The sequence below is a fragment of the Streptosporangium sp. NPDC006013 genome, from assembly GCF_040614275.1.
GTDB lineage: Bacteria > Actinomycetota > Actinomycetes > Streptosporangiales > Streptosporangiaceae > Streptosporangium.
Window position 1 is genome coordinate 1 of the sequence record NZ_JBEXUE010000011.1, and the last position, 56,997, is coordinate 56,997.

The window sequence follows — 56,997 nt, forward strand, 5'->3', positions numbered from 1 at the left end:
CGCTGCGGCTCCCTCCTCCGCCTTGCGAGACACCACCTGACCGATCCTCGCCACGGCAAGATCCGCAGGACAGGACCTAGATCGGGTGGACCGGCTGGACGTCCGGTCCGGCCACCGGGACGATCTCCGGGGCGCCCAGGCGGATGGCGTCGGCCTCCTGGTCGGTGTCCTGCTCCTGGGAGAGGCGCTCCGACTCGACGCGCTTGGTGTAGTAGCCCACCTCGCGCTTGATCTGCTCGTCGTCCCAGCCCAGCGGCCCGGCGAGCAGCTGGGCGGCCTCCTCGACCACGGCCACGCCACGGTGGAAGGTCTCGATCGAGATGTGCGTGCGCCGGGTCAGCACGTCGTTCACATGCCTGGCCCCCTCGTGGGTGGCCGCGTAGACCACCTCCGCCCGGAGGTAGTCGTCCGCTCCGGTCAGCGGTTTGGCCAGCGACGGGTCCCGCTCGATCAGCTCCAGCACCTCGTCGATCATCGAGCCGTACCGCTGGAGCAGGTGCTCGATCCTGGCCACGTGCAGCCCGGAGGAGTGGGCCAGCCGCTGCCTGGAGTTCCACAGCGCCTGGTAGCCCTCGGCCCCGGCCAGCGGGACGCGGTCGGTGCAGGAGGGCGGGACCCGCTGGTCCAGACCGTGCGCCACCGCGTCCACCGCATCCTTCGCCATAACGCGATATGTCGTGTATTTCCCTCCGGCCACCATCACCAGCCCCGGGACCGGGTGGGCCACCACGTGCTCGCGGGAGAGCTTGGAGGTCTCCTCGGACTCCCCCGACAGCAGCGGGCGCAGCCCCGCGTAGACGCCCTCGACGTCCTCGTGGGTGAGCGGGACCGAGAGCACCTCGTTCACGTGGTCGAGGATGTAGTCGATGTCCGACCGCGACGCCGCCGGGTGCGCCCGGTCCAGCTCCCAGGCGGTGTCGGTGGTGCCGATGATCCAGTGACGACCCCAGGGGATGACGAACAGCACCGACTTCTCGGTGCGCAGGATGATCCCGGTGAGCGAGTGGATCCGGTCGCGCGGCACCACCAGGTGGATGCCCTTGGAGGCGCGCACGTGGATCTGCCCGCGCCCGCCGACCAGTTCCTGGATGTCGTCGGTCCACACGCCGGTGGCGTTGACCACCTGGCGGGCCCGCACGTCCAGCTCACGACCGCTCTCCAGATCGCGCACCCGGACGCCGGTGACCCGCTCCCCCTCGCGGAGGAAGCCCACCACCTGCGCCCGCGAGGCGACGTTGGCCCCGTACGTGGACGCGGTCCGCAGCATGGTCATGACGTAGCGGGCGTCGTCGACCTGGGCGTCCCAGTACTGCACCGCGCCGGAGAACGCCGACTTCCGCAGCGCGGGCGCGAGCCGCAACGCCCTGGTACGCGACAGGTGCCGATGGCCGGGCACGCCCCGGGTGAGGCCGGCGGAGAAGCCCATCGTGTCGTACAGCACCAGGCCCGCACCGACATAGGGCCGCTCCCAGCCCGTGTGCTTGAGCGGGAACAGGAAGGGCACCGGCCGCACCAGGTGCGGGGCGATCCGTTGCAGCAGCAGGGCCCGCTCCTGGAGCGCCTCCCTGACCAGCTCGAAGTTGAGCTGTTCCAGGTAGCGCAACCCCCCGTGGATCAGCTTGGAGGATCTGGACGAGGTGCCCGAGGCGAAGTCGCGCGCCTCCAGCAGCCCGACCGACAACCCCCGGGTCGCCGCGTCCAGCGCGACCCCCGCTCCGACGACTCCGCCTCCGATCACCACCACGTCGAGTTCCTCGGCGCTCAGCTGCGCCAGTGCGGCGGACCGCTCGGCAGGACCGAGCCGTGCGGTGCCCATTCGCGCCGTCATTTGCAACCCCCTGGGGTGCGACTTGTCGCCTTACGCGATATATCTACCCATCTACCCTAGGCACCATTACTGACCAGTAGGAAGCAACGGACGAGTTTCACACCACATCCCCGTGGCCGGCGGGAGAACGGTTCCCGAAGATCGAGCTCAGCTACATTTCACCGCGAATCAAGTGAACCCCGGGACAGGGCCGGCGCTACACACCTGTCATGGATGGGGGAGCCGAGAGGATGACGCTGCGCTGGTTCGGCGCCGCGAGCCACATCGCCCGTACCCGGGAGGCCGACGCGCGCGTGCTGGCCAGGGTGGCCGATGGCGACGCGGGCGCGCTGACCGAGCTGTACGAGCGGTACGCCAGGCCGCTGTTCGCCTTCATCTACCGGCTCTCCGGGGATCGGGGCACGGCCGAGGAGATCCTCCAGGACACGCTACTGGCCGTGTGGCGCTCGGCGGGCACCTACCAGAGCCGCTCCAGCGTCAGCACCTGGCTGTTCGGGGTGGCGCGCAGGCAGGCGCACAACCGGCTCCGCGGCGTCCCGCCTCCCCTCGCGGCCGAACCGCCCGACGGCGTCGACCCCCTGCCCGGCCCCGAGGAACTGGCCGTGGGCGGTGACCGGGTGCAGGCGGTGCTGGCCCGGCTGCCGCTGGCCCAGCGCGAGGTGGTGGTACTCGCCTTCCTCGACGACCTGAGCCACCGGGAGATCGCCGAAGTGCTGGAAATCCCGGTCGGCACGGTGAAAAGCCGCCTGCACCACGCCCGAGCGACCCTGAGGGGGTGCGTCGATGAACAACCATCCTGAGCCACCAGAACCCCACAAGCGGCCCGAGGCTCCGGAGATCCACGACCGATCCGGGCTCGCGGAAATCCACGACCGGCCCGAGTTGCGGGAGATCCGCGACGGCATTCCGCCTCCGCCCGGCCCCGAGATCGTGCGCACCGCCCTGATGAGGGCCGCCCTCGGCGGCCTGGAGACTCCGGCCGCGCCGGAGTCCTCACGGCGGCCACCGCCATCGCGGAGGACCTCGTCACCACACGTGGCAGCAGCCGTACGGGGGCTGCACAGGGCGTGGGCCCTGCTGGCGATGGAGGCCCGGCTACTGAATCCGGCGATCTGGCTGGCCTCCGTACTGATCATGGTGGTCAGCGTGGGCTACGTCCTGGCTGGGAAGGGGCACGCGGATTTCGTGCTCGCCCTCGCCGCCCCGCTGATCGCCATGGCCGGTGTCGCCGGATCGTGCGGCCCCGAGCATGACGACGCCTTCGAACTGGTCGCCGTCACACCGACGTCACCACGCGTCATCATGCTGGCCCGGGTGACGCTGGTGTTCGGCTACGACCTGCTTCTGGCATTGCTCGCCTCGGCGGTGCTGGCACCGCTGAACGCCGCCCCCGCCGGGCTGGCGTCACTGATCATGGCGTGGCTGGGGCCCATGGCGGCGCTCACCGCGTTCACTCTGCTGCTGTCCGTATGCTGGAACCCCTCCGCCGCGATAGGCGGCGGGCTGTCGGTGTGGACCCTTTATGCGCTGACCGCCACCGACGTGCCCGTTCCCGACAGCGTGCGGCACTTCTGGACGACCAACCCGGCCACGGTCACCCTCGCCCTCGCCCTGACGCTCGCCGCCGTGATCGTCACGGGTACGGGTGAACCGATCCGGCGTGCCCGCGCAACTCACCGGTCATGAGATCACTCGACCTCTGGTCGCACGAGATAAGAAGGGCCGGCCCTGCGGCCCTGCTGGCTCCACCGGTCCTCGTCCTGCTCATCGTGCTTCTCATCGCCTTCGGCACGCGGCTCGGCTCCCAGGAGGGGAACACGGCGCTGTTCCTGATGACGATCCTGGAAACGGGGATCCCGCTGCTGCCCGGCATCGCCGCCGCCTCACTGATCGGCCGGGACCTCGCGGTGGAGCTACAGCTCACCCTGCCCAGGGGATATCGCTCGACCCTGCTGCGCCGCCTGGCCGTAATGGTCGGCTGGACGGCCCTCTCCGCCCTGATCGCCTCGGCGCTGCTGATCGTCACCGGCTGGTGGGACCTGCTGCCCGCCGCGTCCCACGGCCTGGCCGGGCAGCTCTCCTGGCTGTCCCCCATGCTCTGGCTGACGGCCCTGGGCCTGCTCGCCGCGGCCACACTCCGCAGCGCCGCTGCCGCCACCGCCCTCATCTCGTTCGTCTGGCTGTTCGAACAGATGCTCGCATACCTCTTCCAGGAGAACCAGATGCTCCGGCTGCTCCACCTGTTCGCCACCACGCACGGGACGGTGCCCGGCGACTGGCTGCCCAACCGGCTGACCCTGCTGGCGACCGCTTCGCTGCTCGCCGCCGTGGCCTGGCCGCTGCTCGGCGACGCCGAGCGGATTCTCGGGGGTGAGACCGCATGATCGCGACCTTCCGCTACGAGTTCCGCATGCAGATCCGCCGCCCCGTCCTGTGGATCGTCTACGGGCTGACCTTCGCAGCGCTCGTCGCCATCGAACCGAAGACATACGCGACGCTGAACCTGGGCGGCGGTGAGGGAACCGTCCCGAACACGGCCATGATCGCGTCGGCCACCATCCACATGACGCTGCTGACCATCGTCTACGGATGCCTGCTCGCCGACCGGCTCGTCCGTGATCGGCGACTCGGCGTCATCGGAGTCCTGGACACGACTCCGACCGGTCACACCGCCCGGCTGGCCGGCAAGTATCTCGGCACCTGCGCGGCCACCGCCTCGCCGATCGCGCTCGCCTACTTCGGCCGGGCCGTGGCCTACGCGATCACCGAGGGCGAGCCCTCCGCGCTGGGCTGGGCGGTGGCGATGTTCGTGGGGGCCATCGTCCCCGGGCTGCTCTTCGTGGGGGCACTCGCCCTGGCCGGTCCCCTGCTGATGCCGCCGATGCTGTTCCAGGTGCTGTTCGTCGTCTACTGGTTCTGGGGAAACCTCATCCCTCCCAGCATGATGCCCACCCTGTCCCACACCATCCTCTCGCCCAACAGCAAGTATGTGGCCTACGGTCTCCTCGGTTACCCCATGCCGGAGCAGCCGCCGGGCATCATCGTGCCCCCCGAGTACCTGGTCTACGGTCCCTGGCCCGGAGCCTCGCTGAACTTCCTGCGGCCCGCGGCCACCGAGCCCGTCGCCCTGCTGTGGATCGGCGTGATGATCGTGCTCGCGATCTTCGTCCTCTCCCTCGCCCGTCTCCACGCCATCCGGACGGAGTCCTGACATGCGCATCGAGATCTCCCGCCTGACCAAGACCTACCGGGGCGGCGTGCACGCCCTCGACGGGCTCGACCTCGACGTGCCGACCGGCATATACGGCCTGCTCGGCTCCAACGGGGCGGGCAAGACCACGCTCATGCGCATCCTGGCCGGGCTGCTCAAGCCCACCTCGGGGACGGTTCGCATCGGCGGGCACGACATCGCCACCGCCGATGGACGCCTAGCCGTGCAACGTACCCTCGGCTATCTCCCCCAGGACCTCGGCGTCTACCCCGACCTGACCGCGCGGCAGTTCCTGGACTACATCGCCCTGCTCAAGGGGATCGACTCCCGCTCCACCCGGCGACGCCGGATCGGCGAACTGCTGGAGGTGGTCTCCCTCACCCAGGACGCCGACCGCAAGCTCAAGGGCTACTCCGGCGGCATGCTGCGCCGGGTCGGCATCGCCCAGGCGCTGCTCGCCGACCCCCGACTGCTCATCGTGGACGAGCCGACCACCGGCCTGGACCCCGAGGAGCGGATCCGGTTCCGCACCCTGCTCTCCCAGCTCGCCGGCGACCGCACGGTCCTGCTCAGCACGCACATCGTCGAGGACGTGGCCCAGACCTGCCGTCTTCTCGCGGTGCTCACCAAGGGACGCCTGGCCTTCACCGGGGACGTCGGCGAACTGGTCTCCCAGGCCGACCACCGGGTGTGGACCCTGACCACCCCCGGCCCCGCCCCCTCGCACGGCAGGGTCGTGGCCGCCGTCCCCGAGGGCACCGGAATGCGCTACCGGCTCATCGCCGCCACCTCCCCCGACCCCTACGCCCGCCCGGCCGAACCGACCCTGGAGGACGGCTACCTGGCCCTGATGGAAACCGGCCGCTGACGCCCTGTTCCCCCAGTAGGCGGACAAGCGCGGCCGGTCCGGCCGTTCGCGGGTGTGAACGGCCGGACCGCGGTCAGCGGAGCTGGTCGCGCAGGCGCTGATCTGGCGCTCGGTGACCAGGTCACGCACCTCCTGTCAGGCGGTCACAGGGCCACCTCGACGGCGGTGCGGGCGACGATCCTGGCGGCCAGCACGTGTTTGCACGGCCCGCGCGAGCCGCGGTGGTCCCACCACCACGGGCAGGTGCACGACCCCTCGGCCAGGCCGACCTCGCGCACGCCGCCCTCGGTCCGCACCCGCGCCGAGTCACCGTCGATCTGTACGGCACCTGCCTCGACCAGCGCCCTCGCGGCGGTCAGCCGGGGGTTGAGGTGCTGCACGTGCTCCCTGTCATAGGGCAGTTCACGGTGGAAGTGCGCGGCCTCGGCCAGGTCGTAGCCGACCCGACCGGCCGTACCGAGCTGGGTGAGCGCGGCGCGGACCCGCGTGGTGGACAGACCGGCGCGGTCGGCCAGCAGGCCGATCTCCACCTCGGGCTCGAAGTTGAGCAGCATGCCCACCAGATCGGCGTCGGCCTCGGCCTCGTCGGTCGCGAGATCGGCCAGCACCGCGCCCTCTCCGGAGAAGCCGCGCCAGCGCTGCGGCGACAGCGCGAGCGTGTAGCGCATCCCCGGCAGTTCGAGCTCCCATGCGCTCGACGCGGCGTCGCCGGTCTCGGCCGGGCCGTACACCCTGAGGCTCTTGGCGAAGCGGAGCAGGGGCAGCAGCGTCGCCAGGCGTCCCACGCCGGACAGGCACACCGCTCCCGCACCGGGCCGGTCACCGACCCGCAGGTCACGGCCCGCGGGAACGACCCAGAGATCGGCCGTCGCCCGCTTGGGCAGGGAGCGCAGGAACCGCACCGCGCTCATACCCGCCAGCTCGGCCCTCAGGTCCATACCCGCCGCGATCACCTGCACCTCGGCGAAGCCCCGCAGCCACCGCTCGGGCAGCGGCACCTTCTTCTCCACCACCGCGCCGTCGAGCGTCGTCACCGTCAGCTCGTCGGCGCCGACACCGAGGTGGAGCGGGTCGCGCGCGCCCACCCTGGCCAGCGCCTCACGGAGCGGCCCGTTGACGTCGACGTTGGTCGTCCCCCTGTCGAACACCTCGCCGTCCAGGGCACCGTCGAGTACGTCGAGCCGGGCGTAGACCCCGCCGCAGGCGGAGAACGACTCGAACCGGAGCCGGTCACCGCCGCACGTCACGACCGGGTCGCGGGTCCACCCCGGACGCGGCTGGTGGTAGCGGGTGAGGGCCACGTCGGCTATGCCCAGCAGGGCCGCGGCCGCGGGCGCCGCCTGCGTCACCACCCCGCTGAAGAACCTGGGCGCGAGAGCGTGGCCGCTGAGGGCTCTGCCACCGGACGTCGACAACCCCAGACGCCCGTCTACCAAGCTGGAAGGCGCGGCGTAACTGTACGCCTGCGTCGCACTTGTCATGGGCGGGACACTAGACACCGTCTCCGACAAAAAATGCCGCTACCGGCACAGATCCCATCATGATCCCAAAGCGTCACCGGATCACCGACCCCGGCAAGACCCCTGAGCAGGCTGTTCACCATCAGGAGCGCCACGCGAAACGCCTTGTGCTGGGGCGCCGATCGTGCCGTGCGGCGCCGCAGCACCGAGGCCAGAGCATCGCTGGTCGCCGCGGGCGACACCGGGACCGCGGAGATCACTGCCGCTCCCCGTCCGGGCGCCGGGGAGCATTCCGCGTCGGCTTGGCCAGAAACGAGGACCGGCCGAGGATGACGATGCCGGTCACCAACGCGATCAAGCCGGCCACCACCGCCGCGAGCGCCTCCGGAGTGACCCGCAGACGCTCGGAGAAGATCGCCACGCCCAGCACGATCCCGGTGATCGGCTCGGCGGCCGTGGTGGCCGGCAACGAGATCCGGAGCGGGGCGGCGTCGAACGCGCTCTGGTTGAGCAGCAGCCCCACCACGGCGACGCAGGGCAGAAGGTACAGCTGCCAGGTACCGACCGGGTTCAGCCCGTTGCCCAGCGTGAGCAGGGAGCTGCGCGTCAGCACGTCCTGCAGCCCGTACAGCACCCCGGCGGCCGCCGCCAGCAACATCGCCTTGATATGCAGGGAACGCCGCAGACCGAGCAGGACCAGCCCACCCGCCACCACGATCACCGAAAGCACCGCCAGCCACCGCATGGAACCCGGTTCAGGCAGAGTCCCGCCATGGGGCCGACCGCCGTACAGGAACAGCGCCACTCCCCCGCCCACCAGCACCGCGCCCAGCTGCAGCATGCGGCCGAACGGCTCCTGGTAGATGACATGGGCCGCGGTCAGCGCGAACAGCAGGTTCATCGACAGTAGCGGCACCACCTTCGCCACGTCCGCCTCCCGCAGCGCGAGGGCGCCGAGGATCTGGCCGCAGAGCATCAGCCCGACCCCGGCCAGCCACAACGGCGTGCGGATGAGGTCCAGCAGCAGGCGCAGGTGCAGCATGTCCTCCAGGGGCTGGCGGTACGCCGCATGCTGCTGTGCGACGAAGCCCAGGCCGAGAAGGCACGCCGCACCCAGCGAGATCGCGATGACCACAAGCGGTGACCTGTTTCGATGTCCGGTCCGGCAGAAGGGGCACCAGGCGGTGAAGGCGTTCCCCACACCCTGACCACCAGTGCCCACTACGTGAGTGCTCCGGCCCGGCAGGCTGGCGCTGAGCGGGCCCTCGAACAAGCCTTTCCCCGAACTCCGGCCCCCTATCCGGCCTGCCGGACTTTCACTCGGGCTGGAGCTCCGGTCGCCGGAGCCGGCTACGCCCCCGGCCGCGACACCTTCGGGCCGGGGAGCGCGTCAATGTGGCGCGCCCCGCTCAATGATCCGGACCTCGCCCCTCGAACGGGCTCACCGAGACCCGCGATCATCTCTTGAACACGCTCTGGGCCGGATCCGATTTTCGGATCAGCGGGTCCTGCCACGACCTGTGTCCGTCATTCGTTCGGAGGCGGTCGCGGTGGCGACGTCGCGGGGATATGCACGCCGGCCGTACAGGAGGATGATCGCGTTCGCGATCAACGGCACCAGCATGATCAGGAAGGTGTACTGCAAGCCCTGCGCGCTCTTCGTCCCGCCCTGGTCGAGCACGTCGGCCAGGAAGCCGAAGGTCACCGGGGCGGCGGTCTCCGCGCCCGTGCGAAGGAACGTGCGGATGCTCTCCGCACGTCCCCAGAGCCGGAAGTGGACGACGTCGAGGCGGGCGGCGTCCAGCGGGGGATTGGCCGCCGACAACGAGCCCGCCGAGACGAAGAGGAACGGCAGTGCGATCGCCACCGACGTGGTGAGCAGGCCCGGGAAGCAGAAGGCCGCGCCGGTCAGGTACGCGACCGCGGGGACCACCATGCGGGCGCTGACACGCCCGCGGCGGGCGAACCAGTCGGCGATCCGCCCGCCACAGAGCACCCCCAGCAGGGCGCCGAACCCGACGAGCGGGATCAGACCCGTTACCGCGGCCTGGCTGAGGCCGTACTGCTGGTGGACGAAGACGACACCGAAGATCCGCAGACCGGCGAAAAAGAAATATCCAACCGCCGAGGCGATGATCAAGACGACATTCGTCCGGATCCGCAGCACATACCGCACCGCCTGCCACATCGACATCCGTACCGGGTCACGGTGGAGCACCAGCGCCGGATCGGGTTCGATCCCGCGATCTCGCACCGCGGAACGCGCCGCGTCGTCCCGATCTCGCGCTCTCCCGCTGCCGTCCTCGCCACTGTCACCCGGTCCCGAGGTCAGGCTGGTCGCTCCGGCGAGCAGTCGGCTCTGGCCGCCGCGTTCGGGCTCGGGCAGCTTTCGAACGATGACGAACATGAGGACGATCCCGAGCAGTCCGAGGAACCAGAAGGCGGAACGCCACGACAGGAAATACGCGAGGTTACCGCCTATCAACAACCCGAATCCGGCGCCGAGCATCTCACCGCTCAGGATGAAGCCGTAGATCCGGCCCCGTTCGGCGGCCGGGAAGAAATCGCCGACGAGCGAGGCGATCGTCGGCCCGGCCGCGGCCGTCACGGCTCCGAGCGCCAGCCGGGAGAGCAGCAGCCACAGGAACGAATCGGCCAGGCCGCTGACCAGCATGGCCAGGCTCCACACGGCGAGGCTCACGGCCAGGATCCGCACCCGCCGCGCCCGGTCGGTCAGCACACCGACGGGCAAGACGGCCAGGGCACCGGCCCCCGACGACACGGCGGACAGGGACCCGAGTTCGGTGTTCGTGATGCCCAGGCTCCGCTTGACCTCCACCCCCACCGCCCCGACGGTCGCCTGGTCGGCGGCGACAAGCGCGAGAACGCAGCCGAGCAGAACAATGATCCGGAACCGCGCAGGGCCTCCCACCACGGCCGCCATCCGCCGCACGGCCCAGTCGACCACGGCACGCACCAGGCCGCCGCCCTCGGTGTGCCGCTTACCCCCCGGATCCACAGACATGGACCTCATCTCCCCCACTGCCTTTATGCCCCAAAGTGGACTTGGGGCTGACGCCGTGGGGATACGGCCGGGACACGCTGTTCACGCCGAGTTCGATCAACCGGTCTTCCGCCTGTGCCTGATCTTCAGTCAGAAGATCAGGCGCGGTGCAGGACCACGTAGCCCTCGCGGTCGTAGACGACCCGGTAGCCCTGGCTCCTCAGTTCGTCGACGTGCTGGCGCTGGCGGTCGAGTGAGGCCCAGGGGTAGGCGGCGCGGGCGGTGTCGGCGACGATCCAGGGGGCGGTAGGGGGTCTGTCCTCCCACAGCAGGACGGTGGTGCGGGCGGACAGGCGGGGGCCCACGTGGTTGACGGCCGCGACGACCACGCCGGAGGGTACGGCCGCGACCGCCTGCTCGGCCGCGACCACATCGGGCTGTTTCTCGTAGAAGGAGGGCCTGATGAGCTGGTCGAAGGGGAATCGCGGGACGAGGGTGAGCGCGACGGCACAGACCGCGGCCGCCCAGAGCAGCGACGCGCCGCGCTCGCTCAGGCCGGGTTCGCGACGTCGTGCCCAGCGGATCACCCGGGCGGCTCCGTCGACCCCCGCGCAGAACAGGACGGCCACCGTGATGGCGCTGTGATGGAAGTCGGTCACCCACCACTGCGCGCGGTCGGAGAGCATGCGCTCCAGCAACTGGGGGAGGGCGAACAGCGTCAACGGGGAGAACAGGCAGGCCAGCAGGGTCGGCCACAGCAGGAAGGCCAGCGTGTCGAGCTTGACCTGCGGGCTGAAGACGCTGCCGAGGACGCCCAGCGGGTCGCTGAGGACGTGCACGACCACCGCGGACATGTCGCCACCGAGGTGGCCGTACGCCCAGTACATGGTGGAGTCGCCGCCCACGGACGGGATGAGAACGGCGAGGACGAGACCGGTGTACGCCAGACCGACCCCCATGTACATGACCCCGTACACGACCCCGTGCAAGGTCCCGTGCCGGCGTCGCATCTGGAGCAGTACGTACCCGCCGAACCCGACGAGCATCAGCCCCATGTCCTCCTTGACCAGTAGCAGTGCCGCCGCCGCCAGCGCGGTGTGGCCGTGCCTGCCGGCGCTGAAGCGTTCGATCATGAGGGCGGTGAGCAGCGGGGCGAACGCGGCCTCGTGGAAGTCGAAGTTCACCGCCCTCGCGATCGGCCAGGACAGCGCGTAGGCGACGGCGACCAGGTAGGCGGGGCCGATGCCGAGCGTCCGCCGGGTGAACAGCCACAGCGGCGGTATGGCCAGCGCGAACAGCACCGCCTGGGCCACGATCAGCGTCTCGGGGCCGTCGTGCAGCCAGTACAGCGGGGCCAGCACCGCCAGGATCGGTGAGAAGTGCTCGCCCAGCTGCACGAAGTCCATGCCCAGACCGAGGTTGACGCCGCGTACCGGGCTGGTCGGGGCACCGAAGGAGGCGAAACCCCGCACCGCCTGGTCGAACAGCGTCAGGTCCATGCTGGTCGCCCGGAACAGGTCGTACCTGACCAGCCCCAGCAGGCAGTAGACCCCGGTGGCCGAGACGACCATGGCGGTCAGGGCGATCACGTGCCGCCTCCGTGCCGCCAGCCGGAGCGCCGCGGGGATCGCCATGGGAATCGCCGACCGGAGGCTCGCCCGCTCGGCCGTGTCTGGCTGCAAGCCCACCTGTCTCGTCTCCAGCGCGCCGGGTACCAAAGCGATCAAAACTAGCATCACGGACATTAGCTGGAAACTGCCACATTTTACTTTCACAAAAACCCCGTCCGCCCCGTTGCTCTCCCGGTTCGCCGGCGATGGGCGCCAGGGGGTGCCCCGGGGTCCGAGGCCCCGGGTACGGCGGCACACTCCCACCCCGTACTGGAACACCGTCCGGTCGATTCGCGGGAGGCGGGAGTCAACTGCGCGGCGGAGCGTCGATCAGTCCCACGGCGGACGACGCGGGATGAAGGCGTTGCCTAATCTTCCGGTTAGTCCCAGCCGCACCCCTGGGCTCAACAGCGGGCACTCGTCCGTCCCAGCAAGATCAACGGGGCCCGCAAGACCGATCTGGACTCTCGGGTCGTCTGCTGCCCCGCAGAGGAGAACCAGTGCGCTTGAAAAGAGCATCCCTGGCCGTTCTGGCCTCGGCGGTGGCCCTGACCTGGCTTCCGGCCCAACCCGCGCTCGCCGCGCCCGTTCAGGGGCAGACCCCCTGGTCGGTGCTGCTGTGCAAGTTCGCCGACCATTTCGAAGAGCCCAAGAATCCGCAGCACTTCGAGGACCTGTTCACCACCGAGGGCCTGGGCAAGGGCGGGCTCGCCGACTTCGTCGCCGAGCAGTCACGCGGCCGGGCCTCGATGGCCGGCTCGGTCGTCAAGGGCTGGTTCCCGATGTCGGTCACCGCCGAACAGTGGAAGGCACAGAGCCCCGAGGCGAGGGTCAAGAGCTGCACGAACGCGGCGGGCGTCGGCGGATACGGCGTGCCTGTCGGCCACCGCCTGGCCGTGATGGTCAACGCCTCCGTCGGACTCGACGCCAAGGTCCCGCTGGACGAGACCACCGCGCCGGTCGTGCTGGACCCGCCGCTGTGGGACCTCGCCACGGTCACCGCACACGTACTGAACCGGTCAGGTCTGTCCTATCCCAGATCGACGCTCTGGCGTAGCCCGTCGTCACCCGTCTGGACCGCTCCGGGCCAGTACGACGACCAGTGGGACGCGCTGAGCAACCCGAATGTCCACGCCGCCCCCTCGGCGCGGTTCGGCCGCGGCACGGTCGGGCTCAGCGGCCCGCACCTGGACGAACTCGGCTGGCTGCCCGGCGACCGGGTCGTCACCCTGGCCAAGGACGGGGTGACCACCCGGACCGTCAAGCTCGCCCCCCTGGAGCGGCCCGACCTGCCGGGAACGCTGCTGGTCCGCGTTCCCCACGACTCGGACCCGTCGCAGTATTACACGGTGGAGTTCCGCAAGAAGACCGGGCAGAGTGCCGGCATCCCCGGCGACACCGTGCTCATCCACAGTTACTACGCCGGCAGGCCAATGCTGGCCAAGAAGTTGAGCGACAAAGAGCCGATGCAGGCGATCGACGCCTACGGCGTGACCGTGACCGTCGACTCGGTCGGCTCGGACTCCGCGACCGTCACCGTCAGCACCGACGCCACCACCAAGTGCCTGGAGGGCTACGACCACCGCGGGGCCGTGGCCGGTGACAAGGTGTGCGTGACGCCCGCCGCCCGCGAGCAGGCGCGGGTCGACAACGAGGACGCGCCCAGGTGGGTGGACTACGAAACGGGAGGCTGCCTGTCCACCCGGCGCTGGCGGCTGATCACCCCCACCGACAAGGTGTGCATCACCCCCGAGACCGAACAGCAGATCACCGCCGACAACCAGGCCGCCCCCTCCCGGACCAACCCCGCCCGCAACGTATGGGGACCGAACGCCTGCACCGACGACTACGTCTGGCGCCAGGCCGACGCGAGCGACTACGTCTGCGTGACCATGGAAACCCGCCTGCAGGTCCTGGAGGACAACGCCGCCGCGGCGAGCAGGTGGACCGACGGCCCCTACGGCCCGCGCACCTGCGTGTCCGGCTACGTCTGGCGCGAGGCCTTCATCGGCGACCAGGTCTGCGTCACCGGCGACCGCCGCGAGCGGGCCCGCCAGGACAACGGCCTGGCCCACACCCGCGTCCGCTGGCCGAACGGAGGATCCTCCCGGTAGCCGTGACCGAGCGCCCGGCACGGAGCATGAGGACGACCTTCCCGAGGAGCTCGCCCACGCACACGACCGCGAGCTCCTCGGGCGCCCCGAGTCACCGGCGCCCTAGCGGCCCACCCCACCCCGAAGGACTCCGTTGCCCGATTCGTCGTCGATCTCCGCGACCTGCCTGCCAGGCACCGGATAACCGACCGGCGGCGACCAGGCAGTCAAGGTCACCTCACGCGTCAGGGGCGCTCGTTTCGAGGAGGCGGCCCTCGGACAGCCGTAGCCAGCGGTTCACGCCGATCTCGGCGAGGAACCGCTCGTCGTGGCTGACCACCACGAAGGCGCCCTCGTAGGAGCGCAGGGCACCTTCCAGCTGGGCGACGCTGACCAGGTCGAGGTTGTTGGTCGGCTCGTCCAGCAGCAGCAGCCGGGGCGCCGGTTCGGCGCACAGGACGCAGGCCAGGGTGGCGCGCAGCCGCTCGCCACCGGAGAGCACCCCGACCGGAAGGTGAACGCGGGAGCCCCGGAACAGGAAGCGGGCGAGCAGATTCATCCGCTCCGCCTCCGGCAGCCCCGGCGCGAACGCGGCCAGGTTCTCCGCCACGGTGCGGTCCAGGTCCAGCAGGTCCAGCCGCTGGGACAGGTAGGCGACCCGGCCGTCGGCCCGCTTGGTCCCGCCGCCCTCCGACTCCAGCTCACCGTTGATCACCCGCAGCAGGGTGGACTTGCCGGCGCCGTTGGGGCCGGTCAACGCGATCCGCTCGGGTCCCCGGATCGTCAGGTCGACCCCCTGCCCGGCGAAGAGGGCCCGCTCACCGTGGCGGACCTGCATCCGCTCGCCGAGGAAGACCATACGGCCGGCCGGGACGTTGGTCCCGGGCAGCTCCAGCGAGATCCTCTGCTCGTCGCGCAGGGCGCGGCCCGCCTCGTCGAGCCGGGCCCTGGCCCCGCTGACCCGCGCGGCGTGCGTCTCGTCCGCCTTCCCCGCCGACTCCTGGGCGTTCCGCTTCATCCTGCCGGAGACGATCTTCGGCAGACCGGCGTCCTTGAGGGTGCGGGCGGCGTTTCCGGCCCGGCGCGCGGCCCGCTCGCGGGCCTGCTGCATCTCCCGCTTCTCCCGTTTGACCTCCTGCTCGGCATTGCGGACGTTCTTCTCGGCGACCTCCCGTGCGGCGCGCACGGCCTCCTCGTAGAAGGTGAAGTTCCCGCCGTAGGAGCGGATCTCACCCTGGTCGAGCTCGGCGATGCGGTCCATCCGGTCGAGCAGTGCCCGGTCGTGGCTGACCAGCAGCAGGCAGCCGTTCCAGTCGGCGAGCACGTCGTAGAGCCTTCTGCGCGCGTCGAGGTCGAGGTTGTTGGTCGGCTCGTCGAGCAGCAGCACGTCGGGCCGCTTCAGCAGCTGTGCCGCCAGGCCGAGGGAGACGACCTGGCCACCGCTGAGGGTGTGCAGGCGCCGGGTGAGGGAGACGTCCCCGAGGCCGAGCCGGTCCAGCTGGGCGCGGGTGCGCTCCTCGATGTCCCAGTCGTCGCCGACGGTGGTGAAGTGCTCCTCGCTCGTGTCCCCGGACTCGATGGCGTCCAGCGCGCTGATCACCGGGGCGATCCCCAGGACCTCGGCCACGGTCAGGTCGCCGACCAGGGGCAGCGTCTGGGGCAGGTAGCCCGGCACCCCCCGTACCGTGACCGAGCCCGCGGTCGGGCGAAGTTCACCGGCGATCAGCCTGAGCAGCGTGCTCTTGCCGGCGCCGTTGGGCGCCACCAGGCCGGTGTGTCCGGCGGGGACGGTGAACGAGAGGTCCTCGAACACCGGGGTGTCGTCGGGCCAGGAAAAGGACAGGTTGGAAACCACGATCAGGGCGTCGGACATCGAATCGCTTCCGCGTTCGGCCGGCACGGTGAGGACCGCCCGGCGAAATGGTCAGGACACGAAGACATCACCGATCGGCGGCCCCGCGATGGGCGCGTCACCGATGGCGATGGGATCCGGTATCACCCGGAGATGTCTTCTTCGCCTGCCATGTCATGCTCCGTTCCGCTATTACTGACCAGCTACCTTATCAGCGGAGAGCCTTTCTCTCATCGTCGATAAGTCAGGGGCCCGGCGAACCGGCGGCACCCCACGGTCGCGTCGGGGGCGGCTGCTGCCGGGGACCCGAGAGGATGGGGACCATGAGCATCACACTCGCTGACGCACGCATCGTGACCCCCGAAGGTGTCCACGGGGGCTGGCTCACCATTGAGGACGGCCGCATCACGCATGTGGGCCAGGGCTCCGCGCCGGGGCCAGGAGTCGGGCTGGGCGGCCGGTATGTCGTGCCGGGTTTCGTGGACATCCACAACCACGGCGGGGCGGGCGGTTCCTTTCCCACCGGCGACCCGGAGCAGGCGAGCCGGGCCATCGAGCTGCACGCCCGGCACGGCACCACCACGCTGATGGCCAGCCTGGTCACCGCCTCCCTTGACGACCTGGCCGGGGCCGCCGCCGCCCTCGCCGACCTGTGCGAGGACGGCCTGCTGGCCGGGATCCATTTCGAGGGCCCCTACATCTCCGCGGCCCGGTGCGGCGCGCACAACCCGGCGCTGCTCCGCGACCCCTCACCCCAGGAGCTCGCCGGACTGATCAAGGCCGGGCGCGGCCATGTGCGGATGGTCACCATCGCCGCCGAACTGCCGGGCGCGCTGGACACCGTACGGGAGGCGACGGCGAGCGGCGTGATCGCCGCCCTCGGCCACAGCGACGCCACCTACACCCAGACGATCGCCGGGATAGCGGCGGGCGGCAGCGTCGCGACCCATCTCTACAACGCGATGCCGCCGCTGCACCACCGCGACCCGGGGCCGATCGCCGCGCTGCTCCAGGACGAGCGCGTCACGGTCGAGCTGATCAACGACGGCGTGCACCTGCACCCGGCCATGACCCGCCTGGCCTTCGAGGTCGCCGGTCCCGGCAGGACCGCGCTGATCACCGACGCGATGGCGGCGGCCGGGATGGGCGACGGCGTCTACGGGCTCGGCCCGATGAAGGTGAACGTGGTGGACGGGGTGGCCCGGCTGGCCGAGGGCGGCACCATCGCCGGCAGCACCCTGACCATGGACGTCGCGTTCCGGCGGGCCGTGCGCGAGGTGGGCCTGTCGCTGGCCGAGGCGTCCGAGATCGCCTCCCTGACCCCCGCCAGGGTGCTCGGCCTCGCCGACCGCCTGGGGTCCGTCTCGGTCGGCAAGCAGGCCGACCTGGTGGTGCTCACCGAGGAGCTGGAGGTCTCCGGCGTGATGCGCAGGGGCACCTGGATCGTCGAGCCCCGCTGAATCCCCCACCGCCCGGGTCCATCCGGCCAGCGGGCCGGACTCGCCGCGTGGGCCGGATCTGCCCGGCAGGCCGGGTGTGGTCCCGCAGCCGAGGCTCGGCGAACGGTGACGGCTGAGGAACGACGAACGCCCGGCCACCGGGCCGGGCGTTCGCGCGAGATCTCAGTCGGCCTGCGGGGCGACGACCACCTCGACCCGCTGGAACTCCTTGAGGTCGGAGTATCCGGCGGTGGCCATCGTGCGCCTGAGCGCGCCCATCAGGTTCATCGAACCGTCGGCCACCGAGGAGGGGCCGTGCAGGATCTGCTCCAGCGTGCCGATCGTGCCGAACTCGACCCGCTTGCCCCTGGGCAGCTCGGGGTGCTGCGCCTCCGACCCCCAGTGGAAGCCCTGGCCGGGGGCCTCGACGGCCCTCGCCAGCGGCGAGCCGACCATGACCGCGTCCGCGCCCACCGCGATCGCCTTGGCGATGTCGCCGGAGGTGCCCATGCCGCCGTCGGCGACGACGTGGACGTAACGGCCGCCGGACTCGTCCATGTAGTCGCGGCGGGCGGCGGCCACGTCGGAGATCGCGGTGGCCATCGGCACCGCCACGCCCAGCACCGTGCGGGTGGTGTGCGAGGCGCCGCCGCCGAAGCCGACGAGCACCCCGGCCGCACCGGTCCGCATCAGGTGCAGCGCCGCGGTGTAGGTGGCGCACCCCCCGACGACCACGGGGACGTCGAGCTCGTAGATGAACTGCTTGAGGTTGAGCGGCTCGGCCCTGCCGGAGACGTGCTCGGCGGAGACCGTGGTACCGCGGATCACGAAGATGTCCACGCCCGCGTCGATGACCGCCTTGTGGTACTGGACCGTGCGCTGCGGGGAGAGCCGGACCGCCGTGGCCACCCCGGCCGCGCGGATCTCCTCGATGCGGCGGCCGATCAGCTCTTCCTTGATCGGCGCGTTGTAGATCTCCTGCAGCCGCCTGGTGGCGGGCTCTCCCTTGAGCTCGGCCACCTCCTGCAGCAGCGGCATCGGGTCCTCGTACCGGGTCCACAGCCCTTCGAGGTCGAGCACGGCGAGACCGCCGAGCCGGCCGACCTCGATGGCGGTCTTCGGCGAGACCACGCTGTCCATCGGGCTCACCACGACGGGCAGCTCGAAGCGGTAGGCGTCGATCTGCCAGGCGATCGAGACCTCCTCCGGGTCGCGGGTACGACGGGACGGAACGATGCCGATATCGTCGAGTGCGTAGGCACGACGGCCGTTCTTGCCGCGGCCGATCTCCACCTGAGTCATATGTCTGTCTTTTCCGTTCCGTGGCGTGCATGGCGCACGCCACGTTTTCACGCGTGCGCGGTACGCGCCGCTCTAGCGACCGTGGTAGTTGGGGGCCTCGACCGTCATCTGGATGTCGTGCGGGTGGCTCTCCTTGAGGCCCGCCGACGTGATCGGCATCAGCTCGCACCGTACGTGCATCTCGGGGATCGTGCGGCATCCGGAGTACCACATGCCCTGGCGCAGGCCGCCGACGAGCTGGTGGGCCACCGCGGCGACCGGGCCGCGGTAGGGGACCTGTCCCTCGATGCCCTCGGGGATGAACTTGTCCTCGGTGCCGACATCGGCCTGGGCGTAGCGGTCCTTGCTGAACGAGGCGCCGCCGCGCTCACGGTTGCGGACCGCGCCGAGCGAGCCCATCCCCCGGTACGACTTGAACTGCTTGCCGTTGATGAAGATCAATTCACCCGGGGACTCCTCGCAGCCCGCCAGGAGCGATCCGAGCATGACCGAGTCGGCCCCGGCCGCGATGGCCTTGACGATGTCACCCGAATACTGCAGGCCGCCGTCGCCGATCACCGGAACCCCGGCCGGGCCCGCGGCGAGGGACGCCTCGTGGATGGCCGTCACCTGCGGGGCACCGACGCCGGCGACCACCCGGGTGGTGCAGATGGAGCCGGGCCCGACACCGACCTTGACCGCGTCGACCCCCGCGTCGACCAGCATCTGGGCGCCCGCACGGGTGGCGATGTTGCCGCCGATCACATCGACCTTGCTGTTGGCCTTGATCTTGGCGATCATGTCGGCGAGGCCCTTGGAGTGGCCGTGCGCGACGTCCACCACGATCACGTCGACCCCGGCCTCGATCAGCGCGCTCGCCCGCTTCTCCGCGTCACCGCCGACGCCGACGGCCGCCCCCACGACGAGCCGGCCGTTGGCGTCCTTGGTCGAGAACGGGTACTTCTCGCTCTTGGTGAAGTCCTTGACGGTGATGAGCCCGCGCAGCCGCCCCCCGGCGTCGACCAGCGGGAGCTTCTCGATCTTGTTCTTCCTGAGCAGGTCGAACGCGTCGTCGGTGGAGACCCCGACCGGCGCGGTGACCAGCGGCATCGGGGTCATGACCTCGCGCACCGGACGGCTGTGGTCGCTCTCGAAGCGCATGTCACGGTTGGTGACGATGCCGACGAGCACGCCGCTCGCGTCGGTCACCGGCACGCCGGAGATCCGGTAGGTGGCGCAGAGTCGCTCGACGTCGGCGAGCGTCTCGTCGGGAGAGCAGGTGACCGGGTTGGTGACCATCCCGGCCTCGGAGCGCTTGACGAGGTCGGCCTGCTGGGCCTGGTCCTCGATCGACAGGTTGCGGTGCAGCACGCCGATGCCGCCCTGGCGCGCCATCGCCACCGCCATGCGGGCCTCGGTCACCGTGTCCATCGCCGCGGAGATCAGCGGGATCCGCAGGGTGATGCCCCGCGACAACCGCGTGGTGGTCTCGGCCTCCCCGGGTTGCAGGTCCGAATACGCGGGCACCAGCAGCACGTCGTCGAACGTGAGCCCCCGATCGGTGAACTTGGCCATCTGCAACCCTCCTGCCACGGCGCTCTCATGAAGGGGAAAGGCGCCGACCCCCGGGTCACAGTTTAGAGTCTGGCGCCAAACCTGGTGGACCCGGGGGAAAAGCCGGAGGCCCGGATCTCCCACCGGAGTCGCATACTGGTAGGCAGCCGGGTTTCCGGTACGGGCCGGAGATCTTCAGGTTCCCGCTTCCAGGATCTCCCGGCCACCGCGGTCGCCTGCCCGTACCGCCCCGGACCGTCATACTCGTGCCGGTTCGGGGTCTGTTTATCACATCCAGGCCATAAGGTGGGATCGTGCTCGACGATGTCCCTCGCGACCCGTTCGCGGATGACCCCGACGACCCGGCGGCGGCGCTGGGCGATCCCGACGATCCCGAGCCGTTGACCACGGACGAGCGCGACGAGGCCATGACCGACCTCGCCGACGTGGAGGTTTTCCGCTCACTGCTGGAGCCCCAGGGCGTGCTCGGCCTGGTGCTCGACTGTCCCGAATGCGGGGAGCAGCACTACTTCGACTGGGAGTTGCTGCGCGGCAACCTGCGCCAGATGATCGAAAACGGCCAGCCCCAGGTGCACGAGCCCGCCTACCAGCCCAACCCCACCGACTATGTGAGCTGGGAGTACGCCCGAGGCTACGTGGACGGTGTGATCGACACCGAGGAACACCACTGATCCACGTCGCCGGTTTCCCCGGTCCGCCCGCCGTGAGCCGTGAACACCCCCGGGATCAGCCGGACTGCGTGATCGACGCCGAGGAACACCGCTGATCCACGTCGTCGATCAAGGCGGCCAGCAGGGCGACCGCGGCGTCCGACGTGGAGACGGGCGTCCTGCGCGAGAGCGCCTCCACCAGGGCGTCGGTCTCGGCCACGGCCGGATCCTCGTCCGGCCCGTATCTTCGAGCCGGACGTCGCGGGTGAACCGTTGTCATGATCGTTCTCGCTCCGGGTCGTCGCGAGCCCCGTCCCGCGGTTCGGGCTTTCGCTCGCGGCCCCTGCTCGACAGCTCGGCGGTCAAGCTATCGACTCCAGCTCCGCCATCGCTCGTAGCCGGGCCAGCGCCCTGTGCTGGGCGACCCGGACCGCACCTGGTGACATGCCGAGTACATTACCGGTCTCCTCGGCGGAAAGGCCCGACACCACTCGGAGCATGAGAAGCTCGCGCTGGTTGTCCGGCAGCCTCGACAGCAGCCGGCGTGCGTGTTCGGCCTCGATGTAGCGCACCACGGTCTCCTCGGGCCCCGGCCCCTCGTCGGGCCCGTCAGGAAGGTCCTGGGTGGGCACGGCGGACCGCACGGAGCTGCGCAGCGCGTCGGCCACCTTGTGCGACGCGATGCCGAAGACGAAGGACGCGAACGGGCGCCCCATGTCACGGTAACGGGGCAGCGCGGACAGCACCGCGATACATACTTCCTGGGCCACGTCGTCCGCGATGTGATACTGACCGGAAACCCGGCCCAGACGACCACGGCAATAACGGACGACCATCGGCCGCAGTTGCGCGATCAGAGATTCGATCGCGGTGCGATCCCCCTGAACGGCGAGGCTCGTCAGATCCTTGAGATCGTCCCTATGGACGCCCCCTTCGGACCTCGTCGCAAGCCTCACCCCATTTTTGGCGTCGGCGACGCATCCCTCGGTCACGTTAGGCATGATGCCCGCCCTGATAGTGCCTGTCGTCATGGCAAACGGCTACGGATTGGTCACATTGAGGCGGCGATAACGGTGCGTAATCACACGGTGACCACGACGACTACGCTATGTGCAAATATTTCATTCGATTGCCAAATACATCGACTATTCGGAGGAACCGCGTTTGCCCTTACGAGTGACGCGCCATGACGCGGTGCGGGCACATTTGGTTTACCGCAAAACGCGAACGGCTCGCGCCTCCGGGGAGACGCGAGCCGTTCGGAACCGGTGAGATCAGTGACCGTGGCCGTGGCCGTGGCCCTGACCGGCGGCGGCCGGAGCCTCCTCCTCGGGCTTGTCCACCACGAGCGCCTCGGTCGTCAGCAGCATGCCGGCGATGGAGGCCGCGTTCTGGACGGCCGAGCGGGTGACCTTGACCGGGTCGATGACACCCTGGGCGATCAGGTCGCCGTACTCGCCGGTGGCGGCGTTGAGGCCGTGGCCGATGGGCAGGTCGGCGACCTTGAAGGTCACCACGTAGCCTTCGAGGCCGGCGTTCTCCGCGATCCAGCGGGCCGGCTCGACGAGCGCCTTGCGGACGATGGCGACACCGGTCGCCTCGTCGCCGGTCAGGCCCAGGTCGTCGAGGACCTTGGAGACGTGCACGAGCGCGGAGCCACCGCCGGAGACGATGCCCTCCTCGATCGCCGCGCGGGTCGCCGAGATGGCGTCCTCCAGGCGGTGCTTCTTCTCCTTCAGCTCCACCTCGGTGGCCGCGCCGACCTTCAGCACGCAGACGCCGCCGGAGAGCTTGGCGAGACGCTCCTGGAGCTTCTCACGGTCCCAGTCGGAGTCGGACTGCTCGATGGCGAGCTTGATCTCCTTGACCCGGTCGGCGATCGCCGAGGCCTCGCCGGCACCGTCGACGACGGTGGTGGAGTCCTTGGTGATGACGACGCGCCGGGCGGTGCCCAGCACCTCCAGGCCGACGTGCTCCAGCTTGAGGCCGATCTCCTCGCTGACCACCTGGCCACCGGTGAGGATGGCGATGTCCTGCAGCATGGCCTTGCGGCGGTCACCGAAGCCCGGCGCCTTGACGGCGACGGAGGTGAAGGTGCCACGGATCTTGTTCGTGACGAGAACCGCGAGGGCCTCGCCCTCGACGTCCTCGGCGATGACCAGCAGGGCCTTCTTCGTCTGCGCGATCTTCTCGAGCAGCGGCAGGAAGTCGGCGACAGAGGAGATCTTGTTCTGGGTGATCAGGATGTAGGGGTCCTCCAGGACCGCCTCCATGCGCTCCTGGTCGGTCACCATGTAGGGCGACAGGTAGCCCTTGTCGAACTGGAGACCCTCGGTGAACTCGAGCTCCAGGCCCATGCTGTTGGACTCTTCGACGGTGATGACACCGTCCTTGCCCACCTTGTCGAACGCCTCGGCGATCAGCTCGCCGATCTTGGCGTCCTGCGCGGAGATCGTCGCCACATTCGCGATCTCCTTCTTGTCCTCGACCGGGCGGGCCGACTCGATCAGCCTGTCGCTGACGGTCTTGGCCGCGATGTCGATGCCGCGCTTGAGGGAGAGCGGCTGGGCACCGGCGGCCACGTTGCGCAGGCCCTCGCGGACCATGGCCTGGGCCAGAACGGTCGCGGTGGTGGTGCCGTCACCGGCGACGTCGTTGGTCTTGGTCGCCACTTCCTTGGCCAGCTGCGCGCCAAGGTTCTCGTACGGCGCCTCAAGCTCGACCTCGCGGGCGATGGTGACACCGTCGTTGGTGATGGTCGGCGCACCGAACTTCTTGTCGATGACGACATTGCGGCCACGCGGGCCCAGCGTCACCTTGACCGCGTCCGCGAGAGCGTTCACGCCGCGCTCGAGAGCTCGGCGCGCGTCCTCCTCGAACGACAGGATCTTCGGCATGACAGTCCTCTCTATAAGTACGTCGGCGCATCAAAGCCCCGGGCGCTCTCGCGACCCGGGGCTCGATACGTCATCTTTGTGAAGCGAGAACTACTTCTCGATGATGGCGAGCACGTCACGGGCGGAGAGCACGAGGTACTCCTCGCCGTTGTACTTCACCTCGGTGCCGCCGTACTTGCTGTAGAGGACCACGTCGCCCTCCTTGACGTCGAGCGGAATCCGCTTCTCGCCCTCGTCGTCCCAGTTGCCCGGACCCACCGCGAGGACCTTGCCCTCCTGCGGCTTCTCCTTGGCGGTGTCCGGGATGACCAGACCGGAAGCGGTGGTCTGCTCGGCCTCAAGCGGCTGGACCACAATGCGGTCGCCAAGCGGCTTAACGGGAACCTTGGTGGCGGTCGTCACGTCGGACCTCCCCTTCAGATTTGAATGATCTAGAAGAGGCGACCAGCGGTCTGCCGTCGCGGGTGTCAGACCTGCCTCGTCGCATGTATTTGGCACTCTCACCGGGAGAGTGCCAATACGGAACAGTATGCAAGGAGGGCTTGACAGTCAACACGGAGCGCCCGTCTGCGCTTCGGGCGAACGTCAAACCAGGTGGAAGCCCCTCGCGAAGCCCCGCGGTGAAGGCGGTAGCGTCGGGTGGTGTGAATCTCGACGCATTCCGCGAACTCCTGACCCCGCGCGGCCAGGAGGCGCTGGGCGCGGCGGCCGAGGCCATCGGCGACGACCCGGTGGCGGCGGTGACAAGGTTAAGAAAGATCTACGACGCGGACCTGACCTCGGTGGCGCTCACCCAGGCCGGACTCAGGCTGCGCGCGAGGGAGAAGTTCGGCGCCGACGCCGATCTCATGTACTTCACCCGGCCCGGCCTGGAGCAGGCCACCCGCCGCGAGGTGGCCGACCACCGGGCGCGGCGCGTCCCCGCGGGTTCCCGGGTCGCCGACGTCTGCTGCGGTATCGGCGGAGACCTCCTCGCCCTGGCCAGGGCCGGATGCGTCGTCGAGGCGGTCGACGCCGATCCGCTCACCGCCGCGATCGCGGCGGCCAACGCCACCGCCCTGGGCTTCGGCGACCGGGTCTCGGTCCGCGCCGCCGACGCCTCCACCCTGGACCCGGCCGCCTTCGACGTCCTGTTCGCCGACCCCGCGCGCCGTACCGCGCGGGGCAGGACCTTCGACCCGATGGCCTACTCGCCCGCCTGGCCCGCCGTACTGGAGATGGTGGCCAGGGCCGGGGCCGCCTGCCTGAAGGTCGCCCCCGGGATCCCGTACGAGTTCGTCCCCGCCGGGGCGGAGGCCGAATGGGTCTCCTACCGGGGCGATGTCAAGGAGGCCGTGATCTGGTGCGGCACGCTGGCGGGCGAGACGGCACGCAGGGCCACGATCCTGCCGTCGGGCGTCACGATGACCCCCGACCCCACCCTCGGCGATCCCGGCACCGGCCCGGCGGGCCGCTACATCTACGAGCCTGACGGCGCGGCGATCCGCGCCCACCTGGTCGCCGAGATCGCCGCGTCGGTCGGCGGGCGCCTGCTCGACCCGCAGATCGCCTACATCACCGGCGACGTCGCGGCGCCGACGCCGTGGGCGTCGCGGTACGAGGTCCACGAGACGCTGCCGTTCTCGCTCAAGCGGCTGCGGGCGGCGCTCCGCGAGCGCGGGGCCGGCAATGTGACGATCAAGAAACGTGGCTCCGCGGTGGATGTCGACCGCCTCAGGAAAGACCTCCGGCTGCCCGGAGGTGAATCCGCGACGGTCATTCTCACCCGAATAGGTGACAGGCCATTTGCTTTCATATGCAGCCCCAGCTGACCAGCCAAAATGGTCGATTATTCCAGCAAGCCGACAATTCCTGTCTTTTAACCTCACCCCTGGAAAACCTTGATCCAGAGGCTAAGGTTGCCGAGCGGGAGTTCTCTCTCGCCTCCGATTTCATCCCGTTCATCGGCAGAACCGACCCAATCCAACCGCGCGGCTGAGCGTCGGCGAGCGAAGGAGCTCTCGGTGGATCACTCTGACCACGCCCTGCTCCAGGCGGGCAGCCAGACCGCCATCTCCGACCGGATGCGTGAGCTCCTCGCCCGGGCGGCCCAGGACCACGTCTACGAGCAGCGGACCCAGGGCGCCGTGCTCGACGAGATCCGGCAGCGCCTGGAGGGCATGGAGTGGCTGCTGCGCGAGGTCAGGGAGCGCGAGATCGGCGGGCTGAACGGCACGCTCGAGTCCGTCAACGGGCGCCTGGACGACATCGCCGCCCGCCCGCCCTCCTGGGCCGAGGGCCTGGCCCAGCACGTCGAGGCGGTCCGCGACCACGTCGACGCCGTCGGCGAGCGGGTCGAGTCCTTCGGCAGGCGGGTCGACGCCGTCCGCGACCGGGTCACCCCCCTCGGCGAGCTGCCGAGCCTGTGGACCGATCTCGGCACCGTCGGCGAGAGCGTGGACGAGGCGCTCACCCGCCTCCGGGCGATCTCCGACGGCACCCAGGGCATCGACGAGCAGGTGCGGCAGCTGGCCGAGCACCTCGGCCGGCTCCAGGCCGACATGGGCATCGCGGCGCACCGGTTCGGCCGCCTGGACAGGGCGCTGGCCGACCTCTCCCAGCGCGCCGGGCGCATCGAGGCGGGGATGCTCGGCCTGTCCGCGAGCGTCCAGCAGGCGGTCGGCACGGCCGCCGACCGGGTGCTCGCCGCCGTCGAACAGGTCAACGGCAGGGTCGAGCGGGTGGGGGCCGGGGTCGATCTGGTGGTGCCCAGGATCGACGAGCGCGCCGCCGCCGTGGAGAGCCGCGTCGACCGGCTGAACGGCCATCGCATGGCGGCGGGTGGCCGTTTCGACACCCTCGACGAGCGCCTCGACGACATCGAGGGCCGCCTCACCGGCCGGATGGACGTCATCGACTCCCGCCTGTCCACCCTGGACGGCCGGGCGGAGAAGTCCGGCGAGCGCCTGGAGAGCCTGGACGAACGCCTTGAGGCGCTGCCCTCCGTCCTCGGCGTCGGTATCGGCGTCAGCGCGCTCATCGGCGCCCAGACCGACGAGCAGCGCGAGCGCTTCGACTCCCTGGACGAGCGCGTCATCCGGGCCGAGGCCGCGCTGGCACCGCTGACCGAGATGCTCCGCGCCCAGCCCGACCGCGACCAGCTCTCCGACGCCCTGAGCGAGACCGTGGAGCCCGCGCACGCGGACCTCACCCGCCGGCTGGGCGCCCTGGAGGAGACCATGCTGGCCCTGGCCGAGGCACTGCTCCGCCCCACCAGGGACTGACCGGAGCCCTCCCAGGCAGGGGCCCGTGCGCGGGACTCCCACACGCCCTGACCGGTCCGGGTCCGCTCCCTGCCGATCCCGTACCGGCGCCGTCAGCCGGTCCGAGCGGCGTCGAGGGCCTGGTCCCCGGCCGGGTCCCGCGCCCCCGCCTCGCGGCACAGGTTGCCCCTGACCACGCCGAGCAGGGACGTCAGCTCCTCCGTCTGCTCCTCCGTCAGCCCCCGGGTCATCCGGTGGTGCATCTCGGTGAGGACCCGGTCCACCTCGGGGCGGAGCGCGTGCCCCCTGGGCGTGATCTCGACGATGCTGATCCGCCGATTGGCCAGGTCGGGCCTGCGGCTGACGAAGCCGCTGCGCTCCAGACGCTGCAGGGTCTTGGTCATGGTGGACACGTCGATGCCGACGATCCTGGCCAGCGCGTTCTGCGACTGGGGGCCGTTGTCCCACAGGGCCCCCAGCACGCGCTCCTGGCCCGGGTAGAGGTCGATCTCCCCGAGAAGGCTGGCGAGCAGGACCCGGTGACCTCGGGCGGCGTAGGCCATCAGGCAGTTGAGGTCGGCGTCGTACTCGCCGCACCCCTTGGTCGCCTCGCACCCCTCGTCGAACAGCGGCTCCGCCATGTTCAGGTCCTTCCGTCCCCTCCGAGACTACCGCTTGCATGTTGGCCGACCAAGTTGTAGAACTGCTTATTGGCTAGCCAAGTTGGCCAGCCAAGAAGGGAATCGTCATGCCGTTCTCACCGTTCACGCTGGCCGGCCTCCAGCTGCCCAACCGCCTGGTCATGGCACCCATGACCCGCTCGCGGTCCTACGTCGACGGGATCCCCTCGTCGCTGACCGCCCTCTACTACGCCCAGCGAGCCTCCGCGGGCCTGATCATCACTGAGGGGGTGCAACCCAGCCAGGCCGGAAAGGGGTACATGAACACCCCGGGCCTGCACACCGACGAGCAGGTGGCGGGATGGCGGGAGGTCACCGACGCCGTCCACGCGGCGGGCGGCAGGATCTTCGCCCAGATCATGCACTCCGGCCGGATCGGCCACCCCGACAACACCGGCGCGCTGCCCATCGGGCCGTCCGTCGTACGACCGGCGGGTCAGATCTTCACACCCAACGGCCTGCAGGACTACCCCACCCCCCGGGAGCTGACGACCGCCGAGGCGGAGACCACCATCCAGGACTTCGCGGACGCCGCCGCCCGCGCCGTGGACGCGGGCTTCGACGGGGTCGAGCTGCACGGCGCCAACGGCTATCTCATCCACCAGTTCCTGTCGCAGAACGCCAACCTGCGCGAGGACCGCTTCGGCGGCTCGGTGGACAACAGGATCCGCTTCGGCGTGGAGACCGCGCGGGCGGTCGCCGACCGGATCGGCTCGTCCAAGGTCGGCATTCGGATCTCACCCGGCAACGGCGCCGGGGACCTGGTCGAGGAGGACCGGCACGAGGTCTACCCGGCACTGGTCTCCGAGCTCGCCGATCTCGACCTGGCCTACCTGCACCTGGGGATGAACGGTTCGGACGACCTCAGCCTGGAGATCCGCAAGTCCTGGCCGAACACCCTCATCGTCAACGACGCGTCGATAGGCGACCCGGCCGCCAGGGTCTCGCACTCGCTGGAGCGCGGCGCCGACCTGGTCTCGCTGGGCGCGTCGTTCCTGGCCAATCCCGACCTGCCGGTCCGCCTCCGCCTCGGCGCCGAGCTCAACCAGGCCGACTTCGGCTCGGCCTTCGGCGGCGACCACCGCGGCTACACCGACTACCCGGTGCTGGCCCTGCACTCCGCGTAGGAGCGGCACCACAGCGCCTCGAAGAGCCCGGAGAGCCGCCGCCCACGGGGGCGCGGCGGCCCGGGGCGGAGTCCCGCGACGGCCGTGAGCCCGCTACACGTGGACCGTGGTGACGGGCAGCGAGGAGTCGGCGGGAATGTCCAGCGGCGACGGCTCGACACCTGCCGCCACCAGATCGGAGCCCAGCGCCGCCACCATGGCGCCGTTGTCCGTGCACAGCCCGGGACTGGGCACCCGGAGCCGGACCCCGGCCGCCTCGCAGCGCTCCTGCGCCATCGCCCTCAGCCGGGAGTTGGCCGCCACCCCGCCGCCGATCAGCAGGTCACCGACACCGTACTTGGCACACGCGCGCAGGGCCTTGCGGGTCAGCACGTCGACGACGGCCTCCTGGAAGGACGCCGCCACGTCGGGCACGTGGATCGACTCGCCCGTCTTCTCCCTGGCCTCCACCCACCGGGCCACGGCGGTCTTCAGGCCGGAGAAGGAGAAGTCGAGCGTCCCGTCGTCGTACTTGCCGCGCGGGAACGCGATGGCCGCGCCGGAGCCGTCGCGGGCCACCCTGTCGATGTGCGGCCCGCCGGGGAAGGGCAGGCCGAGCACCCTGGCCACCTTGTCGAACGCCTCGCCCGCGGCGTCGTCCACGGTGGACCCCAGCGAGATGACGTCCCTCGCGACATCGGGCACCAGCAGCAGGGACGAGTGCCCGCCGGAGACCAGCATGGCGATACACGGCTTGGGCAGGGCTCCGTGCTCCAGCTGGTCCACCGCGACGTGGGCCGCCAGGTGGTTGACGCCGTACAGCGGCACACCCAGACCCAGCGAGTACGCCTTGGCGGCGGCGACGCCGACGAGCAGCGCGCCGGACAGACCCGGCCCGGCGGTGACCGCGATCGCGTCGATGTCCGCGAGGCGCAGGCCCGCCCGTTCCAGTGCCCGCTCGACGGTCGGGGTCATCGCCTCCAGGTGCGCCCTGGAGGCGACCTCGGGCACCACCCCGCCGAAACGGGCGTGCTGCTCGACGCTGGAGGCGATGGCGTTGGCCAGCATGGTGTGCCCCCGGACGATTCCCACCCCCGTCTCGTCACAGGAGGTCTCGATGCCCAGGACCACCGGTTCGTCAGGCATGGAGATCCTTTCTCATCATGATCGCGTCGGTGCCGTCATCGTAGTAGCGGAGGCGCATGCCGATCCGCTCGAACCCGAACCTGTCATAGACCGCCTGCGCGCCCGGGTTGTCGGCGCGCACCTCAAGGAAGACCGAGACCGCGCCCCTGCGTTCGGCCTCGGTCAGCAGCTCGGTCAGCAGGGCGCCGCCGATGCCGGTCCGGCGCCATTCGGCCAGGACCGCGATGGTCTGCACGTCGGCCTGGTCCCCCGCCGCGGCGAGGCCCGCATAGCCGACGATCGCGTCCTCGGCCAGGGCCACCACGTAGTGCCTGGTCCTCGGCTGGTCGTCGAGTTCGCCGCGGAGCATGCCCTCACTCCAGGCGTCGGCGGGAAAGGTCCTGCGCTCGATCTCCATGACCGCGGGCAGGTCGTCGAAGGTCATCTGACGGAGCACCGTCGTCATGCGGAGACCTTCTTGGGCGCCGAGGGCACCCGGGCGTCGGGACGGCGCAGATAGATCGGGTGGGGCAGGCCGAGCACGGGGTGGGTGCCGCTCTCGACGACCGTGTGGACGCCCGGCTCGCCGAGCTGCTCGGCGGCCAGCGCCGCCAGCGCGCCCGCGTGGGGGTACTCCGGCGCGTCCAGCAGCCGGGAGGCCCCGAAGACCTCGGCGTACATCCGCGCGCCCGCGCCGACCAGCGGGAGCTCCCCCGGCAGGTCCTGGGGCCGGTCCACCGCGGGGCCGGACAGCCGGGCGCGCATCTCCTGGTAGTGCCCCCAGAACACCTCCTTGCGCCGGGCGTCGGTGGCCACCAGGAACGGCTCGGTCAGCCCGCTGCCGTAGGCGAGCGCGTCGAGCGTGCACACGCCGTACGCCGGGACGCCCAGTGACGTCGCGAGGGCCTGGGCGGTCACCAGGCCGACCCGGAGCCCGGTGTAGGGGCCGGGGCCGGAGCCCGCGACGACCGCCGTGACGTCGCGGAGCGAGGCTCCGGCCTCACTCAGGACCGTCTCGATCGTGGGTACGAGCAGCTCGCCGTGACGGCGCGCGTCGACCGTCGTCGACTCGGCGAGGACCCTCGCACCGTCGTGCAGCGCTGCTGTGACGGCGGGGGTTGCGGTGTCAAAGGCCAGGACCAGCACGAACAGTTAGCCTAGTCCTTCCGGGGAGGGCTCAGGAGCGCCGCCCTGGTGGGGCGGCCCGCCGCGCCCCCGTCCGAGCTCTGTACCGGGCCCGCGCGAGCCCCGGGCAGCTGGGCTCAGGTCTTGACCAGGGTGGCGTAGACGATGAGGTTGTCGCGATATTCGTGGTTGTCCCAGTCGAAGGTCCCGCCGCAGGTGATGAGCCGCAGGCCGTCCTCAAGGTAGACCTTGTCGGCGGGGAACCGGCTCTTGCTGATCTGCTCGATCGTGTCCACCCGGTACTGGGCGACCTTGCCGTCGCTGCGCACCACCTTGATGACCTGTCCCTCCCGCATCTCCTTGAGCTTGTAGAAGACGGCGGGCGCGGTCTTGGTGTCCACGTGCCCGAGGATCACCGCGGAACCCTCGTCCCCGGGGACCGCGCTGTCCTTGACCCAGCCCGCGGTGTTCGGCTTCTCGTACGGCGGCAGTTCGATCCGGCCGTCCTTCACGCCGAGCTTCATCAGGGGCGCCTTGATGCCCAGGGACGGGATGTCGATGCGGCTGGGCACGATCGAGGCCCGGACCGGCGGCTTCTCCTCACCGCCGTCCCTGCTGTTGAGCGCGACCATGACGGCACCGGTGACGACTCCGGCCAGGATGATCCTGGACCAGCGGGTGGAATCGGCCATCGGGGACTACGAGCGGCGGCGACGCACGACCGCGATGCCGATGCCGCCGGCCAGGGCGAGAGTGAGCAGGACGCCCGTCGTGCCGATCGGCCCGCCCGAGTCGGCGGGGCCTCCCGCCGCGGTGCCGCCGCCGCCCGTGCCCGGCGCCTCGGTGCTGATGATCGTTCTGGTCGGCTTGGAAGTGGGCTTGGACGTCGGGCTGGAGCTCGGCTCGGTGTCGGCCACGATCCTGAGGTTGGTCTTGCCCGTGTCGTTGGTCCCCTCGCACCTGGCGTTGACCTCGTAGACACCGGCGGCCACGCCGTCGGCGACGGTGGCCTGGCCGCGGACCCACGGGCGCGGCGTCGGGCTGGCGGTGTTCGCGGGGGCCGGCGTGGGCGTCGCGAGGATCGGGTCGAGGGTCACCGGGGTGCGGAAGATCCGGGATGACGCGGTGCCGCGGTGCTCGGGACCCCCCTGGGGGATCGGGCAGTTCGCCAGGACCCACACCTTCTGCCCGGCCTTGGCGCGGGCCGGCTGGAGCTGGACCTCGATGTCCTGCCGGCTGATGCCGGAATCAGGCGGGGTGGGGGTGGGAGTGGCCGTCGGGCTGCCCGAGTTGGCCTCCGCCGAACACCCGACCAGCCCGGCCATCCCGAAAAGAACGATGGCTCCCGCAACCGCGACACGCTTGACGCTTGGCACCGTCGAACTCCACTTCGCCCTCCGGCCGACGACCCTCGCCCGGCACGATGTCCCACCTGTTCCCCATTAAACATGGGCAAACCCGCCAGAGTCGATCAACGCGCCCGACGATCTAGACCAATGGGGCGGGGTACCAGCCTGTCAGGATTTCCCAGCCCCCGTGGGCAAATCAGATGACACCTTCCCAGCGCGGTCCGACCCCGCGGAGGGTCACGGTCCGTTCCTCACCCGGCTCGCCGGACGCGCCCCTGCCGATGAGGATCTCCAGCCGGTCGTCGGCGAGCCCCTCCACCAGGCCCTCGCCCCACTCCACGACGGTCACCGACTCCTCCAGCGAGGCGTCCAGGTCCAGGTCGTCGACCTCCAGGTCCCCGCCGAGGCGGTAGGCGTCGACGTGGACCAGCGCCGGACCGCCGGAGAGCGAGGGGTGCACCCGGGCGATGACGAAGGTCGGCGAGGTGATCGGTCCGCGTACCTTGAGCCCTTCTGCGATGCCCTGCACCAGGGTCGTCTTGCCCGCGCCGAGCGGGCCCGACAGCACGGCCAGGTCTCCCGGCCGCAACAGCTCGGCCAGCCTCTGGCCCAGCTCCCGCATCTCCTCGGCGGTCGCCACGACTATCACCGGTGCGTCACTCCTGTCACCACTCCCACCCGTGTCCGGGCTCATCGGTTCTCGTCGCCCGCGTCGGTGTCGGCGCTCGCCCGCTTGAGCAGGTCGTGCAGCGCGTTGTTGACGAGCGCCGGCCGCTCCAGGTGGACCAGGTGCGAGCTCTCCGGGATCTCGGTGAACCGGGCGCTCGGCAGCGCCGCCGCCATCGCCTTGCTGTGCTCGACGGGGGTGAGCCAGTCCTTGTCACCGACCATGATGGAGGTGGGCACCTCGTCCAGCACACCCAGCGCGCTCAGCTTGTCGTGCGACATCAGCGCCGGGTAGAACTCGGCGATCACCTCGAAAGGGGTGGAACGGATCATCGACTCGACGAAGTCGACGACCGTGGGACTGACGTTCTTGGAATCGCCGAACCCCAGGTGGCGCAGGGCCAGGAAGGCCACGTCATTGCCGACCTGGCGGCTCTTGTCGACCAGTGTGCCACCGCGCCTCAGGATCGACACCGTGCCCGGTGTGACCTTGTGCACCGCCTTCGACAGCAGCGCGGGCAGGCCGAGGGAGATCTCGCCGAGCTTGCCGGGGGAGGTGGAGATCAGCGCGACGCCCTTGATCTTGTCGCCGAACAGCTCGGGGTGCCGGTCGGCGAGCGCCATGATCGTCATACCGCCCATGGAGTGGCCGACGAGCACGCACGGGCCCGGCACCAGCGCCTCGACGATCTCGGCCAGGTCGTCGCCGAGCCGGTCGATCGAGCAGTCCTCCGTCGGGATGCGCGGCGATCGCCCGTGGGAGCGCTGGTCCCACAGGACCAGGCGGTAGGCGTCACCCAGATCGCGCCGCTGGTAGTGCCAGGAGTCGAGGTTGAGCGTGTAGCCGTGGCAGAACACCACGGTCAGCGGAGCGTCTTCCCGGCCGTCCACCTCGGCGTACAGCGAAACGCCGTCGGAGGTGGTGACCGTGGTGGGACGGCCCCGGAGCTCTCCAAGCGGCTCGCTCGCCTCCAGGTCGGGGCGGAGTCTGATGCGACCGACGGCGTACCGCTTGGCGAGGGCCCCGGCGGCCACTCCCGCGGACGCGACACCGACGATCGCGCTCGCGATACCGACCTTGCGCCGTGTGGTAGTACTCATGCGACCCCCTGAGCTCCCTTTTACCGGTAAACGCGTGGGACCCGCGAACCGATCCCGGTCACGATCTCATGCGTGATCGTGCCGAGGGAATCCGCCCATTCCTGGGCAGTCGGTTCGCCCCGCGATCCGTCACCGAACAGGATCACCTCGTCGCCCTCCGCCAGTGGGTCGTCCGCTACGTCGATCATGAACTGGTCCATGCAGACCCGACCGGCGATCCGCCGCCTGCGGCCACCCGCCAGCACCTCCGCCAGGTTGGTGGCGCGCCGCGAGATCCCGTCCGCGTACCCGAGCGGGACGAGACCAAGCGTGGTCTCCCGATCCGTGACATACAGGTGGCCGTACGACACACCCGACCCGGCGGGCACCCGCTTGACCAGCGCGACCCGCGCCACGAGCGTCATCACCGGGCGCAGCCCGAAGTCGCCGAGCTCGGGCACGGGGCTCAGCCCGAAGGTCGCGATCCCGGGACGGACCATGTCGTAGTGCGCCTGTGGCAGCGTCAGGGTGGCCGCCGAGTTGGCGATGTGCCTGATGACATGGGAGCCCCCGGCACCCGCCTTCTCCGCGACGGCCAGCGCCTCGTCGAACGCCGTCAGCTGGGCCACGATGGACGGATCTCCCGGAATGTCCGCGCAGGCGAAGTGGGACCAGAGCCCGACGATCTCGATGGTCCCCTCGGCCTGCCGCCACAGTGCCCGGTCGAGCAGGTCGGGCCACTCACGCGGCGTCGCACCGCCACGTGACATGCCGGTGTCGGCCTTCAGATGCACCCTGGCCGTCCGGCCGGTCAGGGCCGCGGCGTCGGCGATCGCGTCGACCACCGCGACCGAGCCCGCCGACAGCTCGATGTCGTGCCCGACCGCCTGCGCCAGGGGCTCGCCCGGCGGGAGGATCCACGCCAGGATCGGCGCGGTGATCCCGGCGGCCCGCAGCTGAAGGGCCTCACGGACGTAGGCGGTGCCCAGCCGCCCGGCACCGCCCTCCAGGCAACCTCGCGCGGCGGGGACCAGCCCGTGCCCGTAGGCGTCGGCCTTGACCACCGCCATCATCTCGGCGCCGGGGGCGTGGCTCCCGAGCAGCGCCAGATTCTCGCGGATCGCCGAGAGGTCCACCCGTGCCTCGGCGGGCGTCATCGGGAAGCTCATCGCTCCAGTTTGGCAGGTGAGCGGCTCTGCCTGAGCCCGTTGACCAATGACCGCACCGTCTCCGGCAGGGCCTCGGCGACGTCGGAGGCGGCGAGAGGGCCGCGCCGACCGGCGATTCCGTGCAGGTAGGCGGCGCAGGAGGCCGCGTCGTAACCGCTCAGTCCCGCGGCCAGCAGCGCGCCCGCCAGGCCGGCCAGCACGTCGCCGGTGCCGCCGGTCGCGAGCCAGGGACTTCCGGTGGGGTTGATCCTGACCGGCCGCCCTTCCTGCGCGACCAGCGTGGTCGAGCCCTTGAGCAGTACGGTCACGTCCAGCTCGGCCGCCGCCCGCCGTACGTTCTCCAGGCTCCGTGCCTCGATCAGCTCCCTCGGCACCTCCGTCAGGCGGGAGAGCTCGCCGGCGTGCGGGGTGATCAGGACGGGCGCGTCGCGGCGGAGCAGTGACCGCTCCTGGGCCACCAGGGTCAGCGCGTCGGCGTCGACGAGCACGGGGACGTCGTCGGCCAGCACCGAGCGGGCGATGGCGCGCGCCTCGTCGCCGGTGCCGAGCCCGGGACCGAGCACCCACGCCTGCACCCGGCCCACCTCCTCGACGCCCTCGCCGGGGGCGAGCGTGGTGATCACCGCCTCGGGCCAGCGGGCCCGCACCTGGGCCACCGGCTCGGCGACCCCCGCGTAGCGGACCATGCCCACCCCGGCCCGCAGGGCCCCGCCCACCGCCAGCACCGCCGCACCGGTGTAGCGCTCGCTGCCCGCCGCGATCCCGACGACGCCCCGGCGGTACTTGTCGGAGGAGGCACCGGGCCTGGGCAGCAGGGCGGCCACGTCGGCGTCCGTCAGCGCGACCGCGTCGGGTTCCGGCAGATGGGGGCCGAGACCGATGTCGACGAGTTCCGTCCGGCCCGCGTGCCCGGCGCCGGGATCCACCAGCAGCCCGGTCTTCCACGCTCCGAACGTGACCGTGGCGTCCGCGCGGACCGCCGCGCCCTCCACCTGGCCGCTGCTCGCGTCCACCCCGCTCGGCAGATCCACCGCGACGACCTCGCCGGGCGCGTCACCCGCGAGCCGGGCCAGGGTCGCGTACGGCTCCCTGAGCGCCCCGGCCCCGCCGATCCCGAGCATCCCGTCCACGATCAGGTCCGCCGCGCCGATCAGGTCGCGGACCGCCCCGCCCACCACCCCGTCACCACCCGTCACACCGTCCCCGGGCGCTCCCGCGAGGTTTCCCGCCGCCGGCCCCTCCGAAGCGACCGGCCGGCCGGCCGGGGTGGTCGCGGGGGTAGCGGCTTCGCCGCCGGGCAGGCCGGTCACCCGGCCGCCCGCGCGGCGCAGGGCCTCCAGTCCCGCCTCGTGGACGCGCTTCCCGGCGATGATCGCGTCAACCCCGGCCCCCCTGGCCGCCAGGCGTGCCCCGGCGTAGAGGGTGTCGCCGCCGTTGTCACCGCCGCCGACGAGCAGCACGACGCGGGAGCCGTACACGCCGCCGAGCATCCTGGCGCAGACCACCGCGAGCCCGGTGGCCGCCCGCTCCATCAGGGTGCCCTCGGGCAGGGTCGCCATCAGCGCCGCCTCGGCCGCCCTGATCTGGTCGGATGTGTAAGCGGTCCGCATTCCACCGAATTTATCCCTCGGCGATCACATAGGCGATGGCGACACCCCCGTCGTGCGTCAGGGAGACGTGCCATCTGACCACGCCCAGGGCCAGGGCGACGTCCGCCGCCTTGCCGGTCACCCGCAGCTCGGGCCGCCCGTGCTCGCCGGTGAGCACCTCGGCGTCCAGGTGCCGCAGCCCGGGGGGCGCGCCCAGCGCCTTGGCGACGGCCTCCTTGGCCGCGAACCTGGCGGCCAGCGACTCCGTCGCCAGCGCGCTCTCGGCGGCGGTGAACAGGCGCCCCCGCAGCGCGGGCGTCCGCACCAGGGTCGCCTCGAACCTGGCCACGTCCACGACGTCGACGCCGATCCCAACGATCATTTCCCCAGGTTACCGATGATCTTCACCGGCCGCCTGCCGGCACGGACGTCGTACGACCGGCCCCGGAGCGGGTCGCGGGGGTCGGCGGGGAGGTCAGAAGCCGCCGCGCTGCCAGGGCCCCCAGATGGCGAAGCTCATCCCCGCCGACGACTGGACGTTGACGTAGAGGGTGTGCCCGCCGGGACCGAAGGTCGAGCCGGCGAACTCGGCGCCCGAGTCCCCGGTGACGGGGGCCAGCCGGGAGAAGTCGAAGATCTCGCCACGGCTGGTGAGGCCGCGCAGGTAGTTGTCGCCCGAACCGTCCTCGCACAGGACCAGCGTGCCCCGGGGGCTGGCGGTGACGTTGTCCGGCAGGTCGAGGGTGACCGAGCCCGGCGACTCGTAGACGAGCCTGAGCCTCCTGCTCCACGTCTCGTACGCCCACACCTGGCCGCGCCCCTTGCCGAAGCCGCTGGGCGGGGTGTCGCCGGACGCGGTCGCGCCGCCCTGCGTGGAGGTGAAGTAGATCGTGCCGTGATGGTTGATCGCCCCCTCCAGCCGGGAGAAGAGCGCCGCCCCCTTGGCTCTGCCCTGGTTGCCGACCGCCTGGACCGCGAGGTCGTTGGCGGGGGTGCCGATGAAGGTGGGGTCGGGGTCGTCGATGTCCACCCAGGTGGTCGCGTAGGTGGCCCCCTTGGACTGGCCGACTGAGAGGTCCTTGCCCGGCGCGCCCCGCACGGCCAGCATCTGCAGCCTGCCGCCGTCGAGGATGCGACCGGCCCGGAGCGGGTTCTTCGGCGGCAGGTAGCGGTAGAACCCGGAGGCGAACGCGAAGTTGTCCTCGGTGAGGTAGACGGCGCCGGTGAACGAGTCGAACGCGGCCGACTCGTGGGCGAACCGCCCGGCGCTCCTGATCGGTCCCGAGGCCCTGCCGTCGATCGGGACCTCGAAGATGTAGCCGTGCCTCTGGGTGAGCTTGCTGTTGTCCTGGCCGGTGAAGTCGTTGCCCACGTCCGGCCCGTTGACCGTCTCCTCGCAGGTCACCCAGGCACCCCAGGGCATCGGGCCACCCGAGCAGTTCATCTGGGTGCCGGTCAGGCTGGGGGCTGCGGAGATCACCTTGCCGTAACGGGTGACCCTGAGCGTGGAGGTGCCGCCGCCCGCCGCCGGGTCGTAGGCCCTGGCCGGGTCGCCGAACGCGCCGACCGGGCCGTTGACCTCGTGGTTGCGGACGAGGATCGCGGTGTTCGCGGGCCCGCGGAACGCGGCCATGCCGTCGTGCCTGGAGGGAACGGCGGACCCGTCGCCGAACCTGTCCCCGGCGGCGCTGAAGGAGGCGTAGCGGAAGCCGTCGGGCAGATGAAGCCGGATCGCGCCGTCCCGCTCGTCGGCGACCGGCCTCAGCGGCCCGTACCCGCCTCCGGGGCGGGTCTCCCCGTTCAGCCCCGCCCACGCGACGCCGGCGAACGGCCCGGCCACCCCTACCGTGGCCAGCGCACCACTGCCGGCAAGGAAACGACGACGATCCATCTTGCGACTCCCTGAGGTCAGGTGGATTCACGTCACGTTAATCCGCCGTCAGCAGTTCGCTATATGGCATATATCGACAATTAACCATGCAAGAAAGCGGGCAGCTCCTATTCCCGCTTCTGCCCCTCGGTAATCCATAGGGGTTGTCCACAGGCTGTGGACAACCTCCGTCCGGGACTTACTCCACCGTGACCGACTTGGCGAGGTTGCGGGGCTGGTCGACGTCGTGCCCCTTGGCGGTGGCCAGCTCGCAGGCGAAGACCTGGAGCGGCACCGTGGCGACCAGCGGCTGGAGCAGGGTCGGCACGGCCGGGATGCGGATCAGCGTGTCGGCGTACCGCTCGACCACGTCGTCGCCCTCCTCGGCGATGACGAGGGTCCTGGCGCCCCTGGCCCTGATCTCCTGGATGTTGGACACGATCTTGTCGTGGATCACCCGCTGGCCGGACAGCGAGGGGACGACCACCACGACCGGGAGCCCCTTGTCGATCAGCGCGATCGGGCCGTGCTTGAGCTCCCCCGCGGCGAAGCCCTCGGCGTGCATGTACGCCAGCTCCTTGAGCTTCAGCGCCCCCTCCAGCGCGACGGGGAAGCCCACGTGCCGCCCGAGGAAGAGCACGCACCGCTCAGCGGCCAGCGATCTGGCCAGCGCGCGGACCGGTTCGACCGTCGAGAGGACCTCGCTCACCTTCGACGGCATCTCCGCCAGCCGGTCGACGATCTGGGTGATCTCGTCGCCGAACTTGGTGCCCCGGACCTGCGCGAGGTAGAGCGCCACCAGGTAGCAGGCCACCAGCTGGGTGAGGAAGGCCTTGGTGGAGGCCACCGCGACCTCCGGGCCCGCGTGCGTGTAGAGGACGGCGTCGGACTCGCGGGAGATCGTGGAGCCGTTCACGTTGCACACCGCCAGCACCCGGGAGCGCTGCCCGCGCGCGTGCCGTACCGCCATGAGCGTGTCCATCGTCTCGCCCGACTGGCTGATCACGACGACCAGCGTGTCCCGGGTGAGGATCGGGTCGCGGTAGCGGAACTCGCTGGCCACCTCGACCTCGCAGGGCAGCTGAGCCCAGTGCTCGATGGCGTACTTCGCGATGAGCCCGGCGTGGTACGAGGTCCCGCAGGCCACCAGGATGATCTTGTTGATGTCGCGTAGCTCCTGGTCGGACAGGCGCATCTCGTCCAGCACCAGCAGGCCGTCCTGGCCGACCCTGCCGAGCAGCGTGTCGGCGACGGCCCTGGGCTGCTCGGCGATCTCCTTGAGCATGAAGTGGTCGTAGCCGTCCTTCTCGGCGGCCGAGGCGTCCCAGCCGATGTGATAATCACGCGTCTCGGCCGGAGCCCCCTGGAAGTCGAAGACCGTGATCTTCGAGGGACGCAGCTCGACCACCTGGTCCTGCCCCAGCTCCACCGCCTCGCGCGTGTAGGCGATGAAGGCCGCCACGTCCGAGCCGAGGAAGTTCTCCCCGTCCCCTCTGCCGACCACCAGCGGCGAGTTACGCCGCGCCCCCACCACCACCTCGGGCTCGTCCACCGAGACCGCGAGCAGCGTGAACGCCCCCTCCAGCCGCAGGCAGACCCGGCGCATCGCCTCCGCCAGGCCACCGGCGGCGAACTCCTCCAGCAGGTGCGCCACCACCTCCGTGTCGGTCTCGGAGACGATCCGGTGGCCCTTGTCCTCCAGCTCGCTCCTGAGCACGGCGAAGTTCTCGATGATCCCGTTGTGGATGACCGCGATCCGCCCGTGACAGTCGGTGTGCGGGTGGGCGTTGCGGTCGGTGGGCGCCCCGTGGGTGGCCCATCTGGTGTGCCCGATCCCGACCGTCGACGGCGGCGCGGGCCGCGAGACCAGTGCCGAGCGCAGGTTGGCCAGCTTCCCCGCCCGTTTCTCCACGACCAGGCCGCCGGATCCGACCAGTGCGATTCCCGCCGAGTCGTACCCCCGGTACTCCAGCCGGCCCAGTCCCTCGACGGCGACCTCGATCGCCTGCCGCTGTCCCGTATATCCCACTATGCCGCACATGACCTACCCCCTTCCCTGAGAGATCGGCCACCTTGTCTATGGAGAACCCCCCAGACACCCCAAGAATCCCGCCCGGCACCCGGCAGGATCGTACGCAGAGGCGATCAGTAGGCTTGCTGAACATGGCCAACGGTTTGGACACCGCGACACCGTACGTGCAGCTGAGCCGGGCTCAGTGGAGCGACCTGCGGAAGAACACCCCCCTGACGCTCACCGAGAGCGAACTGGAGGAACTGCGCGGCGTCGACGACCCGATCGACCTGACCGAGGTCACCGATATCTACCTGCCGCTCACCCGGCTGCTCAACCTGCACTTCACCGGAGTCAGGCAGCGCAGCGCGGCACTCAACACCTTCCTCGGCGGCGAGCGGCGGACGGCCCCGTACGTCCTGGGCATCGCCGGCAGCGTCGCGGTCGGCAAGTCGACCACCGCCAGGCTGCTGCACACCCTGCTGGCCCGCTGGCCGGAGCACCCCCGGGTGGACCTGATCACCACGGACAGCTTCCTGTTCCCGAACGAGGTCCTCACCGCCAGGAACATCATGCACCGGAAGGGCTTCCCGGAGAGCTACGACCGGCGGGCCCTGGTCAGGTTCGTCGCCGACGTCAAGGCGGGCCTGCCCGAGGTGACGGCCCCGGTCTACAGCCACCTGGAGTACGACATCGTGCCCGGTGCGACCCAGACCATCCGCCGGCCCGACATCCTCATCGTCGAGGGCCTCAACGTGCTGCAGCCCGCCCCGCCCACCGCGCTCGCGATCAACGACTACTTCGACTTCTCCATCTACGTGGACGCCAAGGTCGAGCACATCCGCGACTGGTACGTGGACCGCTTCCACAAGCTGCGGCAGACCGCCTTCGAGGACCCGAAGTCCTACTTCAGACACCTCGCCGAGCTGTCCGAGGAGCAGGCGACCGAGTTCGCCAAGGACATCTGGCGCGACATCAACGAGCGCAACCTCCTGGAGAACATCGCCCCCACCAGGGGCCGCGCCGACCTGGTCCTGCACAAGAGCGCCGACCACTCGGTCAGCCGCGTCCGCCTCCGCCGCATCTGACTTTCCGCCCCTTTCGCCCCCTAGGATCAGCGGATGTCCAGGCGTCCGGCAAAAGCGCGTCGAGTGGTCGCCGTCGTGGTCAGCGTCTGCGCGCTGGTGGGGGTGGTGCGGCTGGTCGCGCCCGCCACCGCGGGGACGGCCGGTGAACCGGCCGGGGTCCGGCGGCAGCTGACGTTCCTGCGCGCGGCGCTGGACGGCGGGGCCGGTGACGAGGCGCAGCGGCTGTTTCCCGAGGGGTACTTCTTCCTGCACGCGCTGTACGGTCTGAGCTGGGCCGAGATCGGTGTCAGAGAACCGGCGGGCGAGCGGGCGGCGGCACTGCGGGAGGCCCGGTGGGCGCTGGAGCGGCTGGACTCGCCGTCCGGCCGCGAACCGTTCAGCCCGGACCTCACCCCACCGTACGGCGTCTTCTATCTCGGCTGGAGCAATTGGCTGCGCGGTCAGGTGCTGAGCCTGCAACCGGCCGGGCGGCGCGATCCCGGCGAGCTACGCCGGTTCGCCGACGACTCCGCCGCGCTCGGCGCGGCGTTCGACGCCGCGGCGTCGCCGTACCTGACGGCCTACCCGGGGCAGGCGTGGCCGGTCGACTCGACGGTGGCGATGGCGTCGCTGCGGCTGCACGACACGCTGCTGCCGGCCCGGTTCGCCGGGACCGCCGAGCGGTGGCTGCGGGAGGTACGCCGACGGCTCGATCCGCGCACCGGACTGCTCCCGCACCGGGCCGACCCCGACACCGGCGAGGTCGCCGAGGTGGCCAGGGGCACCTCGCAGAGCGTCATCCACCGTTTCCTCATCGACATCGACCCGGCCTTCGCCGGTGAGCAGTACCTACGCTTCCGCGACGCCTACGTCGTCTCGCCGCTCGGCCTCGGACCCGCCGTACGGGAGTACCCCGACGGCCTGGACGGTCCGGCCGACGTCGACTCGGGGCCGCTCCCCCTCGGGGTGAGCCTGTCGGCGACCGCGGTCACCCTCGGCGCCGCCCAGGTCCACGGCGACGCGCCGCTCGCCGAGGCGCTGGCCGGCTACGGCGAGCTGGCCGGCCTGCCGCTCGACACCCCGTGGACCAAGCGGTACGCCTTCGGCCTGCTCCCGATCGGCGACGCGTTCCTGGCCTGGTCGAAGACCGCACGGCCGTGGGTGACGCCCACACCGCCCCCGCCACCGGCGAGCATCTCAGGGTGGTGGCGGGTACCGCTGCTCTCGCTCCTGGTCCTGGTCGGCACCGCACCCTGGCTGCCCGCCCTGGTACGGCGCCACCGACACCGCCGTACTCCGGCGTGACATCCCACAACGCCGGCCGGGTAGGGTCCCGGCCGCCGGAAAACGGCTTTCTGAACGGACCGGCGCTGTGGCAGGGTCGGCCGGTGACTGTTTCCCGTGGTGAACTGCTCCGCTGGCAGTTCGATCTGACCTGGTCGCTGTTCGAACTCCATCTGGAGCGGCTGCGGCCGGAGGACTTTCTCTGGGAGCCCGCGCCCCACTGCTGGACGGTGCGCCCGGGCGTCGACGGGATGTGGGTGCCGGACTGGGACGATGCCGAACCCGATCCCATTCCGGTCCCCACCCTCGGCTGGGTCACCTGGCACATCGGCTGGTGGTGGACGGTGACCATCGACCACGCGCGGGGGCGGACACCACGTGACCGGGAGGAGATCGGGTGGCCGGGCGACGGGCAGGCCACCGTCGACTGGCTACGCGGCCTTCGCGTGGAGTGGCTGGCGGTGCTGGACCGGCTCACCGACGCCGACCTGGACGCCACCGCCCCCTTCCCCTGGCCGGACAGCCCCGAACTGACCGTCGCCCACATGATCGCCTGGGTCAACTCCGAACTGATGAAGAACATCGCCGAGATCGGCCAGCTCCGCCTGCTCCGCGCCGCGTCCGCCGGATGAGAGGCCGGAGACTCTCCGGGCTTCAGTGAGCCGCCCAACGGTCCCGGCCACGGGCTACTTCGCGGTCGCCGCCGCGCTGTCGTGCTGGGGCGACATGGGCGCGCCGGCCGTCCGGCTCGGGGTGAACATCGCAGGAATGATCATCTCCGGGGTGCCGACGCTCCTCGTGCAGAGGACCTACCGGTCCCGGTTCGGCATGCGACCTCCGGTACCCCCGGCAGGCGGTGAACCGCCCTTTTGGACGAGGGGGACTCCTTCGTACGACTGAGGTGTCCGTCCGCGACGGCGGATAGTGTCCCGGTATGACTATCCTCGCCACCGAGGGACTGACCAGACGTTTCCCCCGGGTGACGGCGCTCGACCAGCTCACCGTCACCGTCGGCCCCGGCGTGACCGGTCTGGTCGGCGCCAACGGCGCGGGCAAGTCCACGCTGATCAAGATCCTGCTCGGCCTGCTCGAACCCAGCGCCGGCCGCGCCCAGGTACTGGGCATGGACACCGCGACCAGGGGCGCGGAGATCCGCCGGATCGTGGGCTACATGCCCGAGCACGACTGCCTGCCGCCCGATCTGTCCGCCACCGAGTTCACCGTGCACATGGCCCAGATGTCCGGCCTGCCGCGCACCGCGGCCCGCGAACGCGCCGCCGACGTGCTGCGCCACGTCGGGCTCTACGAGGAGCGCTACCGCGCGATGGGCGGCTACTCCACCGGCATGAAGCAGCGGGTCAAGCTGGCCCAGGCCCTGGTGCACGACCCGCGCCTGGTCCTGCTGGACGAGCCCACCAACGGCCTCGACCCACAGGGCCGTGACGAGATGCTCGCGCTGATCCGCAGGATCGGCTCGGAGTTCGGCATCAGCGTGCTGGTCACCTCCCACCTGCTGGGCGAGCTTGAGCGGGTCTGCGACCACGTCATCGTGATCGACGGCGGCAAGCTGCTGCGCTCCTCGGCCATCGGGGAGTTCACCCAGCAGACCCAGACCGTGACCGTCGAGGTGGAGGAGGGCCAGGACGCGCTCGTGGCCCGGCTGACCGAGCTGGGCGAGACCGTCACCCCGCACGGCAGGATGCTGCTCGTCCACGTCCGCGCGCCGGAGACCTTTGATGTCCTCCGCGACGCCGTCTGCGAGCTCGACCTCTGCCTCGTCCGCCTGGAACAGGGGCGCCAGCGCATCGAGGACGTCTTCAGGGAGCCGGCCAATGTCTGAACCCACGGGTGTCATCCACGACATCGGATACCGCCACTACGACGGGGTACGGCTCGGCCGGGGCCACGCCACCACCGCGCTGACCGTGCACAGCCTGCGCGGGATCTTCGGGCTCGGCCGCACCGCCCGCTCCAAGATCATTCCTTTCATGCTGGTGGGCATCATGTTCCTGCCCGCCGTCGTCTCCATCGCGGCGATGGCGCTGATCAAGCAGGAGGGCCTGCGCTACACCGATTACGCGGTCTTCATGCAGGTCGTGCTCGCGATCTTCCTGGCCTCCCAGTCGCCGTACGCCGTCGCCCCCGACCTGCGCTTCCGGGTGCTGCCGCTCTACCTGTCGCGCCCGGTGACGCTCTGGGACTACGTCGGGGCGAAGCTGGCGGCGATGACCGCGGCGATGTTCCTGCTGCTGGCGGTGCCGCTCACCGTGCTGTTCATCGGTGAGGTGGTCATCGACCTGCCCGGCGACACGCACACCGCCGAATACCTCACCAGCATGGCCGGCGCGGCCGGCTACGCGCTGCTGCTGGCCTGTCTCGGCATCGCCATCGCCTCGTTCACCCCCAGACGCGGTCTGGGCGTGGCCTCGGTCATCGCCCTCTACCTGCTCACCTCCGCCGTCTCCACGGTGCTGTACGGGGTGCTGGAGTCGATGGGCGACGACGCCACCGCCGCGTGGGCCTGGCTGATCAACCCGTTCTTCCTGGTGGACGCCGCCGTGCACGTCGGAATCTTCGGGGCGACCCCCGCCTCGAACGTCATCTACCCCTCGGGCGCGGGCAGCCTGGTCGCCGGAGTGATCATGATCGCGCTGATCGGCCTGTCCGTGACGGCCCTGATCGCGCGCTACCGGAAGGCGGCCTCCCGATGAGGATCGAACTGGCCCAGGTCTCCCGCTGGTACGGCAACGTGGTCGCCGTCAACGACATCACCATGACCGTCGGCCCCGGTGTCACCGGGCTGCTCGGCCCGAACGGCGCGGGCAAGTCCACGCTGCTGCACATGATGGCCGGGTTCCTGGCGCCCTCGGGCGGCACCGTCACCCTGGACGGCGACCGGATCTGGCGCAACCACCAGATCTACCGCTCCATCGGCCTGGTCCCCGAGCGCGAGGCCGTCTACGGCTTCCTCACCGGCTGGCAGTTCGTGCTGTCCAGCGCGAAGCTGCACCGCCTGCCCGACCCCGAGGACGCCGCCCGCAAGGCGCTCGCCCTGGTGGAGATGGAGAGCGCCAAGGACCGCAGGATCGAGACGTACTCCAAGGGCATGCGCCAGCGCGTCAAGGTGGCCGCCGCCCTGGTGCACGACCCCCAGGTCCTGCTGCTCGACGAGCCGTTCAACGGCATGGACCCCCGCCAGCGCCTGCACCTGATGGACCTGGTCAGCACCATGGGCGCGGCGGGCAAGACCATCCTGTTCAGCTCGCACATCCTGGAGGAGGTGGAACGCGTCGCCCAGCACATCGAGGTGCTGGTCGCGGGCCGGCACGCCGCCTCCGGGGACTTCCGCGAGATCCGCCGCCGGATGACCGACCGCCCGCACCTGTTCCGGGTCCGCTCCAGCGACGACCGCCGCCTGGCGTCCGCGCTGATCGCCGACGCCTCCTCGGGCGCGGTCTCGCTGACCGAGGCGGGCCTGGAGGTGCAGGCGGTCGACTTCCGGCGCTTCACCCGCCTGCTGCCCAGGGTCGCCAGGGACGCGGACGTACGCGTCTGGCAGGTCTCCCCCGCCGACGAGGACCTGGAGAGCGTCTTCTCCTACCTGATCAACAGGAGCAGCTGATCATGAACGGTGTCATCGCCGGAATCTCCTACCGGGCCCTCCTCGGCCGCCGCCGGATCTGGCTGCTGATCATGCTGCCCCTGGTGCTGGTCGTCATGGCGGCCCTGCTGAACCTCATCGGCGCCGCCGACGAGCGGACCGCGGTCACGCTCATGCGGACCTTCGCCATCGGCACCATGCTGCCGCTGCTCGGCCTGATCGCCGGGACCGGGGTGATCGCCCCCGAGATCGACGACGGCACGATCATCCACCTGCTGGCCAAGCCGATCTCCCGCCCGGTGATCGCGCAGACCAAGTTCGTGGTCGCCGCCTCGATGCTCGCGTTGTTCGCCGCCGTACCGACCTTCGTCGCGGCCTACCTGCTGGTCAACCTCGAATCCGGGATCGCCTACGGCTTCGCCCTCGGTGCCCTGGTCGGCGGGATCGCGTACGCGGCGGTGTTCATGCTGCTGGGTGTGCTGACCCGGCACGCGGTCACCATCGGCATCGTCTACGCGCTCGTCTGGGAGGGCGTGGTGGGCAACTTCGTCCCCGGCGCCCGGAGGTTCTCCATCCAGCAGTGGGCCCAGTCGATCGCCGACCAGGTGTCCTCCTCACCGTTCTTCTCCACCGAGATCACCCTCGGCTTCGCCGTACCGGCCCTGCTGATCATCACCGTCGGCGCGGTGGTCTGGTCGGGCCAGCGCCTCCGCGGCTTCTCCCTCACCGGCGACGAGTAGGCCGTGGGCACCCCCACGGCCGGAGGTGCCCACATACCGGTTCATCTCGCCCGTGTCATGAGGCTGGGCGCGGATCGTTACGAGGGCGACCGCCCCAGGTGACGGCGGAGTCTGGGGTGAGCGTCGCCGAATAGCTGCCGACCGGGACAAACGAGATGTAACCCTCGAAGTCATTGCCGATGGCGTCCCCGCCGGGAGCGGACGGACTGTCCTGCTGATGGACGAGTACCGGGGTGCCGGCCGAGACGGCATGGAAGGCCGATGTGCCGCTCTCGCGCACGCGCAGGTTCCCGATCGGGATGGTGACGTCGTTGCCGGGCTGGTCCGAGGTGAGCTCGGCCGAATCCGCCTGCACGGTGACGCTGTAGCCGTCGACGCTGTTCGTGATGACGGTCATGGTCACGGCTCCGTTGCTCCTGGCCGTCGAATCCGGGGGGCCTGCCAAGACGAAGCTGCTGGTCAGGTCGGTGAGGGTGATGCTGGTGGGGGTCAAGGTGATCACGACCGAGCACCGCGGGTCGGTGCCCCCGGCCGGACAGTTGCTACCCGTCGTCGCCGAGGTGACCCGATTGTCGAGAGTTCCGTCACCCGTGACCTCCCTCCGATCGATCGTGATACCGGCGGCCTGCCGCCGTACGGGCGCTGCGCGAGCAGCACGAAGTGCGGCGGCCAGGCCCAGGCCACCGGCTCGATGAGTGGTGTTTCCGGGCGGAAACCTCGCCGCAACCACTGAAAGTGTCTGATCGGCTACCGAGAGTGTCAATCAGCGGGAAGTCCGGCGTGGCGACGGGCAGAACCATGCATTACTTGACGAGACAGTCAGAGAATGACAAAAGGCACGGCCCGCACCGGAGTGCGGGCCGTGCCTTCGATATTCCTGCCGAGAGCGGTCGCTCCCGGACGATCACCGGCCCCTCAGACGCAGGCCGTACGGACGACCTCGGCCAGCCGACCGGCCAGCTGCTCGGCCTGCTCCGCCGAGGCGGCCTCGACCATGACGCGGATCATCGGCTCGGTGCCGCTCGGCCGGATCAGCACCCGGCCGGTCTCCCCCAGCTCCGACTCGGCGGCGGCGACCGCGGCCTCCAGCTCCGGAGCCGAGGCCTTGGCCCGGTCGACGTCCTTGACGTTGACCAGGACCTGCGGCAGGCGGGTCATCACCGAGGCCAGCTCCGCCAGCGACTTCTTCGCCCGCGCCACGACCGCCAGCAGGTGCAGCGAGGTCAGCAGGCCGTCCCCGGTGGTGGCGTGGTCGAGCATCAGGACGTGGCCGGACTGCTCGCCGCCCAGGTTGTAGCCGCCCGCCCTCATGGCCTCCAGGACGTAGCGGTCGCCCACGGCGGTCTCCACCACGTCGATCCCCGCGCTCTTGAGCGCGAGCTTGAAACCCAGGTTGGACATGACCGTGGCCACCACGGTGTCGCCGACCAGCTTCCCCTCGGCGTGCATGGCCATGGCCAGCACCGCCATGATCTGGTCACCGTCGACGACCTCGCCGGTGTGCGAGACGGCCAGGCAGCGGTCCGCGTCGCCGTCGTAGGCGATACCGACATCGGCGTTGCGGGAGACGACGATCTGCTGGAGCTTGTCCAGGTGGGTGGAGCCGACCCCGGCGTTGATGTTGAGGCCGTCGGGGCGCGCCCCGATCGTCTCCACCGTGGCCCCGGCCCGCAGCAGCGCCTCGGGAGCCACCATGTGGGCGGCGCCGTGGGCGCAGTCGAGGACCACGTTGAGGCCGTCGAGACGGCAGTCCACCGTGGACAGCACGTGGGACACGTAACGGTCGGCCTCGCCGTACGCTTCGCGCACGCGGCCGACCGAGGCACCGACAGGGCGCTCCCACTTCTCGCCGACCCGCTGCTCGATCTCGTTCTCCACCGCGTCCGGCAGCTTGTAGCCGCCGCGGGCGAGGAACTTGATCCCGTTGTCCGGGGCGGGGTTGTGGGAGGCGGAGATCATCACGCCCATGTCGGCTCTGAGAGCCGTGGTCAGGTAAGCGACCGCCGGGGTGGGCAGCACGCCGAGCCGGAGAACGTCCACGCCAGACGACGCAAGGCCGGCGACCACCGCGGCCTCCAGGAATTCTCCTGAAGCCCGGGGGTCCCGGCCCACGACGGCGACGGGGCGGCCTCGCCGCCCGACGCTGGCGCTGAACGCCCCGGCATCGCCGAGGACATGAGCCGCGGCCACGGACAGGTCCATGGCGAGCTCGGCCGTGAGGTCGCGTCCCGCGACCCCACGTACCCCGTCGGTGCCGAAAAGGCGCCCCAACTTAACGCTTGCTGTACTGCGGAGCCTTACGGGCCTTCTTGAGACCGTACTTCTTGCGCTCGGTGGCGCGGGCGTCACGGGTCAGGAAGCCTGCCTTCTTCAGCGGCGGGCGGTTGACCTCGACGTCCAGGGCGGTCAGCGCGCGGGAGAGACCCATGCGCAGGGCACCGGCCTGGCCGGTGACGCCACCACCGTTGATGCGGGCGATGACGTCGAACTGGTCCTCGGCGCCAAGAACCACGAAGGGCTCGTTGACGATCTGCTGGTGGACCTTGTTCGGGAAATAGTTCTCAAGCGTACGACCGTTGATCGTCCACTTGCCGGTGCCCGGCACGATGCGCACGCGGGCGATGGACTCCTTGCGGCGCCCAGTGCCGTACGAGTTGCCGGTGGTGATGGGCTTGCGGACAGCGACGTCGCCGCTGACAGTGGACTCGGAGGTGTACTCGGAGGGGAACTCCTCCGCGGAGTACGCTTCCTGATCGCCCTCGATGGGCGTCTCGACACCGGTGGGCTCAGCCACGGTTCTCCTCTAACTTTCCTACTCGGCGTCGGCCGTCGGCCAACGCTGCTGGCGACAAGCAGCTAGCGACTACTGGGCGATCTGGGTGAGCTCGAAGGGCACCGGCTGCTGCGCCTGGTGCGGGTGCTCGGAACCGGAGTAGACCTTGAGCTTCTTGATCATCTTCCGGCCGAGAGCGTTCTTGGGCAGCATGCCCTTCACGGCCTTCTCGACGGCGCGGTCAGGACGCTTGTCCATGAGCTCGCCGTAGGTCATGGAACGCAGACCGCCCGGGTAGCCCGAGTGGCGGTAAGCCTTCTTCTGCTCAAGCTTGTTGCCGGTCAGCGCGATCTTGTCGGCGTTGATGATGATGACGAAGTCACCGGTGTCGACGTGGTTGGCGAAGGTCGGCTTGTGCTTACCGCGAAGCAGGATCGCGACGTGGCTGGCCAGCCGGCCAAGCACGATGTCGGTGGCGTCGATGATGTGCCACTGACGCTCGACTTCGGCAGGCTTGGGTGTGTACGTGCGCACGGTCGTATGCCTTCTTTGGTCGCGTCTTCGGCGCTGTCGGAGATGACAGCAACATGGGTCGGTAGGTGCGGGCACACGACAGCCCGGACCTTCCGTCTCCAGAACAGAGGAGATGACGCCGGACGCGCCGCGTATCGGTCTGCAGAGGAGACCAATTCGCACACAACGAACTAGCAGAGTACCGGCGCGGATGAGCACGAGTCAAAAAGACATGACTCTCCGGCGGTGCCCCTGGCATTCTACCCGGGACCCGGCAGTGCCCGGGAACCGCCACACACGGGCGGGCGATCAGCCATGAGACCGCGGTTCCCGGGAATCCCGCCACCGGAGCCCGGCGAGGAACGTGGATCCGTGACGGTTCCAACACGTTCTCATCATTCTCTTTTTCCTCACCGCAAACATCTCTATCTTTGATAGCGGTATGTGGCAGCTTCCTCACCCCGGGCATACCCAGCGAGCGCGCCTGCGTCGTATGGGGGTGTTCGTGTGCCTGATGACGGTTCTGCTGGTCGGCTTCATCATCGGCCGGGGCAGCCGCGACGAGGAGGCCGCCGACCAGATCTATCTGAACAACCCCGGGTCGACCAGACCCACGCCCAGCAACGGCGCCCTGGCCGGGCAGGTGGAGCGGGCTCCGCTCGCCCGGGTCGCCCGCCCCGCCGCCCTCCCGACCGTTCCGGCGGACCGGCGCCCGCGCCCCACCCACGACGCCGACACGAAGCTCGGCGGATCCGGCGACGACGGCCCCTCTCGCTACCTGCTCAACGGCAACGGTGACGACGACGCCACCACCCCCGCCCTCGGCGCGATGGAGCGCGAGGTCGTCAGGCTCGTCAACATCGAGCGCAGGCGGGCCGGGTGCGGGCCGCTCCGCATCGACCGGAGGCTGATCTTGTCCGCCAGGAGGCACTCGGCCGGGATGGCGTCCGCCGGCAGCCTCTCCCACACCTCTCCCGACGGCACGTCGCCCTGGGAGCGGATGGACGCCACCGGCTACCGTGACGGCGGCGCGGAGAACATCGGGCGCGGCTACACCTCTCCCGACGAGGCGGTGCGGAACTGGATGGAGACCAGCGGCCACCGGCGCAACATCCTCAACTGCGAGCTCACCGCCACCGGCGTCGGAGCCGTCCAGGGGCCCGACGGGCCGTGGTGGACCCAGGACTTCGGATACTCCTGAGCCAACCGGCCCTGATCCCGGGCTACGCTCGGCGCATGGGTTTTCCCGTGGAGCCGCCGCGCCGCCAGCCTTACAACCGGCCTGACGCGTCGCCGCCCGCACAGGGCCAGCACTGGTTCGACGCCTCGCCGCACAACCGTGCCCCCGAGCCCCCGCAGGCGCCGCAGGCGCCGCCTGTCCAGCCTCCCCCGCCGCAGGAGCGACCACGGCAGGAGATGTGGAGCCCGTACGACGAGGGCCCCCGCTCGCGCCGCCCGATCTTCATCGCGCTCGGCGCGCTCGCCGCGCTGATCGCCGGGGGCGTCGGCCTGGCCGTGCTGGCCAACTCCGACCCCGCCCCGATGCCCGGGGCGGCGACCCCCTCGGCCCAGGCCCCCCTCGTGCCGCCCGCCAACATCGCGAACGGCAAGTTCGGCCTCGCCTCCTCCCGCGCCACCGACCCGTACGCCCTCACCCTGAACGAGGTGTTCAAACACCGGAAGGTACGGATCGGCAAGCAGAACTACCTGATGACCACGCGCAGGACGGACCGGAAGTGCGGCGAGGCCGTGGTGGGGGACAAGCTGAAGAAGGCCCTCACCGCCGCCAAGTGCACCCAGCTCCTGCGCGCCAGCTTCCGCGACGCCTCGGGGAAGATCATCGGAACCGTGGGAGTCGCCAACCTCAAGACGTCCGCGGGGGCGGCCAAGGTCGTCTCGGCCAGTTCGGGCAAGGAGCGGGAAGAGTACATCAAACCGCTTCCAGGTAAGGATAAGGTCACCAAACTTCTCGGAACCGGCGAGGCTTTCGTTGGCGAGTGGCGCCATGGGCACTACGCGGTAATGGTCTGGTTCCAGTACAAAGACGGGCACCTGCCAAAGAAGAACGAGGTCAAGCAACTGAACCAGGCGGCCTTCGGAGCGGCGGACGCGACCGTCACCCCCGCGCTGGAATCGCGTTCGTTGACCGGCAAGCGACCCTGAGCACGGGGCCATACTGTCGCTTTCAGGCATGAATCCGGCAGACGATACAGCCATACCCGCATGACGATCTCCAGCTGTCGCTAGGCTGCCGCGTATGCGTGGCCAGGAATCCGGGTCCGAGCACCGACATGAAGCCGAGGGTTCGGCGACACCGGCGACGCCGCCGCCGAGTTTCGGCCAGCCCTCGCCCCACGTGCCGCGGACCGATCTCGCAGGTGATGAGCAGCCCGGCGGTCCTTCCGCGTGGCCGGAGACGGATCCGGGCGCGGCCCAGCCATGGACGGTCCCCGGCGACGACGGGGCTCCCTACGACTGGTACGCCCAGCCGGAGGACGGCCCGCCGCTGTCCACCGCGCCCATCGTGCCGGGAGCACCGCCCTGGCAGCCGCCTCCGGCCTTCACCGCCGCCGCCGCGGGCATGCAGGTCTGGCCCTCGTCCGGGCAGCAGGCTCCCTGGCCCGCCGCGACCGGCGAGCCGGTGTGGACAGAGCAGGAGGAGACCGTCGCCCGCCCGGGAGAACCCGGCGACGTCGCCGTCTGGCCGCCGGACGCGGTCTTCCAGGAGGAGCGTGGCGGGGGCGAGAAGACGGCCGGCGTCCACACCGCCTCACCCCGGCAGGCACCCCTCGCCCACCAGGACCCGCCACCCCAGGCTCCCGCTCCCGCTCCCGGCGGTCCCCAGGACGACTCCCAGGACGTCCGCCAAGACGTCCGCCAAGACGTCCGCCAAGACGTCCGTCAAGACAGTGACCGATCCGTGCCGGCGGCTCGGCCCCCCGTGTCCGCACCCGTCACGCAACCCGTGGCGACCGAGCCGGAGCCGATCTCGCAGGCGCCCCTGCCGGCCACCGAGCAGACCGCTCCCGTCCGGACACCTCCGGCCGCCTCCGGCCCGCCCGCACCGCTCTTCACCCCCGCGGAGCAGGTGACCCCGCCCAGCGGCGTCCCGGCGGTCGCCTCGCCGTTCCCGCTCCCCGCCTTCCCTCCCCCGCCGGTGACGTCCTCATCCGCGAGCGAGCCGCCGGCACCCCCGAGCGACCCGGCGGCGACACGCGGGCCGTTCACCCCGCTCTCCGCGTTCACCCCCGAGCCGCCGCCCACTCCCCCACCGCCTACCCGCGGCAAGGCCGGCACGACGCTGCTCGCGGCCGTGGTCGCGGTCGTGGTGGTCGGTATCGGCGTCGGGGCCTTCTTCGCCTACCAGTCGTTCAACGCCAAGCAGGCGGCGAACGCGGCGGATCCGATCCTCGGTCCGGGAAAGATCGACCCCACCGACAAACTGGACATCACCAGTGAGCCCGAGCCGATCAACACCACGATGCTCAACTCCGAGAAGACCGACCCGGGCAAGATGACCGTGGCCGACGCCTTCGTCAAGAAGGTGTCCGTGGCGGGGACGACGTTCACCCGGGTCAAGACCAACCTCACGGAGCAGTGCCAGAAGGCCGCGACCGGCAGGTTCGCCGGCACCCTGCGCAGCCAGGAATGCCGCCGGGTGCTGCGGGCCACGTACGTGGACAGCAAGCGCAGGTACGCCGTGACCACCGGGATCGCCGTGCTTCCCACCCGCGAGTCCGCGGTCGCCGCCGACCGGGCCAAGGACCTGGAGCGCAACCTCTGGTTCCGCGGCCTGCCCTCGGCCGCCGGCACGGGCGGTGAGCGGGTGCACATCGCGGGCGGCTACGCGGCCGGGATGGTGTGGGGCCGCTACATCGTGTTCAGCTACGCCACCTACAGTGACGGCCACACACCGACGGCCAAGGAGAAGGCCCTGGGCAAGATCAGCGGTGCCTTCCGCGACCAGACCGCGAAGGTCGTGGAACGCCGCGTCACGAACTGAGCGTCCGCACCCGGCGAGTCTCCGCGGCCCGCCTGGCGAGCTCCTCGGCGCCGGGGTAGCGCACCTCCTCAAGACAGAGCCCGTGCGCGGGCGCGACGTGCACCCCCGAGTCCCGTACGGCCCGCGACAGCACCCCTTGCGGCCACTCGACCGTGAGCCTGCCCTCACCGACGGGCAGCAGCGACCCGACGAGCGCCCGGACCATGGAGTGGCAGAAGGCGTCGGCCACGACCGTCGCCACGATGAGCCCGTCCTCGCGGACCCAGTCGAGCCGCTGCAGCTCGCGGATCGTGGTCGCGCCCTCACGCCTCTTGCAGAACGCGGCGAAGTCGTGCTCACCGAGGAGGCCGGCGGCGGCCGCGTTGAGCCTGTCCACGTCCAGGGGCCGGTTGTACCAGACGATCTCGCGGCGGCGGAGCGGGTCGACCCCGCCAGGGGCGTCGGAGATCCGGTAGGCGTACCGCCTTGACAGTGCCGAGAACCTCGCGTCAAAGCCTTCAGAAGCCACCGTGACGCGATGCACACGTACATCTGGGGGGAGGACTCCGGCGAGCCTCCTGCGCATGGCAGAAAGCCTCTCGTCGAGCTCCTCCACCGATCCGGGCTCCCACGCGGGCACCCCGCGGCGGTTGCGGCTGTCCAGCGCGCCGAGCGCGCCGGCGTCCAGGTCGACATGGGCCACCTGGCCGCGGGCGTGCACGCCCGCGTCGGTCCGCCCCGCCACGGTCAGCGCCGGAGGCTCGGGAAGCCGGAGGATCCTGCCGAGCGCCTCCTCGATCTCCCCCTGGACCGTACGCCGTCCCGGCTGCTTGGCCCAGCCGGAGAAATCGGTCCCGTCATAGGCGAGATCCAGCCTCAGCCGCACCACGATGTTCCTCTCGAAAGACTCTCGGAGAACGGAAAGGGCCCGGCATCCCGGTGGAGGGAGTGCCGGGCCCGTTCACTGGGCCTGAAAGATCAGGCGTTGTCCTTCTTGGCCTCGGTCTCCTCGGCGGGAGCCTCGGTCGCCTCGGCGGTCTCCTCGGCGCTCTCGGCCTTGGCCTCCTCGACCTTGGCCTCCTCCGCCTTGGTCTCCTCGGCCTTGGCCGCCGGGGCGGCCTGGGTCTGGCCGACGCGGACCGTGTTCAGCGGCTCGGACACCAGCTCGATCACGGCCATGGGGGCGGCGTCGCCCTTACGGAGGCCGACCTTGGTGATCCGGGTGTAGCCACCGGGACGCTCGGCGAAGGTCGAGGCGATCTCGGTGAAGAGGTGGTGGACGACACCCTTGTCCCTGACGACCGTCAGCACCTGGCGACGGTTGTGCATGTCGCCCTTCTTCGCCTTGGTGATCAGCTTCTCCGCCAGCGGGCGCAGACGCTTCGCCTTGGCCTCGGTGGTCTTGATCCGGCCGTGCTGGAACAGCTGGGTGGCGAGGTTCGCCAGGATCAGCCGCTCGTGGGCCGGGCTGCCGCCGAGACGGGCACCCTTGGTGGGCCTAGGCATAACGTTCTCCTTGGGAGTAAACCCGCCCCGGCCGTACGAGGTACCGGGGTCGGGCCGGGGAGTCGCTCACGATCCCCGTTACAGAAAAATCAGTACTGCTCGGTCTCGACGTAGGCGCTGTCGTCGTCGTCGTAGCCGCCACCGGCCACCGCGCTCGGGTCGAACCCGGGCGGGGAGTCCTTGAGCGCGAGCGTCATCTCGTGCAGCTTCTGCTTGACCTCTTCGATGGACTTCGCACCGAAATTCCTTATGTCGAGGAGGTCCTGCTCGCTGCGCGCCACGAGCTCACCCACGGTGTGGATGCCCTCGCGCTTGAGGCAGTTGTAGGAGCGGACCGTGAGGTTCAGCTCCTCGATCGGCAGCGCCAGGTCGGCGGCCAGGGCCGCGTCCGTCGGCGACGGGCCGATGTCGATGCCCTCGGCCTCGACGTTCAGCTCGCGGGCGAGGCCGAACAGCTCGACGAGGGTCTTGCCCGCGGAGGCCACCGCGTCGCGGGGCTTCATGCACGGCTTGGTCTCGACGTCCAGGATCAGACGGTCGAAGTCGGTGCGCTGCTCGACACGGGTCGCCTCGACCTTGTAGGTGACCTTGAGCACCGGGGAGTAGATGGAGTCGATCGGGATGCGACCGATCTCCTGGCCCGGCTGCTTGTTCTGCGCGGCGGAGACGTAACCGCGACCGCGCTCGACGGTCAGCTCCATCTCCAGCTTCGCCTTGCCGTTCAGGGTGGCGATGCGCAGCTCGGGGTTGT

General features: G+C 70.4%; 53 protein-coding genes (1 of these 53 only partly in view). 21 read left to right on the top strand and 32 right to left on the bottom strand.

The window, feature by feature from the left end:
- Positions 1-76 precede the first annotated feature (76 nt).
- Positions 77-1,828: a glycerol-3-phosphate dehydrogenase/oxidase gene (locus ABZ260_RS03250; protein WP_355566525.1), complete on the bottom strand. Its 1,752-nt coding sequence runs from the start codon at positions 1,826-1,828 to the stop codon at positions 77-79.
- A 209-nt stretch (positions 1,829-2,037) separates the two neighbouring features.
- Here ABZ260_RS03250 and ABZ260_RS03255 point away from each other — a divergent pair, with 209 nt between their 5' ends.
- Genes ABZ260_RS03255 through ABZ260_RS03275 form a run of 5 tightly spaced genes read left to right on the top strand, consistent with a single transcriptional unit; the run spans position 2,038 to position 5,907 of the window.
- Complete coding sequence (locus ABZ260_RS03255) at positions 2,038-2,628, top strand: RNA polymerase sigma factor (RefSeq protein WP_355612326.1); 591 nt, start codon at positions 2,038-2,040, stop codon at positions 2,626-2,628.
- Positions 2,612-3,514, top strand: a complete 903-nt coding sequence (locus ABZ260_RS03260) for a hypothetical protein (RefSeq protein WP_355612329.1) — start codon at positions 2,612-2,614, stop codon at positions 3,512-3,514. The genes ABZ260_RS03255 and ABZ260_RS03260 overlap by 17 nt, the downstream gene beginning before the upstream one ends.
- The gene (locus ABZ260_RS03265) at positions 3,511-4,212 is read left to right on the top strand and encodes a hypothetical protein (protein ID WP_355612332.1); all 702 of its coding nucleotides are present in this window, start codon (positions 3,511-3,513) and stop codon (positions 4,210-4,212) included. The genes ABZ260_RS03260 and ABZ260_RS03265 overlap by 4 nt, the downstream gene beginning before the upstream one ends.
- Complete coding sequence (locus ABZ260_RS03270) at positions 4,209-5,039, top strand: hypothetical protein (RefSeq protein WP_355612335.1); 831 nt, start codon at positions 4,209-4,211, stop codon at positions 5,037-5,039. The genes ABZ260_RS03265 and ABZ260_RS03270 overlap by 4 nt, the downstream gene beginning before the upstream one ends.
- 1 nt (position 5,040) lies before the next feature.
- The gene (locus ABZ260_RS03275; protein WP_355612338.1) at positions 5,041-5,907 is read left to right on the top strand and encodes an ABC transporter ATP-binding protein; all 867 of its coding nucleotides are present in this window, start codon (positions 5,041-5,043) and stop codon (positions 5,905-5,907) included.
- A gap of 143 nt (positions 5,908-6,050) precedes the next feature.
- Here ABZ260_RS03275 and ABZ260_RS03280 read toward each other — a convergent pair whose 3' ends face one another.
- The 4 genes from ABZ260_RS03280 to ABZ260_RS03295 form a co-directional block, all read right to left on the bottom strand.
- A complete protein-coding gene (locus ABZ260_RS03280; protein ID WP_355612341.1) occupies positions 6,051-7,388 on the bottom strand; it encodes an SWIM zinc finger family protein in 1,338 nt (445 codons plus the stop codon).
- Between the two features lie 235 nt (positions 7,389-7,623).
- Positions 7,624-8,589: a DMT family transporter gene (locus ABZ260_RS03285; protein WP_355612429.1), complete on the bottom strand. Its 966-nt coding sequence runs from the start codon at positions 8,587-8,589 to the stop codon at positions 7,624-7,626.
- 276 nt (positions 8,590-8,865) lie between these two features.
- On the bottom strand, positions 8,866-10,392 hold the full coding sequence (locus ABZ260_RS03290; RefSeq protein ID WP_355612344.1) for an MFS transporter: 1,527 nt from the start codon (positions 10,390-10,392) through the stop codon (positions 8,866-8,868).
- A gap of 137 nt (positions 10,393-10,529) precedes the next feature.
- Entirely contained in the window at positions 10,530-12,059 is a 1,530-nt protein-coding gene (locus ABZ260_RS03295) for a DUF2079 domain-containing protein (RefSeq protein ID WP_355612347.1), read from the bottom strand.
- A 428-nt stretch (positions 12,060-12,487) separates the two neighbouring features.
- On the opposite strand from ABZ260_RS03295, the gene ABZ260_RS03300 reads away from it, so the two are divergent.
- On the top strand, positions 12,488-14,095 hold the full coding sequence (locus ABZ260_RS03300) for a hypothetical protein (RefSeq protein WP_355612350.1): 1,608 nt from the start codon (positions 12,488-12,490) through the stop codon (positions 14,093-14,095).
- 217 nt (positions 14,096-14,312) lie between these two features.
- On the opposite strand, the gene abc-f is transcribed toward ABZ260_RS03300, so the two are convergent.
- Entirely contained in the window at positions 14,313-15,947 is a 1,635-nt protein-coding gene (abc-f, locus tag ABZ260_RS03305; protein ID WP_355612353.1) for a ribosomal protection-like ABC-F family protein, read from the bottom strand.
- Positions 15,948-16,249: 302 nt separating this feature from the next.
- On the opposite strand from abc-f, the gene nagA reads away from it, so the two are divergent.
- Complete coding sequence (gene nagA, locus ABZ260_RS03310) at positions 16,250-17,386, top strand: N-acetylglucosamine-6-phosphate deacetylase (protein ID WP_355612355.1); 1,137 nt, start codon at positions 16,250-16,252, stop codon at positions 17,384-17,386.
- 162 nt (positions 17,387-17,548) lie between these two features.
- Here the strand turns inward: nagA and ABZ260_RS03315 are convergent, their stop codons facing one another.
- A complete protein-coding gene (locus ABZ260_RS03315) occupies positions 17,549-18,667 on the bottom strand; it encodes a GuaB3 family IMP dehydrogenase-related protein (protein ID WP_355612356.1) in 1,119 nt (372 codons plus the stop codon).
- A 72-nt stretch (positions 18,668-18,739) separates the two neighbouring features.
- Positions 18,740-20,221 carry an IMP dehydrogenase gene (guaB, locus tag ABZ260_RS03320; protein WP_355612358.1) on the bottom strand — a complete coding sequence of 494 codons (1,482 nt, stop codon included), beginning with the start codon at positions 20,219-20,221 and terminating at the stop codon, positions 18,740-18,742.
- 293 nt (positions 20,222-20,514) lie between these two features.
- On the opposite strand from guaB, the gene ABZ260_RS03325 reads away from it, so the two are divergent.
- Positions 20,515-20,892 (top strand): DUF5319 family protein, encoded by a 378-nt coding sequence (locus tag ABZ260_RS03325; protein ID WP_030912798.1) that lies wholly within the window; start codon positions 20,515-20,517, stop codon positions 20,890-20,892.
- Between the two features lie 55 nt (positions 20,893-20,947).
- Here the strand turns inward: ABZ260_RS03325 and ABZ260_RS03330 are convergent, their stop codons facing one another.
- The 4 genes from ABZ260_RS03330 to groES form a co-directional block, all read right to left on the bottom strand.
- Complete coding sequence (locus ABZ260_RS03330) at positions 20,948-21,091, bottom strand: hypothetical protein (RefSeq protein WP_350953821.1); 144 nt, start codon at positions 21,089-21,091, stop codon at positions 20,948-20,950.
- A 142-nt stretch (positions 21,092-21,233) separates the two neighbouring features.
- Positions 21,234-21,872: a sigma-70 family RNA polymerase sigma factor gene (locus ABZ260_RS03335; RefSeq protein ID WP_030912801.1), complete on the bottom strand. Its 639-nt coding sequence runs from the start codon at positions 21,870-21,872 to the stop codon at positions 21,234-21,236.
- A 273-nt stretch (positions 21,873-22,145) separates the two neighbouring features.
- Positions 22,146-23,768, bottom strand: a complete 1,623-nt coding sequence (gene groL, locus ABZ260_RS03340) for a chaperonin GroEL (RefSeq protein ID WP_355612362.1) — start codon at positions 23,766-23,768, stop codon at positions 22,146-22,148.
- 90 nt (positions 23,769-23,858) lie between these two features.
- Positions 23,859-24,170, bottom strand: a complete 312-nt coding sequence (groES, locus tag ABZ260_RS03345; protein WP_030912806.1) for a co-chaperone GroES — start codon at positions 24,168-24,170, stop codon at positions 23,859-23,861.
- A gap of 242 nt (positions 24,171-24,412) precedes the next feature.
- On the opposite strand from groES, the gene ABZ260_RS03350 reads away from it, so the two are divergent.
- A complete protein-coding gene (locus ABZ260_RS03350) occupies positions 24,413-25,579 on the top strand; it encodes a class I SAM-dependent methyltransferase (protein WP_355612365.1) in 1,167 nt (388 codons plus the stop codon).
- A gap of 192 nt (positions 25,580-25,771) precedes the next feature.
- Positions 25,772-27,031: a hypothetical protein gene (locus tag ABZ260_RS03355; protein ID WP_355551592.1), complete on the top strand. Its 1,260-nt coding sequence runs from the start codon at positions 25,772-25,774 to the stop codon at positions 27,029-27,031.
- A gap of 92 nt (positions 27,032-27,123) precedes the next feature.
- Here the strand turns inward: ABZ260_RS03355 and ABZ260_RS03360 are convergent, their stop codons facing one another.
- Positions 27,124-27,651 carry a MarR family transcriptional regulator gene (locus ABZ260_RS03360; RefSeq protein WP_355612368.1) on the bottom strand — a complete coding sequence of 176 codons (528 nt, stop codon included), beginning with the start codon at positions 27,649-27,651 and terminating at the stop codon, positions 27,124-27,126.
- A gap of 107 nt (positions 27,652-27,758) precedes the next feature.
- Between ABZ260_RS03360 and ABZ260_RS03365 the strand changes: the two genes are divergently transcribed.
- On the top strand, positions 27,759-28,817 hold the full coding sequence (locus tag ABZ260_RS03365) for an alkene reductase (protein WP_355612371.1): 1,059 nt from the start codon (positions 27,759-27,761) through the stop codon (positions 28,815-28,817).
- A gap of 93 nt (positions 28,818-28,910) precedes the next feature.
- Here ABZ260_RS03365 and tsaD read toward each other — a convergent pair whose 3' ends face one another.
- From tsaD to glmS, 12 genes are all read right to left on the bottom strand, one after another.
- The gene (gene tsaD, locus ABZ260_RS03370) at positions 28,911-29,942 is read right to left on the bottom strand and encodes a tRNA (adenosine(37)-N6)-threonylcarbamoyltransferase complex transferase subunit TsaD (RefSeq protein WP_355612374.1); all 1,032 of its coding nucleotides are present in this window, start codon (positions 29,940-29,942) and stop codon (positions 28,911-28,913) included.
- Positions 29,935-30,387, bottom strand: coding sequence for a ribosomal protein S18-alanine N-acetyltransferase (gene rimI / locus ABZ260_RS03375; protein WP_355612377.1), 453 nt, complete (start codon positions 30,385-30,387; stop codon positions 29,935-29,937). The genes tsaD and rimI overlap by 8 nt, the downstream gene beginning before the upstream one ends.
- Positions 30,384-31,067, bottom strand: a complete 684-nt coding sequence (gene tsaB, locus ABZ260_RS03380) for a tRNA (adenosine(37)-N6)-threonylcarbamoyltransferase complex dimerization subunit type 1 TsaB (RefSeq protein WP_355612380.1) — start codon at positions 31,065-31,067, stop codon at positions 30,384-30,386. The genes rimI and tsaB overlap by 4 nt, the downstream gene beginning before the upstream one ends.
- 116 nt (positions 31,068-31,183) lie before the next feature.
- Positions 31,184-31,738, bottom strand: a complete 555-nt coding sequence (locus tag ABZ260_RS03385) for a class F sortase (RefSeq protein ID WP_355551575.1) — start codon at positions 31,736-31,738, stop codon at positions 31,184-31,186.
- Positions 31,739-31,744: 6 nt separating this feature from the next.
- Positions 31,745-32,422: a hypothetical protein gene (locus tag ABZ260_RS03390; RefSeq protein WP_355612383.1), complete on the bottom strand. Its 678-nt coding sequence runs from the start codon at positions 32,420-32,422 to the stop codon at positions 31,745-31,747.
- Positions 32,423-32,591: 169 nt separating this feature from the next.
- On the bottom strand, positions 32,592-33,017 hold the full coding sequence (gene tsaE, locus ABZ260_RS03395) for a tRNA (adenosine(37)-N6)-threonylcarbamoyltransferase complex ATPase subunit type 1 TsaE (protein ID WP_350911963.1): 426 nt from the start codon (positions 33,015-33,017) through the stop codon (positions 32,592-32,594).
- Positions 33,018-33,085: 68 nt separating this feature from the next.
- Positions 33,086-34,162, bottom strand: coding sequence for an alpha/beta hydrolase (locus tag ABZ260_RS03400; RefSeq protein ID WP_355612386.1), 1,077 nt, complete (start codon positions 34,160-34,162; stop codon positions 33,086-33,088).
- Positions 34,163-34,182: 20 nt separating this feature from the next.
- Entirely contained in the window at positions 34,183-35,310 is a 1,128-nt protein-coding gene (gene alr, locus ABZ260_RS03405) for an alanine racemase (RefSeq protein ID WP_355612389.1), read from the bottom strand.
- Positions 35,307-36,920 carry an NAD(P)H-hydrate dehydratase gene (locus ABZ260_RS03410; protein WP_355612392.1) on the bottom strand — a complete coding sequence of 538 codons (1,614 nt, stop codon included), beginning with the start codon at positions 36,918-36,920 and terminating at the stop codon, positions 35,307-35,309. The genes alr and ABZ260_RS03410 overlap by 4 nt, the downstream gene beginning before the upstream one ends.
- A gap of 10 nt (positions 36,921-36,930) precedes the next feature.
- Complete coding sequence (locus tag ABZ260_RS03415; protein WP_355551560.1) at positions 36,931-37,281, bottom strand: holo-ACP synthase; 351 nt, start codon at positions 37,279-37,281, stop codon at positions 36,931-36,933.
- A 93-nt stretch (positions 37,282-37,374) separates the two neighbouring features.
- Complete coding sequence (locus tag ABZ260_RS03420; protein ID WP_355612395.1) at positions 37,375-38,790, bottom strand: alkaline phosphatase PhoX; 1,416 nt, start codon at positions 38,788-38,790, stop codon at positions 37,375-37,377.
- A gap of 178 nt (positions 38,791-38,968) precedes the next feature.
- Complete coding sequence (gene glmS, locus ABZ260_RS03425) at positions 38,969-40,810, bottom strand: glutamine--fructose-6-phosphate transaminase (isomerizing) (protein WP_350911417.1); 1,842 nt, start codon at positions 40,808-40,810, stop codon at positions 38,969-38,971.
- Positions 40,811-40,932: 122 nt separating this feature from the next.
- Between glmS and coaA the strand changes: the two genes are divergently transcribed.
- The 7 genes from coaA (at position 40,933) to ABZ260_RS03460 (ending at position 47,472) form a co-directional block, all read left to right on the top strand.
- The gene (gene coaA / locus ABZ260_RS03430) at positions 40,933-41,868 is read left to right on the top strand and encodes a type I pantothenate kinase (protein ID WP_355551553.1); all 936 of its coding nucleotides are present in this window, start codon (positions 40,933-40,935) and stop codon (positions 41,866-41,868) included.
- A 33-nt stretch (positions 41,869-41,901) separates the two neighbouring features.
- Positions 41,902-43,152: a hypothetical protein gene (locus ABZ260_RS03435; protein WP_355612398.1), complete on the top strand. Its 1,251-nt coding sequence runs from the start codon at positions 41,902-41,904 to the stop codon at positions 43,150-43,152.
- 83 nt (positions 43,153-43,235) lie between these two features.
- Entirely contained in the window at positions 43,236-43,763 is a 528-nt protein-coding gene (locus ABZ260_RS03440; RefSeq protein WP_355612401.1) for a DinB family protein, read from the top strand.
- Between the two features lie 302 nt (positions 43,764-44,065).
- A complete protein-coding gene (locus tag ABZ260_RS03445; RefSeq protein ID WP_350911409.1) occupies positions 44,066-44,971 on the top strand; it encodes an ABC transporter ATP-binding protein in 906 nt (301 codons plus the stop codon).
- On the top strand, positions 44,964-45,842 hold the full coding sequence (locus ABZ260_RS03450) for an ABC transporter permease (protein WP_355612405.1): 879 nt from the start codon (positions 44,964-44,966) through the stop codon (positions 45,840-45,842). The genes ABZ260_RS03445 and ABZ260_RS03450 overlap by 8 nt, the downstream gene beginning before the upstream one ends.
- Positions 45,839-46,753, top strand: a complete 915-nt coding sequence (locus ABZ260_RS03455; RefSeq protein WP_355612408.1) for an ABC transporter ATP-binding protein — start codon at positions 45,839-45,841, stop codon at positions 46,751-46,753. Before ABZ260_RS03450 ends, ABZ260_RS03455 begins: the two co-directional genes overlap by 4 nt.
- Positions 46,754-46,755: 2 nt before the next feature.
- Complete coding sequence (locus ABZ260_RS03460) at positions 46,756-47,472, top strand: ABC transporter permease subunit (protein ID WP_350911403.1); 717 nt, start codon at positions 46,756-46,758, stop codon at positions 47,470-47,472.
- 55 nt (positions 47,473-47,527) lie between these two features.
- Here ABZ260_RS03460 and ABZ260_RS03465 read toward each other — a convergent pair whose 3' ends face one another.
- From ABZ260_RS03465 to rplM, 4 genes are all read right to left on the bottom strand, one after another.
- On the bottom strand, positions 47,528-47,869 hold the full coding sequence (locus tag ABZ260_RS03465) for a hypothetical protein (protein WP_355612412.1): 342 nt from the start codon (positions 47,867-47,869) through the stop codon (positions 47,528-47,530).
- A 518-nt stretch (positions 47,870-48,387) separates the two neighbouring features.
- Positions 48,388-49,743, bottom strand: coding sequence for a phosphoglucosamine mutase (gene glmM, locus ABZ260_RS03470; RefSeq protein ID WP_350953858.1), 1,356 nt, complete (start codon positions 49,741-49,743; stop codon positions 48,388-48,390).
- Between the two features lies 1 nt (position 49,744).
- Positions 49,745-50,266, bottom strand: a complete 522-nt coding sequence (rpsI, locus tag ABZ260_RS03475) for a 30S ribosomal protein S9 (RefSeq protein WP_355551521.1) — start codon at positions 50,264-50,266, stop codon at positions 49,745-49,747.
- A gap of 69 nt (positions 50,267-50,335) precedes the next feature.
- Positions 50,336-50,779, bottom strand: a complete 444-nt coding sequence (gene rplM / locus ABZ260_RS03480; protein ID WP_326635561.1) for a 50S ribosomal protein L13 — start codon at positions 50,777-50,779, stop codon at positions 50,336-50,338.
- A 493-nt stretch (positions 50,780-51,272) separates the two neighbouring features.
- On the opposite strand from rplM, the gene ABZ260_RS03485 reads away from it, so the two are divergent.
- The 3 genes from ABZ260_RS03485 to ABZ260_RS03495 all read left to right on the top strand — a co-directional run bounded on the left by ABZ260_RS03485 (position 51,273) and on the right by ABZ260_RS03495 (position 54,761).
- Positions 51,273-51,959, top strand: coding sequence for a CAP domain-containing protein (locus tag ABZ260_RS03485; protein ID WP_355612415.1), 687 nt, complete (start codon positions 51,273-51,275; stop codon positions 51,957-51,959).
- Positions 51,960-51,994: 35 nt separating this feature from the next.
- Positions 51,995-52,921, top strand: a complete 927-nt coding sequence (locus ABZ260_RS03490) for a hypothetical protein (RefSeq protein ID WP_355612418.1) — start codon at positions 51,995-51,997, stop codon at positions 52,919-52,921.
- Positions 52,922-53,015: 94 nt separating this feature from the next.
- Positions 53,016-54,761: a hypothetical protein gene (locus ABZ260_RS03495; RefSeq protein ID WP_355612420.1), complete on the top strand. Its 1,746-nt coding sequence runs from the start codon at positions 53,016-53,018 to the stop codon at positions 54,759-54,761.
- Here the strand turns inward: ABZ260_RS03495 and truA are convergent.
- From truA to ABZ260_RS03510, 3 genes are all read right to left on the bottom strand, one after another.
- Positions 54,751-55,629: a tRNA pseudouridine(38-40) synthase TruA gene (gene truA / locus ABZ260_RS03500; protein WP_355612423.1), complete on the bottom strand. Its 879-nt coding sequence runs from the start codon at positions 55,627-55,629 to the stop codon at positions 54,751-54,753. The genes ABZ260_RS03495 and truA overlap by 11 nt on opposite strands.
- 89 nt (positions 55,630-55,718) lie before the next feature.
- On the bottom strand, positions 55,719-56,246 hold the full coding sequence (gene rplQ / locus ABZ260_RS03505; protein WP_355612426.1) for a 50S ribosomal protein L17: 528 nt from the start codon (positions 56,244-56,246) through the stop codon (positions 55,719-55,721).
- 89 nt (positions 56,247-56,335) lie between these two features.
- Positions 56,336-56,997: the 3' portion of a DNA-directed RNA polymerase subunit alpha gene (locus ABZ260_RS03510; RefSeq protein WP_030912872.1), read on the bottom strand. It continues 355 nt past the right edge of the window; 662 of the gene's 1,017 nt are visible here — the last part of the coding sequence; the start codon falls outside the window, past its right edge — the gene reads right to left on this strand; the stop codon is at positions 56,336-56,338.

What these genes read in the sequence shown, in the direction of transcription:
- ABZ260_RS03335 (WP_030912801.1), bottom strand. Translation starts at nt 21,872, where the DNA reads ATGCCTAACGTGACCGAGGGATGCGTCGCCGACGCCAAAAATGGGGTG.
- ABZ260_RS03385 (WP_355551575.1), bottom strand. Translation starts at nt 31,738, where the DNA reads ATGGCCGATTCCACCCGCTGGTCCAGGATCATCCTGGCCGGAGTCGTC.
- nagA (WP_355612355.1), top strand. Translation starts at nt 16,250, where the DNA reads ATGAGCATCACACTCGCTGACGCACGCATCGTGACCCCCGAAGGTGTC.
- ABZ260_RS03360 (WP_355612368.1), bottom strand. Translation starts at nt 27,651, where the DNA reads ATGGCGGAGCCGCTGTTCGACGAGGGGTGCGAGGCGACCAAGGGGTGC.
- ABZ260_RS03270 (WP_355612335.1), top strand. Translation starts at nt 4,209, where the DNA reads ATGATCGCGACCTTCCGCTACGAGTTCCGCATGCAGATCCGCCGCCCC.
- ABZ260_RS03275 (WP_355612338.1), top strand. Translation starts at nt 5,041, where the DNA reads ATGCGCATCGAGATCTCCCGCCTGACCAAGACCTACCGGGGCGGCGTG.
- ABZ260_RS03365 (WP_355612371.1), top strand. Translation starts at nt 27,759, where the DNA reads ATGCCGTTCTCACCGTTCACGCTGGCCGGCCTCCAGCTGCCCAACCGC.
- alr (WP_355612389.1), bottom strand. Translation starts at nt 35,310, where the DNA reads ATGAGCTTCCCGATGACGCCCGCCGAGGCACGGGTGGACCTCTCGGCG.
- ABZ260_RS03410 (WP_355612392.1), bottom strand. Translation starts at nt 36,920, where the DNA reads ATGCGGACCGCTTACACATCCGACCAGATCAGGGCGGCCGAGGCGGCG.
- ABZ260_RS03290 (WP_355612344.1), bottom strand. Translation starts at nt 10,392, where the DNA reads ATGTCTGTGGATCCGGGGGGTAAGCGGCACACCGAGGGCGGCGGCCTG.
- ABZ260_RS03415 (WP_355551560.1), bottom strand. Translation starts at nt 37,281, where the DNA reads ATGATCGTTGGGATCGGCGTCGACGTCGTGGACGTGGCCAGGTTCGAG.
- rimI (WP_355612377.1), bottom strand. Translation starts at nt 30,387, where the DNA reads ATGACGACGGTGCTCCGTCAGATGACCTTCGACGACCTGCCCGCGGTC.
- ABZ260_RS03250 (WP_355566525.1), bottom strand. Translation starts at nt 1,828, where the DNA reads ATGACGGCGCGAATGGGCACCGCACGGCTCGGTCCTGCCGAGCGGTCC.
- ABZ260_RS03260 (WP_355612329.1), top strand. Translation starts at nt 2,612, where the DNA reads ATGAACAACCATCCTGAGCCACCAGAACCCCACAAGCGGCCCGAGGCT.
- ABZ260_RS03450 (WP_355612405.1), top strand. Translation starts at nt 44,964, where the DNA reads ATGTCTGAACCCACGGGTGTCATCCACGACATCGGATACCGCCACTAC.
- ABZ260_RS03485 (WP_355612415.1), top strand. Translation starts at nt 51,273, where the DNA reads ATGACGGTTCTGCTGGTCGGCTTCATCATCGGCCGGGGCAGCCGCGAC.
- ABZ260_RS03400 (WP_355612386.1), bottom strand. Translation starts at nt 34,162, where the DNA reads ATGAGTACTACCACACGGCGCAAGGTCGGTATCGCGAGCGCGATCGTC.
- ABZ260_RS03445 (WP_350911409.1), top strand. Translation starts at nt 44,066, where the DNA reads ATGACTATCCTCGCCACCGAGGGACTGACCAGACGTTTCCCCCGGGTG.
- ABZ260_RS03455 (WP_355612408.1), top strand. Translation starts at nt 45,839, where the DNA reads ATGAGGATCGAACTGGCCCAGGTCTCCCGCTGGTACGGCAACGTGGTC.
- tsaD (WP_355612374.1), bottom strand. Translation starts at nt 29,942, where the DNA reads ATGCCTGACGAACCGGTGGTCCTGGGCATCGAGACCTCCTGTGACGAG.
- ABZ260_RS03420 (WP_355612395.1), bottom strand. Translation starts at nt 38,790, where the DNA reads ATGGATCGTCGTCGTTTCCTTGCCGGCAGTGGTGCGCTGGCCACGGTA.
- ABZ260_RS03435 (WP_355612398.1), top strand. Translation starts at nt 41,902, where the DNA reads ATGTCCAGGCGTCCGGCAAAAGCGCGTCGAGTGGTCGCCGTCGTGGTC.
- guaB (WP_355612358.1), bottom strand. Translation starts at nt 20,221, where the DNA reads ATGGCCAAGTTCACCGATCGGGGGCTCACGTTCGACGACGTGCTGCTG.
- ABZ260_RS03460 (WP_350911403.1), top strand. Translation starts at nt 46,756, where the DNA reads ATGAACGGTGTCATCGCCGGAATCTCCTACCGGGCCCTCCTCGGCCGC.
- abc-f (WP_355612353.1), bottom strand. Translation starts at nt 15,947, where the DNA reads ATGTCCGACGCCCTGATCGTGGTTTCCAACCTGTCCTTTTCCTGGCCC.
- ABZ260_RS03265 (WP_355612332.1), top strand. Translation starts at nt 3,511, where the DNA reads ATGAGATCACTCGACCTCTGGTCGCACGAGATAAGAAGGGCCGGCCCT.
- ABZ260_RS03465 (WP_355612412.1), bottom strand. Translation starts at nt 47,869, where the DNA reads ATGACCGTCATCACGAACAGCGTCGACGGCTACAGCGTCACCGTGCAG.
- ABZ260_RS03495 (WP_355612420.1), top strand. Translation starts at nt 53,016, where the DNA reads ATGCGTGGCCAGGAATCCGGGTCCGAGCACCGACATGAAGCCGAGGGT.
- coaA (WP_355551553.1), top strand. Translation starts at nt 40,933, where the DNA reads ATGGCCAACGGTTTGGACACCGCGACACCGTACGTGCAGCTGAGCCGG.
- ABZ260_RS03315 (WP_355612356.1), bottom strand. Translation starts at nt 18,667, where the DNA reads ATGACTCAGGTGGAGATCGGCCGCGGCAAGAACGGCCGTCGTGCCTAC.
- ABZ260_RS03255 (WP_355612326.1), top strand. Translation starts at nt 2,038, where the DNA reads ATGGATGGGGGAGCCGAGAGGATGACGCTGCGCTGGTTCGGCGCCGCG.
- rplQ (WP_355612426.1), bottom strand. Translation starts at nt 56,246, where the DNA reads ATGCCTAGGCCCACCAAGGGTGCCCGTCTCGGCGGCAGCCCGGCCCAC.
- ABZ260_RS03490 (WP_355612418.1), top strand. Translation starts at nt 51,995, where the DNA reads ATGGGTTTTCCCGTGGAGCCGCCGCGCCGCCAGCCTTACAACCGGCCT.
- ABZ260_RS03280 (WP_355612341.1), bottom strand. Translation starts at nt 7,388, where the DNA reads ATGACAAGTGCGACGCAGGCGTACAGTTACGCCGCGCCTTCCAGCTTG.
- groL (WP_355612362.1), bottom strand. Translation starts at nt 23,768, where the DNA reads ATGCCGAAGATCCTGTCGTTCGAGGAGGACGCGCGCCGAGCTCTCGAG.
- glmS (WP_350911417.1), bottom strand. Translation starts at nt 40,810, where the DNA reads ATGTGCGGCATAGTGGGATATACGGGACAGCGGCAGGCGATCGAGGTC.
- tsaE (WP_350911963.1), bottom strand. Translation starts at nt 33,017, where the DNA reads ATGCGGGAGCTGGGCCAGAGGCTGGCCGAGCTGTTGCGGCCGGGAGAC.